Origin of the sequence: Xenorhabdus szentirmaii DSM 16338, from assembly GCF_002632585.1 — a bacterium.
GTDB lineage: Bacteria > Pseudomonadota > Gammaproteobacteria > Enterobacterales > Enterobacteriaceae > Xenorhabdus > Xenorhabdus szentirmaii.
This window is the reverse complement of sequence record NZ_NIBV01000001.1, coordinates 2,190,602-2,248,272: the sequence shown is the minus strand read 5'-3', so window position 1 is coordinate 2,248,272 and position 57,671 is coordinate 2,190,602. Positions and strand designations below refer to the sequence as shown.

The window sequence follows — 57,671 nt, the reverse complement described above, 5'->3', positions numbered from 1 at the left end:
ATGGCAGGCCAGCCAGTCCAAGTCTGCATTGAGTATGGGTAGTTGATGATCTAGCCCATTGGGAACAACTGACAGCTAAAAGGAAGATCCCAGCTCTTGGGCTGGGATCTTTTTGTTAACAAGGCATTTTGGCAAGCAACGCGTTAATTTTATCTTTATCCTCAGGATGACGATAAAGATATTTTTCACAAGCTAGACGCACATAATCGTAGCAAGTTTCCTCACTTACAATTACCTCTGCTTCATCATATTCTGTACAACCATAAGCGAACAAAACACCTTCAAAATGATCTTCTTCGTAATAACTGTCCATATCAAGAAAATGGCAATATGCGCCATCAGTATTTAAAGCCCCTCTCTTCGTTAATAATTCGTAAGCGGCTCATTTAGACCGTCTATCGGTATTCCTCCGGTTCGGGGAAAATAGTGTCCATCATTTTTAGTGGACATTATTGTATGAAATATCGGACATTGCTCCTCGACGCTTTGCGCTTACATTTTGATGAACACCTATCCAGACTCGATGTTGGCCGTCGGCTTGGGATCCCCAAAAGCACCATCTGCGCTCTCTTTGTTCGCTTCAAAAAGCTGGGAATGAGCTGGCCACTGCCTGATAACATGACCGCCGATAAGCTCGAATCGCAACTTTACCCCGCGCGTCCCCATGCCGTCAGGCTTGATATCCCTGCGCCTGTTTTAGCGGATGAGCCCGTTGTACGCAAGCGGTCACGCCGCCCGAATTTTCCACTCGCGTTTAAAATCTCTCTGGCCGAAAAATCACTGCAACCTGGCGCCAATGTCGCACAACTGGCGCGTGAACACGGCATCAACGACAACCTGTTGTTTAACTGGCGTAACCTTTATAAACGCGGACTTCTGTGCCCTCGGGAGGACCGTTCATTGCTCCTGCCCGTTACACTGTCTGAAATCAATGTGCCTGTTAAACAGCCGGTCTCCGCGATGCAGCAACCCGCCGCCAGGGAGCCTTGCTGTGAACTGGCGCTTCCCGCCGGCATACTGCGCATCCGGGGTGAACTGACACCCGAACTGCTGCGTATGCTGATCAATGAAATGAAGGTGGGGGGATAATGAACATATTGCCAGCAGGCACGCGTATCTGGATCGTGGCCGGGATCACTGATATGCGCAACGGGTTCAACGGCCTGGCCTCAAAGGTACAGAACGCACTGAAAGATAATCCGTTCTCTGGGCAGGTCTTCATCTTCCGCGGTCGTCGGGGGGATATGCTTAAGGTACTGTGGGCTGATGCCGATGGGTTGTGCCTGTTTACCAAACGGCTTGAGCGTGGGCGCTTCGTCTGGCCGGTGACCCGTGAGGGTAAAGTTCATCTGACTCCCGCCCAACTGTCCATGCTGCTTGAAGGCATAAACTGGAAACATCCGCAGCGGATGGAACGATCTGGTCTACGGATATAACTTGCTGTAAAGTGAGGGAATGGAGACCCCATTCCCTGATGATATCGCCCAGCTGAAAGGGCTGCTGCGTGAGCAGATGGCGGCTAACAAGATACTGACAGAAAATAATCGCCTGCTGTCTCAGCGGGTGGCCTCTTATGCCAGCGAAATTACCCGACTGAAAGCCCGGGTAGTAAAACTGCAACGTATGCAGTTCGGCCAGAGTTCAGAAAAAATACGGCAGAAGGCTGAACGACAGATACGCGAAGTGCAGGCGCACATCAGTCACCTTCAGGAAGAAATGGTCGACATCCTGGGTAAACAACCCGACCCGGCACTGCCTCCTGTGCTGCGGCAGTCCTCGTCACGAAAACCGTTACCCGCCACCCTGCCCCGCGAAATACAGTTGCTCCTGCCGGCAGAAAAAAACTGCCCTGAATGTGGCGGGGAACTGCATACGCTGGGTTGCGATATCTCAGAACAACTCGAGATCATCAGCAGCGCCTTTAAAGTTATCGAAACACAACGCCCCAAGCTGGCCTGCGGTCGGTGTGACGGTATAGTCCAGTCTCCCATGCCGTCCAAACCCATTGAACGCAGTTATGCCAGTCCTGGACTGCTGGCACGGATCGTGACCGCAAAGTTCGCAGAGCATATGCCGCTGTACCGTCAGTCGGAGATATATAACCGGCAGGGCGTGGCGTTAAGCCGTGCCACACTGGGTCGCTGGTCCGGGGCAGTGAGTGAACTTCTTGAACCCCTGAACGATGTGTTACGCCAGTATGTTCTGATGCCGGGCAAAGTCCATGGCGATGATATCCCCGTACCCGTTCAGGCGCCAGGCAACGGTAAAACCCGGACCGGACGCCTGTGGGTGTACGTCCGCGATGACAGAAATGCAGGCTCGGTAATGCCGCCGGCCGTGTGGTTCGCATACTCAACAGATCGCAAAGGCATTCACCCGCAACAGCACCTGGCAGGCTACAGCGGCGTTCTCCAGGCAGATGCTTACGGCGGGTACCGGTCGTTGTATGAAACAGGGAATATCACTGAGGCCGCCTGCATGGCGCATGCCCGACGTAAAATCCATGACGTTCACGTTCGTTCGCCAACAGCAATAACGACGGAAGCCCTGAAGCGGATAGGTGAGTTATATGCCATAGAAGCAGAAATCCGAGGCAGCCCGGCAGAAGAACGGCTGGCATTAAGAAAAGCGCGCAGCGCTCCGCTGATGCAGTTGTTGTTCGACTGGATACAGCACGTTGTCGCGGCACTCAGAGACAGCGAAGGCGTTCGCCTACATGCTGAAGTTATGGGACAGTCTGAACGAGTACTGCCGTAACGGCTGGGTGGAGATCGACAATAATATCGCGGAAAACGCCCTGCGTTGCGTCGCTGTTGGGCGAAAAAACTGGCTGTTCGCGGGCTCTGACAGCGGAGGTGAGCGAGCGGCCATCCTGTACTCATTAATCGGCACCTGCCGGCTTAATGGTGTAGAACCGGAAGTGTGGTTGCGGTACGTCATCAGCCATATAGCCGATTGGCCATCAAACAAGGTACATGAGCTGCTTCCCTGGAAACTCAACCTTACCAACATCTAATCGTCAATACGGTTCAAATGAGCCGCTTACAATAATTCTATGGTTCTCAAAAAATCACCATCGTTGTACATACGGTCAAAATAACTTTTCACTACCCAGTGAGGGTCTGAATGATAATACGGCTGTCCAAATAGTTCTTTATTCACAGTTATCCCCCCTATTTTGGATGGAAGTTATTTACTCGCCCAGTAGCTGGATCAAGATAAACTCTAAATTGAATTCCTCCCGCCGTAGCATCGTACGATTGCATTCCTTTTGATATTGCTTCCTTATACCCACTTGCAGCAGCTTGTTGACCCAAGTCCAACATTTTCTGATCGGTATGTATCTTAGGATCGTATACTATTTTCTTAAATGGCCCGTTCTTACTATCGCCCTTATAACCAGTAATATTACCTGCACGATCTTTAGTTGGGATTAAATACTCTATATTAGGCAGTGTCCCTTAATATAAATTGAGAGTATTATCATCTCATTAAGTGCATGACTGGAAAAAGATGATGGCACGTTATGACATTCCCGATGAAGCATGGATATTGATAGAACCGTATTTGCCACCCCGCCATTCAAAGCGGGCAGGACGTCCCCACGTTGAACACCGTCGAGTGATGAACGGAATGTTTTGGGTTCTTTGTTCAGGGGCGCCATGGCGCGATTTGCCTGAACGTTATGGCCCCTGGAAAACGGTTTATAACCGATTTAATCGCTGGTCAAAATCGGGCATTATCAGCATGATATTTAACCGATTATTATCCATCCTTGATGAAAAAGGCTTAATTGACTGGGATGCGATTTGTCTGGATGGCAGTAATATTCGCGCCAGTCAAGATGCCGCTGGAGCCCAAAAAAACATCCCGATATTGCTGGCGATCATGCGCTGGGTCGCTCACGCGGTGGTTATGGCACCAAAATCCACTTGGCCACAGACGGAAACGGGTTCCCTCTCAACATCATGTTGACGGCTGGGCAGGCTCACGAAAGCCAATCCGCTATTCCTTTACTTGATGGCATAGGTATACAACGTAAAAATGGTTTCATGAAACGGCGTGGCAAGGCGGTACTGGCAGATAAAGGTTATTTGGATAGAAAACTCCGCCATTATCTTCGTAAACGGAGAATTAAAAGCATCATTCCTTATAAAATCAACGAAAAAGGCCGTTCAGATGGCCGCACGCAATTTGATAAACAGGCGTATCGTAACCGCAATGTTGTTGAACGCGGCTTCAGTTTTCTTAAAAATAATCGGCGTATTGCCACCCGTTACGAAAAAACAGCCCGAAACTATTTATCCATGGTGAAATTAGGCTGCATTCGGCTTTTTTACAGACGATTAAATAATTAAGGGACATAGCCTAGTAATGCCTTTTGTTTCTGATGGTTTTTCACCCAAAATTTTTATTTGCTTTTCCTTCCCAGCAGAATAAAACTCATTAATATTATGCTCTCCTTTAATTCCTCGTTTTTGTGTATAGCCATCAATTTTAGCTAGGTGGACTTTTTGGTCGGGATTAAAGTTTATTCCCTCTGGGTAATTTGTCCTTCCGGCTACGTCAGATTGACCACCTTTGCTAGCATTAGGCAACGACTTTCCATCGAACTTACCCGTTGGATGCTCAACAGTTGTTACCGTACCTTGATCCTTCGGACTGTATTGCCCCTTGCCTGCACTCCAGTTGCCACCTTTGTTATCAACCGAGGCTTTTGACGATGCCGTAGGTGACAATTTCGGCCCTTTAGTTCCCTCTATCACAGCAGGCAACGTCATCGCCATTGCCTGAGCAACTTCAGGATTCATACCCATTGCTTCAAAGCGTTTTGTCCAGCCAAGTTCACCTACCTTGCCTGTAGCCGCCTGACCTAACGTATTCACTGCCGACAGGTAATTCTTGAACTCATTGGGTAAAGTGTCATCCCTATCCATATTTTTGATGGTACGCTCAAATACATCCCATTGCTCAACCAGATAGCCGTATTTTTGGGCACACTGTTCCGGATTAGTCCCACAGAAGTCCATCATTTCTTGTTGATTGCGGATATTGGTATCAACCATATCCTTAATCACTGTTTGACAGCTATCTCCTTCACAGGTGCGAGCTTTGTGTGCAAAATTGTCCAGTTCATTCACACTCAGGAAATTATTCTCGACAACAACTCACTCCAGTGTAAGACTCACCGACGAACAGTATTTTCCCCTGTTAAATCAGCCGGTTACAGGACGATTTTGCTAATGTATTCTCGCGACTGAACCCAAAACGCCCTGACACACTTTTGGTCCCTGAACACCCGTTTTGCCCGTTGTGCGCCTTTCAGTGTTGTTCTCTTTTCAACACGCCGAACTCACTCAAGCCCAACTGGCTCAGGCACTGAATGTGTCTCAGTAAGCCATGCAGTCATAGGAAGCGGGCAGAAGACGGGTGCAGATCTCCGTCCTGCCTGAGATGGCAAAATTACTGTCTGTCTCACTCGAAGAACTGTTCGGTGAAGAGATCGACGCGACACCCCGCAAGCGGCTGGTGCAACAGATACAGATTATCAGTCAGTTACCCTGCGCCAAGCAGAAGCTGGTATCGGAGATGCTGGATGCAGTGATTGCGCAGGCACAACAATAAAAGACAGGGAACTAAAGGAAAGGATTTTTTAACGCAGAGGCAGCAGGCGGCAACCTGCTACAACCGCTCACCATAACCAACTATGTGAGGTAGTTCATCATGGCTAACCGCGATTGTAATGTAAATTCAAACAGTTCGAAAGCCCAGCGCCGCTATAAAATCGGCTATATCAGTACCCGTCATGCTGACCGACATACCGGCATGACCCGCCATTACAGCCAGTCCCCCAGTTTGCATTTGAAGGGTAACTGGCTGGAAGAAGCCGGATTTGCCACTGGGCAAGCTGTAAAAGTGAGTATTGAACAAGGGCAGCTGATTATTCAGCTCGTTGAAAAGGACTGACAGCTAAAAGAAAGGATCCCAGCGCTTGGGCTGGGATCTTTTTACATTCTCAACAGGATACAGTACTAAGCGTAACGCTCTGTCAGTGTTTTCATATGCCTTTCTGCCGCTTCTTTACTGTCAGGAAAAGCATTGATATAAGCATCAGATATATACTGCATCAGCATCACAAATTGATTTGGCGTAATTTCTGAACTTTCAAATTCCCCCAAGAAAAAGGTAACGTAATCAAAATCCTCAGGAATATTCCAATCCTGATCCAAAGAGTAACCAAACCCTTCAGATGGAGAAAAACCATACCCTTTGCTGGCATTGAGCAAAAAATTTATAAAGGAAATTTTGTTGTTATATAAAGATTCATAAAGAACTTCATATAAATCCCTACCCTCATTTTGAATGAGGTAATGTTCAATGTTTTTTAACCAATTTATGTGTTGATCACTCATTTAGAAGTCCTCGCAGGCATAGTAATAAATGCATTATTAACTTGCCCTGTCTTAGCATCTCTGGTTACTTGAAACCAATATCCATCAACTTTTGCGGAATATTGCCTATGATTAGGATTATCCCTAAAATAATTTTCTGCTTGCTTGGCTGCCTTATTGGACATATCAGCCATCTTGGTATCGGGTAACACCCTAGGATCATAAGTTGTCTTAACCGTTTCCTTTTTAAAGCCTATTTGTTGGCCTCTTCCATTTATTGCAGGGATTTGATATTTGTACTCAATTAACCCAGGATAACGTTTATCGGTAATTTTGTGGTTAATTTTTCCCCCCGTCATTTCAACAGACTCTAAGAACACATCCTGCTTGTGAGCTCCAGAAATTGTCCCCATCTTACGATTAACAATACCTAATTGGGTATTATGTTTAGTTACATCGGCAACAAAACTTTCTGGAATTAAGTGATTAGTCGTTTCCCCAGTTTGATTTTGTGGTGTTTTCACCCCGTTATTTCCAGCATTAACCTGCTGGCCTGTAGATGAGTTGGCTCCTTTATCGACATTAGGCAATGACTTCCCGTCAAATTTACCCGTCGAATGTTCAACACTCGTCACCGTACCCTGATTTTTCGGGCTGTACTTCCCTTCACCGGTACTCCATTGCGGCAGTGGATTTTCGGTTTTATTGCTTGCTCCCGAATGTTTAGTCAGTGCCAAAAAGGCCTTTGCCGCCACATACTGGATGACTTTTGCTTCACTGGTCGGGATGCCGCTGCTCACAATTTCCGCCGCCTTCTCGGGCGTTATCTGTTCATTGGACATCACCACATCCAGTGGTACACCAAAGAAGTTGCCCCAGGCAATCAGCAGACCTTTGACGGGATCTTGCCCTTCCGGGTGTGTGCCCCGAACCTGTTTCGCCAACGCTTCCGACAGTTCATCCGGGGTTGCTCCATCCTTGATCATTTGCATGGCGAGTGAACTTTGTGCCCGGCCATATTCCATCAGCCCTTTCGGTGCGGTTTCCGGAGTCAAAAAGTTATTCTCGACAACAACTCACTCCAGTGCGAACTTCACCGCCTAACTTCATTTTTCCCTGCGCACTCAGCCGGTTACAAGGGGATTTTGCTGATGCACGTTCATCGCTGAACCCAAAAACCCCTGACGCACTTTTGGCTCCTGAACGCCGGTTTTGCCTGATACTCGAGTTTCAGTGTCGCGCCCTTTTCGGCAACGGGCGAACGGCGGCCGGTTTACCGGACGGCGGGCGCACGTTCTGCGGGTGCGGGCGGCATAGAGCCTGCCAGCGGCGCCCCTGCGACGCTCGGGAGCACCGAAGTTTCAGGTTAAGCACGGTTTTGCATGGCAGCCGGTTTTGTGGCAGGGAAGCCCCCTCAGGGGGCTGCACGGGGCGGCGATGGCGAGCACGGTAACGAGCAAGGAGCCTGCGACTGCGAGCCGCGCGCAGCAAGTCGCAGCGGGGTCGGGGCGGGGGAGGTAAAACCGGAGGCCGCAGGCCGACCTGCCTTCAGGGAGGTTGGCTGGACGCCGCAAGGCCGCTAAAGCAGAACACGGATTGCTGAGGACCGGCTCAAGTGCTGACAGCAGAAGGCGTCAGCCTTGTGCGCCACACCCCGCGAGGCCGAACAGCGGGGGCGCAAGACATAATGTGTATTATGCGATGTGAGCCGCGGCACGGCGTTTAGGTGGATTGCCGAGCCGGACGGCGAATTTCGCATAATTCCCTCACATTATGTTGAATAGGCTTTGGGCGGCCACGCCAGACTCAACGGGGACACTGGCGTTTAGGCCGGCCATTGCCTATTTACCCCCGCCGCACCGAGGCTGACGGGCAGTCCGGTCACGGTCTGCCCCCGTGCTGAACCCTGCCCAACTCAACGGGGACTTGCGGAGAGTCAGCGAACGCCAGAGTGTCCGGTCGATGCCGGGTTGTCCGGCGGCATGTCAGGATTAACTTTATCGTCGATGTCGTCGTCATATAAGTCGGCCAGTAAGCCAACCTCCTCTTCTTCCGACGGCGCGTCGGTCTGTCGTTCCGCCGGATGGGTACTGGCATGCACCGCCTGTAATGCCCGTATCGACACCTGCGTATAGATTTGCGTCGATTCGACGCTCGCATGCCCCAGCATCGCCTGTATCCAGCGCAGGTCAGCCCCGTTTTCCAGCATCTGTGTGGCCATCGCGTGCCGGAACAGGTGGCACGCCCCTTTTTTCTCGATACCCACGGCTTTGATGTAAGCCGTCACCATATTGCTGATGCCGTTGGCTTGCAAGCCATCCTGCCCGTCCATCGCCACGAACAGCGCCTTCACGTCAGGATTGACCAGCAGTTGCGGCCGGATTTCGTTCTGGTAATACAGCAACCAGCCCAGCGCCCGTTCCCCGATGGGCAGCACCCGGTCACGGTTGCCTTTGCCCTGCCGAACCGTCACCGTTTTTCTCATACCATCGATGCTGTACACATCGAGTCGCGTCACTTCCCCCCGCCGCATCCCCGTTGACCACAGCAGTTCCATCAAGGCCCGGTCGCGTACCCCCTGCAAGGTCTCGAGGTCAGGCTGGGCCAGTATCTGCTCGGTTTCGTCGATAGTCAGGATATAGCGCGGCAGGTGCTTCTCCAGCCGGGGCAGTTCAAGGTCGGCCGCAGGATTCGCCAGTATCAGGTTCTGTTTCGTCAGCCATTTGAACCACACCTGCAACGGCTGGAGTTGGGTGCGCTGGGTTCGGGTACTTAACGGCTCGCCGTTCTTCTTGCGGTACAGGAACAGGTGACGCTGGTAACGCTCCAGTATCGGCCGGGTGATATCGGCGGCATAGTACAAGCCCCGTTCGCTCGCCCACAGGATAAAGTGGTAGGTATGGTGGGTCTGCACTTTCAGCGTGGTTTCCGACCAGTTCCGCTCCCGCCGCCACGCCACAAAGCGCAACAGCAACGCATACAGGCTTTTCGGGTCATGTGCCGGACCGACCGGCTTACGGTACACCTCAGCAACGCTCAGGAAGCTGCCTGTACGCGGTTTACGGTTTGCCATGACCAGCCTCCGGTTCTGTGTCTGATGCGTTGGTCATGACAGGCGAAGGCAATGAGACTTTTTTATTTTTATTGTTAATTACTGCGTTTTCATCTACCCAGATTTGAGCGTCATTTTGCCCTTGTCCTGTCTGTGCTGAACGGGCTTTTTGTTGCCCAGACTTAACCCGAACTTGCCCCAGACTTGACGTAGACTGGCTGGCCTTTACCCCAGACTTGCCATCATCGCCGGTGATATCCGGTTGTGCCGTGTGTTCCCCTTCGGGGAGTGACAACGGCACCTTTTTCTTTTTGCCTTTTATCACTGTATTTTCATTTGCCCAGACCTGAACGTTATTCTGCCCTTGCCCAGTCTGGCCGGGTGCAGTTTTTTCTTCCCCAGACTTCGGCCAGACTTGACCCAGACTTGGCGTAGACTTGTTCTCTTTCAGGTCAGACTTGCGCTCATTGCCTGCCGTTTCCTTTTCCGGTTCTCCCACGTCCAACAAGCCGCACAGATGGGCGGCACTGTTATTTTGCCCATCCCACAGCAGTTCGTAGCGCAACAGGTGCCCCCGGCTGCCGCCGTGCAACAGCAGGTATTCCATTTCGATAAGACGCTGACAATGATTCTTTAACTGGCTGTCGCTCCAGTGCGTGAAGGCGCGGATATCCCGCCGGGTAAAGCGGATTTCATTTGGCTGGCAATGCTGACGCTGGGCTTGTTCTTTCACCATGTCCTGTATCAACAGCAGCAACTTGCGGGTCTGTGGCGGCATTTCATCCAGCGTGCGCCCCAGCACTTCATGAGCCAGTTGGTTAGCCAGTACGATATCGTCTTGGGTGACTTCAATGTATTCGATGACCTGCCCGCGATGGTTCGCTTTCTTGACTTCCCGCTGGTACTGGTGCAGCAAGGCAATGGCCTGTATCAGCGTCAGGTATTTCATGTGGTCGCGCCGCATCCGCGTTTTGTCTGACAGGAACGTCAGTTGATGCGCATAGGGATTGACCACCTTGAGCGGACGTAACAACCGCTGGGCGTTTTGGTGCAACTGCGTCAGATACCCTTTCTCGCTAGCCTTCTAGTGTCTGGCGGTGCCGCTGCATGGCATGGATGGCCTGCGTTTGTTCGCGCGATTCATTGACGGTGAGCACCAGACAGCGGTTCAGCAACTCTTCATCCACATCGATGGCGGTCGTGGTCAACATCAGCATCACCGGGCCTTGTACCTTGTATTCCCGCGTCACCAGTTCGCCGCTTTGTTCGTTCTTGCCCGTTGACGCGATTTTCAGTTCACCGTCCGATTGCAACAGCTTCAGCGCATAGGCCGCCTGCCTCACCCCCTCTTCTTCGGCGATAGCCAGTATCTTGTGTTGCAGGCTGGTTTCGCCGAGGTAATACAGGCTTTGTCCGGTCATCGCCGAGTACTGGATACGCTCTTCATCCGGCATCAAGTTCAGTACTGCATCCATTAAGGAGGATTTCCCTGCCGCCGAACTGCTCTGTATCAGTACGGCCAGCGGTTTATCCAGCTTGCGCGAGACCGCCGCCAGATACCCGGTCAGCAGATTAGTGGATTCGCCGACGACACCACAGGCCGCCATGTCCGACACGATACGCGCTGCCAAGTCCGGAGATTTCAGCAACGCCAGCGCGTCGGCTTCGTCATCGGCGCTCACGGTCACCGCCGTGGTGCCTTGGGATTCAGCATCGGCCTGGTGTTGCGCATCTTGTTGCTGCTCCAGCATCAGCAACACCCGCCCGGCTTCCCGTTTGATGACCGACAGTTCGCATTCCAGCTCAGCGGCGGCTGTGCTGATATAGTTCTGCCGGTGCCGGGCATGGTACATGTCCAGCGTATCCACATGGAACAACCCGCTGGTTTCATCGCGCACCTGCACATTCACTTTCATGACATCGGGCACCGGCGATGGCTTCATCCCCCGCACCCGCCAGACTCGAGGGCCGCTTTTCATCAGCAGTTCACCGGCCGCCGTGCGTTCACAGGGCACCCGTACTGCCGGTAATTCTGGTTGGGCAGCTAAAGAAGACATTTTGCCCTCGTTGGCAGAATGTGGCTTTTCCGTCACAGTCGGTGATGCCGGTAGCTCATGACTGAACACCGCACCCGGCGCGGTGCCCTGCCCCAGCCAGACCGCCTGTTGTAACGCCAGCCCCAGCGCATGTTCGGCGTTGCCGCTTTTTAGCGCATACTCGTTCGCATCCAGGCCCGGCGGGAACTGCACCCGCCACGCTTCAATGCCCGCTTCCAGTAAATCCGCCGCCACATTCTCTGCACCGCGATCCCCGGCTTCATCACGGTCAAAGGCAATCAGCACCCGTTTAACACCATGATATTGCAAGGCTTCAAGGTGTTCACGGCCAAAGCCATTCACACCATAGGCAGCAATCACATGGCGGAAGCCCGCACACCAGAACGTCATGGCATCGATCAGCGCTTCGCACAGGATAATTTCAGCAGACGCCTGCATCGCCGATTCATTCCAGACGCCAGCCAGTGGCGACGGCAGGTACAGGTGTTTCGGGCGGTCTTTCAGCATCTTGTAATCCGGCTGGGTACGGCGGCCATAGAGTTGCAGCACCCGACCCCGGCTTGCCACCTTCGTCGATTCCGCCCAGCCCAGCACCGGCACCACAACACAGCCCCTAAAATGATCTTGCCGCGTGCTCGCCCGCAGTACACCCAGCCCGGCCAGTTTGTCGCGCAGTTGCTGGCCTTCCTTGCTCGATTTCGACGGCAATAACCCCGCTGAGCCGCCGATCCCGTGATTGCCCGCGTATCCCAGCTTAAAATGGCTCACCAGTTCAGGATGGTTCAGCCCGCGCTTAGCTAGCCATTCGGCGGCTTCCGGTGACGCCAGCAGGTTCTGGTGATAAAAATCGACCACCTGACGCAACAGCGCCTGTCCGTCATCATCCAGATCCGCGAGTTTTGACCGTGGCTGAGGTGTCGTCGGTGACCCCGCTTTGGCGGCTAAAGAAGAGCGGTTCACCGTATTTTCCATTTCCGGCAACCCGGCCAGCGCCCGCAACCGTTTGATGCCCATTTTCAGGTTCACCCCTTCCGTTTGCATCACCCAGTCCAGCACCGACCCCGCCGCACCACAACCAAAGCAGTGATACAGATTCTTGACCGGAGTGATCACCATCGATGGCGTTTTCTCCTTATGGAACGGACAGCACAGCACATAATCCGCCCCGCGCTTTTTCAGCGGGCGGCCTTGCTGACGTGCCAATGCCAGCAACGAGACGGACTGTTTTAACTGGGCTAAATCGGTATCAGGTTTTTGGGTCATAAAAAAGTTCCTTTTAAAACCTTGTCAATGCTCTTTATGGATATTATTATATGCTCCATAAAGGTTATTTAGTCAAGTCTATTTAGAACAGGGGGAGATAATGGATATTATCGAGATAGATAAAGGAACTTTTTGGATGAGTTTTTCTTCCCGCTTTCTGCAACTCCGTAAACTGCATGGTCTGACACAGCCTCAGATGGCTGATCGGGTTGGCATACACTTGACCCAAGTCCGCCGTTACGAGTCCGGCGAGGCCCAACCTTCTTTAGAGATCCTCAAGCGGATTGCGCTGACGTTTAATGTGTCGGCAGACTGGCTGATATTTGAAGAGGGAGAACGTGAACCGCAAGACGAGCTAAAACTCAAATTTGAAGCGGTTAAACAGATGGATGAAGAAGAGCAGCGCTCAGTTTATTCGGTGCTCGATGCGCTGATTTTAAAACATCAGGCAAAACGACTGATAGGATAACAGAGATAACGAACGCGGAGTTGAAGTGTTACCAGCACTTCAGCCCCGCTGACCATAACCAACTAAGTGAGGTAGTTAACCATGGCTGCACGCGATTGTAATGTAAATTCAACCCGTTCGACAACCCAGCGCCGTTATAAAGTCGGCTATGTCAGTACCCGTCACGCCGACAGACACACCGGCATGACCCGCCATTACAGCCAGCACCCCAGTTTGCATTTGAAGGGGAACTGGCTGGAAGAAGCCGGGTTTGCCGCCGGGCAAGCGGTGCAGGTCTGCATTGAGCACGGGCTGTTGATTATCCGGCTTGTCGAGAACAGCTAGCAACTAAAAAGGAAGAGTCCAGATTTTGGGCTGGACTCTTCCTAACTCTGGAGACTTTTAGCGGATTAACTATAAAGCTTCATTCAATTTTTTAAACCATTGTAAGACAGTTAATCCATCCGCTGATGGAGAATAATATCCATTATTTTCATAAAGAAAATCCTCTGTTAATTCTTCACCACTATTCAATATCTCTTCAAATTCCTTTTTTAAAAGCATAACTTTTTCTGGCTGTTCTTTTTCCACAAAAAGCCTCATTATCCCCTCGTCTGTTGATGCCTCACAGTCCCAATCTTGATGGAAGTAACAACCTAATAAATAACGAACATTTTCTATTTTCATTCCTTTCTCCCAATTTATTTAGGGTAAGCAGTTTGGATACGATAACCGTTAGGCATTAAAGGATCTTTATCAATAACAATCACTATATTGTTTGACTCATGAGACTTTGTGCTGCCTTTTGGTATCACTCGCCCTACATTCACTGGCATTTTATGATTAAGCACCATTCTTGTGTCATTTCCTGCCATAAAAGTAGTTAATTTTTCTCTATTTGCTGCTATACCATTACCTATTGCCCATTCTGCGGTTTTCATATCAGTGAATGTTGATGATGCTAATACTCTTGGATCATTCTTGAACCTAGCAAGTAATTGAGCATCCGATTTGCCAACATGCCTTTCTATCGCATGACCACCAAAATTCTCATGATATATTAATGTCCTGGTTGTTTCTGCTTTGACAGTAGTACCTTGGGTCACCTCACCCTTTGCGTTAAAGGTTGACTTTCCGTCAAATTGACCTGCCTGAGATTCAACATTTGTGACTGTACCCTGGTTTTTCGGGCTATATTTCCCTTCACCGGTACTCCATTGCGGCAGTGGATTTTCGGTTTTATTGCTTGCTCCCGAATGTTTAGTCAGGGCCAAAAAGGTCTTCGCCGCCACATACTGCATCACCTTCGCTTCACTGGTCGGGATACCACTGCTCACAATTTCAGCCGCTTTCTCGGGTGTCATCTGTTCATTGGACATCACCACATCCAGTGGCACGCCAAAGAAGTTCCCCCACGCAACAAGCAAGCCCTTGACAGGATCTTGCCCTTCCGGGTGGGTGCCCCGAGCCTGTTTCGCCAGTGCTTCCGATAATTCATCCGGGGTTGCCCCTTCCTTGATCATCTGCACGGCGAGTGAACTTTGGGCCTGCCCATATTCCATCAGGCCTTTCGGGGCAGTTTCCGGGGTCAGGAAGTTATTCTCAACAACAACTCACTCCATCGCGAACTTCACCGACGAAAGCCGATTTTCCCTGTGCATTCAGCCAATTACAGGCTGATTTTACCGATGCATTTTCACCGCTGAACCCAAAAATCCCTGACGCACTTTTTGCCCCTGAACGCCTGTTTTGTCTGCTAGGTCAAGGCAGTTTTACCCAGAAACTTCCGAAAAAAATCCCTCAATAAGTATTGAGAGATTTCAAGTTCTAGGTAATTATCAGATTTTAACGAAACCAGAAGGGAAGATCGTCAACCCCTAGTGCATCGTGCTCATCCAATGGTTGATTTTTATCGACAACGACTTAAAGCCTGCCGCAGACCCGCTCCGATTTCTTCAGGGGAATGCTCAACAGAAAGGACAACATCTTCAATACCATCATTTTTCTCTCTTCCCCACCTCTCCAATTTTTCATGGCGTGTTGGCGATATAGTTATTAAACCATTCACACAGTGAATCCCACAGTTTTTCATATTTTTGAACAAGGCTTTTTGGGATTTATAACCGTATTTACCCATCAACATAGCTACCCAAGCTGCGTACTGTTCTTTCCCTTTCTCAAGGTCGAAAAAAGTCACGCGATCTTCAGGTTCAGTTAATGTTCGGCTATTCAATAACGCCTGAAGGATTACCTCACCAAGACGCTTATCATCAGTATCTGGTGAGAGTAAATGAGGCGGAAAAAGCGGATCTGCTCCAACTCTCCCAAATCCTGAATAAGTTTCTACACTGATGAACTCTCCAGTGCTGTAAATATTGACCCAATAATCCTGATCTTGATTAAATTTCATCATTTCACCTGTGTTACTTTGACTGTTACACCTTGACTCTTACCATATTCAATGGCTCTGTTGATTTCGATCCATTGTGTTTTGGTCGTATTAGCAGGCACGGCCAACTGAATTTCTCTATGAGAAATCATTGACGAGTTTATTTGTTGACCTGAAAGAGCCGATTTCTCAAACTTTGCAGCAGCATCAATATTTCCTTTAATCGAACTGTAGATCTGATTAGGTTTAGCCAGCTTAGCCATTGTCTGAGTATCCATTGACTTGGCGCTGATTGCTGTTTTAGTTGCGCCATCATAGTAATCAAAGGTTTTAAAATTTTTCGGCAAACGAGCATCGGTTGGTAATGCCTTACCAACATAATCTTCCCACGGCATTCCCTGCTTCATATTTCCCTGTCCCCACTGCATACCAATTTCTGATGCACTGATAGCCCTAGATGCTGAATTACGACTTAAGTAAGATGTGGTTGCTTTGATTAAATCTTTAGTTAATAAGCCTCCACCAACTAGTAATGCCTGATTTTCTGGATCTGCTGCAAAAGTTGCGAATTTAGCCCAGCTAGGGCTATTCATATCCACTTTTGCAATATCAATAGCATTCCAATAGGCAACATAAGCTTTCGCATCCTCATTTCGCATAACATCCAGACCAAAAATATCGCCTACCCATTGGGGTCTTTCTGTAGCCTGAATTCCACCATATGCGCGCTCTTTGTCCCATTCAATAGCGACAAGGGGCTTATCTTTTAGATTAGCATCGAGTTGCTCACTTTGTTTATTACTAATCTTTTCCCATTTATCAACAATCGGTTGGCAATCCTCACCAGATACACGACATTGTTGCATTTCTTTATCAAATTCTAATGCTTGCTCCACATGCAAATAGTTATTCTCAACGGCGTTCTTCGCAGTCTGCGCCCCATCAACTCCCCCTGCCGTGGAATTTGTCGCCAGTCCTGCCGCTATCCCACCTGCCAGGGTAGACAAGTTACTGACTTTTTCCTTCTCATCCGGGGACAATTCTTCTATGGCTTTGCCCGAATAAAGTACTCCGGCAATGGCAGAAGCCGCCAGTTCGCCCCCTGCGGCTCCCATGGCACCGGCGGTTGCTGAGCCGCCTTTCATCTCCGCGATGACCCCCCCTAAAATCGCGTGCGCCAGCAGGTGAGTGGCTTTTTCTTCCGGCGTGAGCTGGCTATATTCCGTTTTATAACCATACGTCAGCCCTTTGACGGCATTCGCCAAATAAGGGGCTGCACCGCTGGCAATGGCTGCCTTGATATCTCCGCCAGCCAGTCCCTGCAACGCCGTGACGACGGCCGTCACCGCCTGACGTCGCTCACCGCCGATGGCCGCGCCCTGATTTTCAAGCGCCTTATCATACGCGATGTCATAGGCTCGGGCAGCAACGGTTTTGGCATTAATTTCCTTGTTTTCATTTCTCAGTTGGGTTTCCGCATCCGCTTTCAGTGCCTGCTGCCGCTGCGGGTCTTTCATCGCGGCCGTGGCGGTTTTCGTCGCCGCAATCGCTTCCTGCGTATTGTAGATGTCCATCGCCTGATTGCCGATTTCTGCAATGGCCTGGGCTTGTGCCAGACGTTGGCGCTCTTTCTCCTTATCAAATATCGGTGTCAGGCTGTTCGCGGCGTTCTCAGTATCGCGGCTGAGGGTGGCTACATCCTGCTGCTGTTTATCCGCGTCACGGAGGATAAGCGTACCGTCGCTGACCGCCGCATGGGTCGTGGACGATTGGTTTTTATCCTTGTTAGTGCCGCCCAGCATATTGGAAGCCATATTGGTGGCCAGCTGCTGGCCAATCTGGCTGCCCATGGAGCCACTGGTGCTGAAACCAGCACTTTGATGCTCTGTTTTAAATTCCGCCTGGTTGTCGATGTCACTGAAGCCCAGCGTACCGGTCTCCAGTCGGTTTTTCTCTTTTTCTGCCGTGCTGGCAATCACCGCGCCGTCAAGCTGGGTATGTTCCCCCACCTTGATATCAAAGCCGCCCTTGCCGGCAAAAATGCCTGTCTGTTCGTTGACGGACTCGAATTTGCTGTGCAGTTTGTCGCGGCTGGCGTTCACACTGGCCGAACCGTTCATTGAGCCATAGGTGAAGCTTGCCCCTGCGCTGATGTTTTCCTGTTTGGCCTCAAAATTGTCCTTGTCCTGCTCACTTTGCAGGTGCAGGTTGCGCCCTACTTCCGCCGTGACTTTTTCCCCGCTGACCTGCGCGCCTTTAAGAGTGGTATCCTGACCGGATTTCAAACTGACCTGATGGCCGGCATCAATCAGCGTTTCAGTATGGGTCACGCCGTCGCCGGTTTCATGCCCCTTGCCCTTGTTGACACTGGCGGAGAATTTGATGCCGTAACCGCCCTGACCGGCGGTCAGTCCCACACCCACACTGCCGCCCTGGCTGCTGTTCTTGCCACGGGTTGTTTGGGTATTTTCCGCAGACTCCAACACGATATCCTGTTTCGCGTCCAGGGCAACATCCCGTCCCGCTTTCAGCCCGCTGCCCTGAATGTGGAGATGACCGCCGTTTTCTTCCGCCGGGTCACCGGTGGCGGTGATGCGGATGTCCCGCCCCGCATTCAGGTGACTGCCCTGCGAATCGGTGGTATCCACCCGGGTGTCGGATTTCGACGATTGGCTGCCGTAAGAGAGCTGAATGCCAATGGTATCATCCGGTTTTTTCGCCTCACCGCCTGCCTGGTTGATGGCATCGGCTTTAGCGGCATTCGCTTCACTGAGCTGGTAGGCCTGATAGCCCTGGACACCCGATAATGCCGCCTGGGTGCCTTTCAGGGCTTTCAGTCGGCTGTCCTGCGTGTCTTTCGCATCGTTGGCCGTCTGCACTGCGGTATTCAGCGCACTCCCGACCGCCCCGGACAGCGCCAGCGTCAGGCCCGATTGTTTCTGTTCGGTTTTGCTCAGTTCGGTATGGGTGTTTTTCGCGGCGCTTATCAGCACGTCTTTACCCTGAATATCCAGGTCTTTCCCGGCCACCACATCGCTGCCGTGCACGCTAGCCTGATGATTCGCACTCAAGGAAACACTGCCGTCACTGCTGCCGACGGTACTGCCTTTATACTGCACGGCATCACGGTCAGTGGATTGTTTCAGTGCCGAGCTGCCCACCGTAAACCCAATGCCGCCCGTGCCCATCAAACCCGATTTTTTCTCTTCCTGGTGATAAAACTCGTGGTTTTTCTCTCTCGCGGTGGTGATGTTCAGGTTATGGCCCGCGTTCAGCGTGACAGCCTGTGTACCGACCACATTGCTGCCGCCCACGGTAATGTCGTTTCCGGCCTCGACCTTAACGGCATCCCCACTCAGGGTACTGCTCCGGGCCTGTTGACGGTCATACTGGAACCGGGTCGTCGTGGTTTTTGACGACACCAGGCTATTACTGCCCTTGACCTTGTGGTATTCATCGTGGGTTTGCTGTTGTTCGCCTGCTGACACCGTCACATCACGACCCGCGCCAAGATGCAGATTATCGCCGGCGGTCACCTCTGCTGCACGGAGCTGAACATCACGCCCGGCCTGCATCTTAATTTGGCCAGCTCCCTGTACCACGGCGCCGACTTCATCAGCAGTGGTTTGGGTCACACGGTGATCACGCCCCGCCTCCGTGTGTTCATAACGGGTCGTTTTCGCGGTGCCGAATTGAATATCCCGTCCGGCGTCCAGTTGGATCTCACTGCGTTTCCCTTGCGTCACCAAGTGCGCCGCAGACAGGTGAATGTCGTTTCCGGCCTGAAGATGCAGTTTGCCATCGTCACCTTGCACATAAATGCCGGCCACATTATCCACATAGGTCGAACTGAAACGGCCGCTGCCGGCCTGATTTTCGCCCGAACGTGTGGTACTGGCAATATCGACATGATTCCCGGCCTGCATCGTCAGCGACTTATCGGCACGAAGGGCACCGCCCCGTTGCACCAGATCGGTTCGCGCCAACAAGGACAGGTTATCCCCCTGCATATGGCCGCTTTGATTGCGGATATTGTCAGCCAACAGGCTGAGATCCTGACCAACAATTTTCCCCTGATTCAGCAAATCACCGGACAATTGCAGATTAACCTGATTGCCGCTCAGCAAGGCACCGGTGCCATCCAGTGTCCCGCCTTGAGTACGGACATACACCTGCGGCACCCACACCGTTTGTTGACGGCCATCCGACAGGGTCACAGGGGTATTCACCAGCCACACCATGTCTTCGGTCAGGCGGGCCATTTGCTCCGCACTGAGCGCGATCCCGGGCACCAGGTTAAAGGTTTTCTGGGCACGCAATCCGGCATTCATCAACGCCTTGAACTGTTCTTCATCATTCCGGTAACCCGGCAGATACCGTCTGCCCGTCAGGTTCACGATTTGCTCACGCAGCAGGTGCTGTTCATAAAAGCCGTCGCCCAGGCGTTTATGCAACTGATTGTGATCGGTCTGCAATGCCTGTTGCATATAGTCCGTCCCCAGCCATTTTTTCAGTTGGGTAAACTGCGGATCGGTTTCCACCAAGACCTGATTGTCCGGTTCCGGTACCACAAACGGGTTGCCACGGTGTTCAGGCAATGGCACAACAGGGTTATCAGGCGCTGTCGGCCGATCCTGCGCCAACTCGCCAGAGATCTTTTCGGTTGTCGGTGACGGAGTTAACAACGTATTGTTCAACGGCAGGTTCACTTTAAACAGGCTGTTATCCGGCAGGCGATAATGCGGGGCTTCCGTCCGGATCACCACCGGTTTTTCGCCGACGGCGGTCGGCTCCGCACTCACGATGTCCAACCGTTGGGGTGCCCTTAAGACCGCGTCAGAAACCATTACCTCCTCATTGGCAAAACGCGCATTGACGGGAGAACCGGTGATAGCATCAAGGTGTGCCTGTTCGCCCTGATACGCTTCCGGGCGCTGACCCTTCAATTCAACCTTGCCTTGTTGCGCCTCAACGGTGCCCGGCGTCAGCGTGATGGCATGGATCTCAGGGTTGGGTTCATAACGTTCTGAACGCCAGCCCTGATTGTCCCGGCCTTTTTTCTGGATGCGCCAGAAATACTCAATCTGGCCTTTATCCGTCACATGCCGTTCACCCTGCACGTCAATATTGTCAATTTTTCCCCCGGTCACCGTCAGTCCGCCGCCGGCAACGACCTGACTTTTATCATTGGTCAGTACGGTCGTCTCTATGACCAGATCTTTACCGGCCAGCATTTTCGCCGGATCGGTTTCTTTTACCCGGGATTCTTCTATTGTCCGGGTGTACTGGTACACCTGAAAGTTATCCCGGCATGGCATATCATCGACACAGGCATGATCCACTTCATCATTATCGATGGTTATCTTGTGGTCTTTGACAGGATAACGTGTGCCCCCGACCTGATATTCCTTCACCGGCTCTTGTGAGATAAGCTGCATCTCTGTGCTGAAATGGTCATTCACGTTATTGATTTTTTCCATGCCCAGTCGCATGTTCCCGACGGCTTCAATGTTGGCGCTGTGGTTATTGAGTACCTGACCTTTCCCCGTGGCACGGTACTGACTGTCCAGTTGTCCCCCAATGGACACGTCTCCCTCACTGTAAATGAGGCTGTGCGTTGTGTTGTTAAGTTCATCGGCACCCATATCCAGTCGATGGCGCGCCGCGATCACGGCCGACTTTCCCTTTTCTGCCAGATTGTCAAGTTTGCGGGCATCCAGCGCAATATGGTCGCCATAAAGGCGGCCGGTGCCCTGATTGGTCAACTGTGCGGCTTTCAAATAGGTTTGGGCACCGTCTATCAGCCCACGGTTGTTCACCGTGTTCTGAACGGTCCATTGCTGATGTTGCCCCCATATTTTACCGGTGGCGTCATTGGTCAGATTGACCGCGTGCCCCAATAAAGTCGCCGCACTGATGGTATTGCGGTTCGTGATATCGCCCTGACTGGTGAGCGTCAGTTGACCATTGGCAATGAGTTCACCGGTATGGATAAAGTCTTTAAGCAGATTCAGAGTGATATCGCCGAGTGACCGAAGCTTACCGTCACCACTCAGGGCATCGGCCTCCACGACCAGACCCTGCCCTGCTTTGATATCCCCTTGCGTGTTTATGACGGCCAGCGCTTTTCCGCGTGCCTTCAGGATTTGATTGGCCTGCATCTGCCCCTGATGGTTATTCAGTACCGATTGCAGCGTTAAGTCCGCATTTTCGGTGGCAACCAGCTGTCCTTGTGTATTATTCAGGGTATTCCCGCGGAGAGTCAGCGTTCGCCCTTCCATGCCCTGATCGGGTTGTCGGGTATCTGCGTTATTGATGTGGTGCGCAGACAGGTCAATATTGCCCCCGCTGCGCAGCAAACCGGCGCGGTTATTAAACGTGATCTCGTCCGGGCTGGTCGGTGTGGCATTCACCGTCATCGTCAGGTGGTTGAGTGCCACTATCTGTCCCTGCTGATTCCAGACGTTATCGGCCTCAAGCTTAAGGTCAGCTTCACTCAGCAGTTTGCCGTTTTCCCGGTTATCCAGTTGATTAACCCCAACCTCTATCCCTGACTGACCGTGCAATACGCCCCTGCGGTTATCCAAATCGCCACTGCGCACCGTCAACCGACCCTGACTGTTTAATTTTCCCTCAACATTGGACAGTGTTTTCCCTTGCGTATCGATAAACATCGCCTGCTCGGATTCAATCCGGCCGGACCGGTTATCCAGCCCCTGACTGACCAGATTGAGGGTCGTCTGCGCCTTCATGATGCCCTGCCGGTTGTTCATCTGTGCCGTTTTGATGTGAAGTCTATCCGCCGACACCATAACCCCCTGCGCGTTATCCAGCATTTGGGTATTCAGGATCATCGCCTGTTTACTGGTGATCCCTTGTTGAAGGCCACTGTTTCGGTTAAGCACAGACTGCGCGTTCAACGTCAGTTGTCCGCCGCTTTGCAGCAAACCCTGATTGTTGTTCAGCGCTGCTACGGTCAGCACCGTATTTTTTCCGCCCAGGATCTGCCCCTGCTGGTTAGTCACAGTGTCCCCGGTCAGGGTCAGTTCGGCACCGCTGCCAATGTGACCGGACTGGTTACTGAGCCTGCCCACCGTCAGGTTCATGGCCCCCTGACTGAACACCCCGCCGGACAGGTGGGTGTTCCGGTTATCCAGGTGCTGTCCGTTTGTGTTGAGGGTCAATGCCTGCCCGCTTTGGAGCAGGCCGCCCTGGTTAAGGAGTTCACCGGTTTGCAGGGTCATGCGCCGCTCGGCGGCCACTTGCCCGGCAATATTGTTCAGTTGATGGTTCCCGGTGTTGACATCAACATCGCCGGCCTTTATCTGGCCTTTTTCATTGTTGATGGCGGCGGTTGTCAGGCGCAGGTTTTGCGCTCCCGTCACATGGCCGGCAGCATTATTGAGTTGCCCCGTGGTCAGCGTAATATCCCCGCCTGAGGAACTGATGTGGCCCTGTTGGTTATGGATGGACGAAGCCGATATTGTCACTGAGTCAGACGCCCGTAATTGCCCGGCTTCATTATTCACGTCATTTTTGACGTTTATCTGCAACCGGCCATCCTCAGCCGCGACAATGTTACCCTGCGCATGGCTGAGTTCTGCTTTGGTCAGAACGTCGTCTTTTCCGAGTTCAGTGTCCGTGAGGATATTATTTGCCAGATTATCGGCCCGGATATCGACGGTGCCATTGGCCGAGATTGTGCCACTGCGATTGTCCAACCCTTGCTGGATCGCCAGGGTGAGGGGATTTTTCCCACTCTGGATCATGTTTCCCAGACGATGGTCGAGTGACTGGATGTCCGCCGTTATTCTCTGCGCCGATACCCTCCCCCGGCTTAATTGATAACGACCGCCAGACAGTTCAAGCTCACCGTCAGAAATTAAACGACCTTCCTTCCCCTGAAAATCAGCCGTATCCACTGAAAATACCCCGGTGCCGGCATGTGCCAGTGTGCCTTTTTGGTTCGCTACCGTCTTGGCCTTGAGGATTAAATCCTGCCCGCTTGAGGCAATTGTCCCGCCGTTGTTTTCAATGCCCGCAGCGTGCTCCAACCGGAGCGAATGTTGCCCGGTCTGGGTCATGCGCCCTGCGTTATTCAATAACTGTTGGCTATTGAGTACTAACGTCTCTGCATTCAGCTCACCGCGCTGATTGTCAATCCATTCCGGTGCGGATAAAGTCATCGCCTTGTTGGCACTGAGGTAAGCATCCTGTAAATTCAGCCGGGTTGCGGAGGTCAGCGTCAGGTCATTACCTTCTGTCTGGCTGCCCCTGAGCGAGAGGTTTTTTGCCTCCACAGATAGCGTATCAGACGCCAAATGGTGACCATGCAGTGACGCGGTTTCACGGGCATTGACCGTCAGGTTGCCCGTTTGGGTCGGTTTTCCGTCACGGTCAACCCCGGCGGCCAGTATGCTGCCTGCCTGGCTGTGGAATGTATTGCTCTGGCTGCTGAAATGACGTCCGGTCAATATCTGGCCCTGGTGGGTAACCTGATCACGGGTTTTTAGGGTGGCATCCAAACCGGCCATGATTTTGCCCTGATGATGAAAATTCCTTTGGTTTTCGAGCGTCACATTGTCCGAGGCGGCGATGATGCCCTGATTGGACAGATGACCCTGGCTATTGAGCGTGAAGTTCCCCCGTTGTGTCAGTTTGCCTTCGCGGTCAACCCCGGCGGCCAGCTCCCCGTTTTCCTGATTGTCCAAAGACGCGCTCCGGATATCCAGATGTTGGCCAGCCTTGATCCGTCCGTGATTATCCAGATGATCGCGGGCATGGATGTTCATGTCCTGCCCGGTGGTCATCTCCCCTAGATTGGTCAGATTGCCTTGATTGTCGAGCTTCAGATTGTCTGCGGCCGTTATCAGGCCGCGGTTAGTGATATTGCCCTCACTGTTCAGGGTGAAGTCGCCTGTTTGCGTGGGTTTGCCGTCGTGGTCAATGCCGGCGGCCAATACGCCCGTTTCATGGTTAGCCAAGGTGGCACTCCGGATATCCAGATGTTGGCCAGCCTTGATCCGTCCTTGGTTATCCAGATGATCACGGGTACGGATGTTCATGTCCTGCCCTGCGGTCACCTCACCCTGATGGATGAAATTGCCCTGATTGTCGATATCCACGTTGTCCACGGCCACTATCCGGCCGTGGCTGGTCACATTGCCCTTACTGTGCAGGATGAAATCGCCTTGTGACGTCAGCTTACCGTCATAATCAACACCGGCGGCCAGTTCCCCATTTTTCTGATTACCCAAAGACGCACTTCGGATATCCAGATGGCTGCCAGACCTGATCCGACCTCCGTTATCCAGATGATCACGGGCACGGATTTTCATGTCCTGTCCGGCGATCATCTCGCCCTGATGGGTGAAATTGCCCTGATTGTCGATAAACACTTTGCCCACCGCCGTTATCCGGCCGTGGCTGGTCACATTGCCCTCACTGCGCAGGGTAAAATCGCCTTTTTGCGCCGGTTTACCGTCACGATCCCTGCCCGCGGCCAGTACCCCGTTTTTCTGATTGTCCAAGGAGGCGATCCGGATATCCAAGTCCCCGCCAGACCTGATCCGCCCCCCATTATCCAGATGGTCACGGGCACCAATTTTTAAGTCTTGTCCCGCAGTCATTTCACCCTGATTGGTAAGATTGCCTTGATTATCAATCTTCATCTTGTCCGCGGCGGTTATCAAACCGCGGTTAGTGATATGACCCTCACTGTGCAAAATGAAATCGCCTGTTGGCGCCGGTTTTCCGTTACGGTCAATGCCCGCGGCCAGTTCCCCCTTTTCCTGGTTGTCCAGGGAAGCGCTCCGGATATCCAACTGGCGGCCAGATCTGACCCGCCCGTGATTATCCAGATGGTCACGGGCACGAATTTTCAAGTCCTGTCCCGCGGTCATTTCGCCCTGATTGGTGAGGCTCCCCTGATTCTGAACACTGACATTGACTTGTCCACTGAGCATTCCGCTGTTACTGACTTTTCCGTTATTCTTTAGGCTCAAACTGCCTTGATGATCCTGCCCTGCCCGTACCTGCCCCTGATTATCAATAGCGCCCTGAGATGTGATTACCAGTTCCCCCCCGGCAATAATCTGGCCTTGTGTGGTGACATCGCCCTGATTATCAATATCCATATTGTCTACGGCCGTAATCCGGCCGCGGTTGGCGACATTGCCCCCACTGTGTAACGTGAGATTGCCTGTTGGCGCCAGTTTACCGTCACGATCAATACCCGCGGCCAATACCCCATTTTCCTGATTGCCTAAGGAGGCACTGCGGATATCCAGATGGCGACCAGACCTGACCTGCCCCTGATTGTCCAGATGGTCACGGGCACGAATTTTCATATCTTGCCCTGCCGTCATCTCACCCTGATTAATGAGATTGCCTTGATTCTGAAGATCCACATCGGCTGACGCCGTGATCGTGCCACGGTTACTGAGCTGCCCGTTATTATTGAGCGTCAGGTTGCCCGCCTGCGCCCCCAGTTGCCCCGCGTTACGAACCCCCACGCCCTGTTCGGTGCCGACCAGTTTAATTTTATTGGCATACATGCCGCCAATGGCTGCCACATCCAGACTGAATGCCGGTTTATTTTGATTATCTCCCTCATGGACCTGAACAACATTGCCCTGCGCATCGACGTGATTACGCCCGGTCGTGACCGTCAAATCCCGGGCATGTAATTTGGCGTTGATGTTCACTGCCCGGGCAATCAACCGGGTGTAATCGCTCTGGGTATCGTTCAGCCCCTTGCCGTCAACGGTCAGGATACCATTTCCCACTTCAAACCCTTTCAGGCGGCCATTTTCCAGAATAGTCTGGCCTGCTGCCAGAGTGGTCTGGCGGGCATTGATAAAGCCGCAACCGTGACAGGTAATCCCCGCCGGGTTGGCAATAATCACATCGGCCCGCTTGCCCGCCACTTCAATAAACCCATTCAATTGACTTGGGTCCCGGCTGTTCACCTCATTTAAGATGATTTGGGCTTCTCCCTGTGCCAGCCACGGGTTCCCTGTAATCAACCCGCCCAGTTCCGTTTGCGTGTTCACCCCACTGTTGTTGAGGATGGCACCACGCTGCTCCACATCAAACTGGCTGTACTGGTTACGGGACACGCCATCACTGTTGGGTGTCTGAATATTGACTTGTGCGACCCCATTGGCCGCCGAAATAACGGTGGGTTGCTGCGTCCCCGGTGCATGATTGTCGGCAACAATGCGCGCCTGTACGGCGGGGCTGACCAGCCCCAGTGCCAGCGAAATACCCAAGACTAACGGCGTCAGGGAAACACGGGCGATCAACGATGTCGATCCCGACATTCCACCGCGTGTTTGCCCTGCCGTATGGCTACGGGCGATATCCGCAACCACCATCAGCATCTGACGGGCCTTATTAAAAACCACTCGGTAAAAATGTCTGTTCATCGTGAAATGTCTCTTGCGGGAAAGTCATGTGTAAGGGGATGGTCATGCCACCAATGGGCCGCCTGTTGACGACTGACACTCTGCCCCCTGAACTGGATAACGCGTGCGCTGCCGCGTTCACTGCCTTTGTGATACAGGGCGCGGTAACAGTGATAAGGAAAAATGTCGCGCCGAAGTAAGTTCGCCATGTCACGGCTATGGCCGAACGGCGTCATCCACTCTAAAAACCAGAGCCGATTGCCGCCGTGTAAGTGTTGATAAAGACGGGCGTTATCCTCTTGTGTCAGATAACGATGTTCGTTTTCCGCATCGAAAAACGCATAACTCAGGTAAAAAACCGGCTGCCCGTTATGGGTGACCAAAACGTACTGTCCGGCTTTCATCACGGGCAATAACAGCGTGGACAAGGCCATCAAAGGGGCGTTCTGGTGCAGGGGTGACTGCATCCAAAGCCAGGTCGCGGCACCCAGCATTTCCGTTTCATTGACGTTTCCCCCCAACATATGGGGGGCATACACTTCATAATCACCGATTAACATGGTACTGCCCCTCAGTACTGCCAGTTTACGCTGAAACCCACATAAGCCCGGTCGGTTTTAAACCCGTCGGGTTTGGAAAACGGTGTGCCCACGGACACGTCATACGCCAGATTGGCCGGGCGAATATGGCCTTTAACCCCTATCACGCCGCCGGCCAATGTCCGGCCGATAATCCAGTCGGCCCCTTGGCCGCCAACCCGGCCATAATCGGCCCCCACATACAGTTGCTGTGCCGGCAGCGGGGTTTTCCAAGACAGGGTATTGCGCAGCGTCCAGCCCTCACTGGCACTTAATGTGCGTTCACCATCAAATCCCCGCACGGTCCAGCGGTTCCCGATGCTGAACTGGTCTTGCGGGGTTAATGGTGTATTGCTCCACTGCTTCAGGTAGTCGATACGGTGTTCGAACGGTGCTTTTGCCAGTGTAAAGGGGGTCGTCAGTGACGCAGAAAGCTGGATAATTTCTGCTTTTGCCGTGGCATAGTCCGGAGAGGATGGATCACGACGTTCTTCATAAGCTGGCAAGGCCCCGAACCAACGAGTCCCTTTTTGGTAACGCCCCCCGGCATCCAGTACTGCCGAATTCAGATAATGGCGATGGTTTAACCCCAGACTCCAGCTACTGGTACGGCGTTTTTGGCTTTCGATTTCAGTCTGTTTGATATAGTTGCGGGTTTGCCGGACATTCACCCCGTAAGTCAATGTCGTTTTCGCACTGGCATTGCGATGCAGAACCCGGCTTAACTGGGCATTCAGGCTCTGACTGCGCCCACGGTATTTCACTTCTTCATTTGGCTGAGGGACAGTTTGCGCATACGTGTATTGACTGCCTGTCACCGCCAATTGCCAGTAGCCGAACGGCACAGAATAGTGCGCCGTGTAGTTGGTCGAATCCTTGCGATGGGAAAAAGCCAAATCCCGGGTCATCGACACATACAGCAAATCACTCAGCGACATTGGATTATCCAGCGCCCACATCAGTCCGCCCTGAGTCCTTCCCGTGGGTTGGCTGCCGCTGTTATCAACCCACGCCCCGACATGCCAGAAACGGGACTGGTGGCGTTTAATCACAATGTCGCTTTCACCGGGCTGCGCCCCCGGCACCAGTTCCATCGAGGCCTGCACATTCGGCAGCCTCTGCAAATTTTCCAATCCCTGCTCAATATCACGTAAATCCAGCAAGCGTCCTTCACGGGCCGGCATGGCCGTGTAGAGCGTGGCGTAGGTGTCGGCATCATCGGCATAACGAAGGTGTCGTACCTGACCGGGTACGATGTGAAACCTGAGTTCGCCCTGACTCAGATCCTGCTCAGGAGCCACTATCCGGGTAGTCACCCAACCGTGGGCAATCAGCCGGTTTTGCATGTTGCCCATTAACAAGCTAATACCTTGCGTCCCCAGACACTGCCCGTTGGCCTGATTGGCCAAACGTTGTAACGGCACCCAGTGGGGCAACGCATCCCGGCCAGACAATGCCACTTTATGGATAACAAAACACGGTGTTTCCTTCGGAAACGCCAACCGGGAAACTGATGCGGGGCTTTCCTCAAGGCGAACAGTGGGTGCCCTGGCTTCCAGACTTTGTTCCAACGCCTGCTGTTGTTGTTTTTGATGGATAAACGGCTGTTCGTCAGCCAGTACAGACGGAATGATAAAAAAGCCATATGCAATGCAGGCGACTACTCTTGTTTTGTATCTATTAATTGCCATAGCTGAACCAAAAGTTATTTAGCACTATTAAACAATCGAGAGGAAAATTTGAGAGGGAGAATTATGATTTAATCTGAATATTTTTCAAACAAATAAAATCAATTAAAATTACATAAATGAATTTAGTTTATTTATATATTATTAATTTTTGATATTTAGTTTATATTCAATTAATTAAAATAATAATACATCAGATATCACCCTTTAATTTCATATCCATAAATCATAAAAAGTGTGAATTCGTTATAAAAACACAATGCACGTTATGCAAAATTGAGACAATTCCTAATATTAGGATAATGCTTAATATATATCTAAGAGATGATATTTATCTCTCCCGTAAAAAATGGCTGAATTCGCTACCATAAAAATGGCTTTGAGAAAAAACTTTTCATTTAAAAAAAACAGGTTTCGTCTATACCAATACAATTCATTATTCGCTCTCAATATTCGGGTAATACACCTGCAAGACGGCCGATTGGCTCCATTTGTTGTTCTGCGCAAAATCCATCATTCTTTTCGCCATGTTCTGACAGTTGAACAGGGCCTTATCGAACGCCACATTGGCCTACAATACCCCGTTGGTCAGTATGTCATACAACCCCGGATTGGCGCGCTGCCCGAAGGTGATCCTCACAAGCGACCGGATCATTAATAAGCCTTATCACGCTAATAAACGGAAATCATAAGGTCAATGCATAATTCATTTCCCGGAACAGAAAATTAATGTCAGTAATACGATGGCCTTTTGGGGTAGTCGGAGTTCAGGCTGTTAGTTCTCATTTTGCGATGCGACCCGTTCTGGCCGTTTGGTCTAACTCATTTATGCCCGTGCTGCACCGTGGCGACAACGTCAGCCATGTCGCAGAGACCCTTGACTGTAGCCGTTCTTCTGTCGGTCGTTGGATCAACAGGTATACGTTTTATGGCCTGGAAGGCTTGGGATCACTTCCTTCCGGCCGTCCACGCCGCTGACCATTTGAATCGATTTGTCTCTTTTGTTACGCCAACTGATTTCACATTCCCTCGAAGTGTTTGGTTACCAACGTTCACGCTGGAGCAGTGAACTGCTCGCGATACAAGTCAATGAGATAACCGGATGCCAACTCCATCCCTCAACGATACGCCGGTGGCTGCTACATCAGAGAATGGCGAGGAGTGGCATGATTAAAACGTCCCATAGAAGATAAATACAGATACGTTTTTTATAACGAAACACGTTCCAGGCAGCACTCCGAACAGCCCCCTTTACTTGGGGGCTGGGGTATTTAAAATCGTTTACACAAGAAAAAAGGCCCCGAAAGCCCGTTGAAAATGTAAAGATCTTTATCAACCGACGTAATATTTAGGTAAGAGGATGACGGCACTTTTCCCAATATGGGGAATATCGTATCAACCTTAGGTGGGATATTGTCATTAGCACGCAATGTTACATTGATAATTTTGAATATGTATATCTGATCATTATCAAAATCAGTGTAATCAAACTTCACTTCACGATTGATGATGTGATTTTTATTACCGATTGACAGGACACCTGTCTGTGTCAAAAAACCTGTCCCATTACCATATAAAAATAAAAAAATTTTTTCATTTAAATTGGCTAGATCCGTGTTATTAACTTTTCTACGTGAAGTGAACTCGCCCGCACATCGAATCTCGATGTTATTATTTTTACTGTCTACATGGATAATTTCAAATAATACTATTGACAAAATAATGGAAAACAATGAAAGCACAATATATAACCCATGTTTTTTTTCATCGATTTACACCAATGTTGTTTAATATGCTTCTGCAGTCTTTAGTGTTGTTGTCTTTATCTAAGCCACATATACTGATAAAACTAATTTGTATGTCCTGACTGCCACTACGTGTTCTTTTGTAGTAAATATTCCCTTTTGCGAGGTCGCAATTAATAATTTCTTGGTTGATATCTTGTTTGGCTATATCAATATAATTTTCACCCACATCTATTGGGAGATCTCCCAATGCATAGATGTCACATTTTCCAATGCTATCAAGAAATGTTGTTTTTTCATGGCGTACGTTTAGATGTTTGAATTTAATAAAAGCTTCATAAGCAGCGTAGCTACAGAGGAAAACGAATGTCATGCCTATAACGATTTTTTTTATTTGTTGGTTTTTTGGTCTTATGAAAATAGTTTTATCAACGGGATGATTTAATTGCGTTTCACTTTCATCAATAGGAAAGGTATTATTTTCACTCTGTTTAATGACCGATTCTACAGTACCCTCAAAACGAAAACCTACTTTAGGAATGGTAATGATAATCTTTGGATCTCTTCCCAAAGATTCAAATGATTTTCGAATCTCGCTTACAGCGACATTAAGGCTATTGTTTGAACGTGTAAAACCATAATCCTCCCAAACCCTTTTCAATAAATCTTCCCTATGGAGAGTCTCATTGCTGTTAGTGACCATTTCAAGCAGCAGCCGCGCCGCTTGGTTTGATAGTGTGATTTCATGATTGCTATCGTTGAGTAATGACAGTTTCCTGTCCGCAGGTGAGTATATGATGGTAAAGTTTATAACGTATTTCAATTACTTGATTCCAAACAGATTAAGATCTTATTTAAAAAAATAACCGACAACAGATCTATAGATTTTCCATTTGCTCGTCAATGGTTTTATTTAACAAGAGTAATGATCTACCCCCTGTTTTTAAAGAAGTATTAACTGCTGCTTAGTATGTTTTTTTTATTATTACTGGATGTTAATTATTATAATATGCATTCATTAAGAATAAAAACCTTTTTAATTATAATTGGAAGTATAATGTTTTGTTTGTTTGTTTTAATCTCTATCATTGTCGTCGTTGTCACAGAGGTTCTATGCCTGACTGGATACGCAGTGTGACACGGGAAAACGGAGCTAAAGTTACAAGAAGTCAGTGTTGAGTTATTCATTCATCGTAGGGTGTGCTTATGGAGTGACTCATGCAATTGATGTATACACTTATAATCTGAACGGTACGACTCTACGCACCAAAAAATAGATTAAACCGCAAGCAATGGATTAAAAAATGGCCACTAACTATCGAATTTTATTCTTAGCAGTAATATTATTCTTATTTGGATGTAGTAGTAGCAAAGAACATCTATCAACTAAAACCTATGACATAGTTAAATACACTGTTGTTAATAACACTCAATATAGCCTCTCTGTCATTCGAAAAAATGTAGAGTGGGGTAACTGGGTTTCCAAACCTATATCAACTATTCAGCCTTATGGAAGAGATTCATTTTCTACTAAAGGAACCTTAACTGCAGGGACTGAGGGTAATGTAGAATATTCAATTTATAAAGGAAGCTTTGACGTTTATTGGAGCTTATCACATTGGGGTTCTGTTAAAAATGATTTGTCGATAAATGACCCACATGAATTGTACAATATATATCGTGTAAAAGATGCGAGCAACACATATACGGTCTATGTTAATGAAAAGAATGCAGCGAAAAAATATAATGTTCTCATTATGTCAGATCCTCAACCTTTTCGTTTAAATACCAGTAGTAATAACCCAAACAAGGACCGTTCTGAATGGGAGTCATTTAATGCGGTGGTTTCAAGTAGCATAAAAAAATTAAAAAATGATAAGAATTTTGCATTTGGGATTGTTAATGGTGATATTACTGAATTTGGTAGACGGGATAGCAGAGAAAGCTTTGATGAAATTTACACATCGAGACTATCAAGTACACTTTTCATTGGATTAGGGAATCATGACTATGCTAATAATGTGGGTGATTGCACAACGACAGGTGAGCCCAGCTCTGATGGGTGCGCATTATCAGCCGTATGGGATATGAATGATAGAATTAACGAATATAAAAAAATGAACATGGAGGTATTTTCCGCGTATTTTGATGAAAATAAAAAAACAGGAAGTTTAGCTTATTCATGGGATTATGGGGATATGCATTATGTTCAACTCCAGAATTACCCGACTTATACTACTACGTTAAGCCCAACATTTGGTGCGGACACTAAAATAAAATCGTCACTATCATGGCTTGAAAAAGATTTGCAGAGTGCGGCTAATCGGGGAAAAACTATTATATTAAACTTCCATGATGCCAAGGACCATTTTATAAAAAAAAGTAGTCAAGATGAACTGAATAAATTTAAACAACTTCTGGAAAAATATAAAGTTATTGTTATTTTTGTTGGTCATACGCATTCTGCAGGAAAGTCCGATTTATACGGGATCCCGCTATATAACAGTGGCGCTCTATTTCAAGGTGACTATTTAGTGGCTACTGTTGATGGTAAGTGTATACAAGTTTCCAGATACAATGGTAGTTCTGGAAATCCTAAGTTTATAGAACAATTCAGCTCTATTTGCGGAAAATAATAAAACAAGGGTTTCACACCGGAACCCTAAATAGGTTATAGAAAGCATAAAAATCAGTGGGGCACTTATGCTGTAACAACTTCTGTAAAATAGTGATCCGTTTCTTCATTTAATTTTATTGCCTCAGATACTCATGCTCAAATCGGGTTCTTAAATCACCCTGCGCTTAGCGATGATTTCATTGATCGTGGATTCTAAGAAAAATGAATAAATCGGTTCTCCGCATCGTGACATCACCCCATAATTTAGGATCTATTACTCTGTTATTTTTAATGTAGGCATACATCTTTTTTAATAGCAATTTATAATACCCATACGGAAAGGAATAATAAGTGCCCAACAGATTTTTATACTCTCCCTTTAGATATATTTATTCGTTACCATTGCTTTTAGGTTGTAGTATAAACCATGAAAAATTAATATTAATGTAATTCAAGTGACTGATAGTGATTAATATAGAAAATAATCACAATTCAATCTGTAATAAATTTCACTCATTCCGTAAATCAATTTGACTCAATCAGAAAAGAACTAACTCTTATGTACCAGACTAATAAACTACTGGATAAACTGAACGAAAAGAAGAAAATAGACGGCAGCGACCGGCTGATAACCCTGCCGGACATTATGATACGCTCCTTTGCGGAAGTGAAGGAACTGGCCGGCAACAGTCTGAACTGGGGCGAGAAAAACTTTCTGTATCAGCAGGCACAGAAAGAACTGAAAGAAAACCGGATGGCGGAGTCGAGCATTCTCAGCCGCGCCAATCCTCAGTTGGCGAATGCCGTACGACTGGGTATCGGTCAGTCATCCATGCGGCGCGGTTATGACGATCTCTTCAACGGGCGAGCCGGTAAGTTCGTCAAGCCAGGGTCCGTGGCTTCCATGTTCTCCCCGGCTGGTTACCTGACTGAACTCTACCGTGAAGCCAGAAATCTTCATTCTGCCACATCAGAATATCACCTGGACACACGCAGGCCTGACCTGGCTTCTCTTTCCCTGTCACAAAGCAACATGGATGACGAACTTTCCACCTTGTCCCTGTCAAATGAACTGTTGCTGAATAACATTCAGACGGAGGAAAATAAGGATTATGACGGAGTGCTGGAAATGCTCTCCACCTACCGCCTGACCGGTATGACACCGTTCCATCTGCCTTATGAGGCCAGCCGTCAGGCCGTTATGCTGCAGGATAGCGAGCTTGACGCTTTCCAGCGCAATCCGGAGGTGGCCAAACACATGGACACCACTTCCATGCTTGGCATTCAAGCCAACATTTCCCCGGAGCTGTATGGCATTCTTACTGAAGACATTACCGAAAAGAATACGGAGGAGCTGATCGCCAAAAACTTCGGGGAAAATACCGATACCAGCATTTTTAAGGATGTTGCCTATCTTGCGCATTACTACGGGTTGACCTATGAGGAGATGTCTTCATTGCTGGGGTTAGTGACCCCGGGTTCCAAAATCAATGCCGCCATACAATACTATCAGAACGATCAATTAGTCACATTGATCAATGACGATAATATGCTGGATGCAGTATTGATTAAGCGCACGGCGGGAGGGAATTATTATCAGTTTGGCTATGCCGAACTTCTTCCGGTCACCGGAGAACAGTATCTATTCAACTTTACCATTGTCAATAATGCGCGCACGGGGTCAATGCACGTTGGCACCACGGGACCTTACAGTAGCGACATCTTCAGCAGCGATAGCTACGATGTTCGGCACGGCGTTCCTATTTCTCTGCCAGCCACATTGACCAAAGAAAAAACACAAAACAGAGTGACAATCAACGTTACCCGTCTTAACGGTGGTTATTCTGCCGAAGTCAATTTTGACATCAACAGTTATCCCTTCGGCATTTTCCTGCTGAAACTCAATAAGCTGATTCGTCTTTATAAAGCGACTAACATTTCGCCCTCTGATATTCGCACCGTCATTGAAAGTAGCAATAATCATCTGACCATTACCGATGAGGTGCTGAGCAAGCTCTTCTGGGTGCAGCATCATATGCAGCGCTACGGCCTTGACATGTCTGCTGCCCTAGTGCTGGCCGGCAGCGATATTGGTCAGACAGGCCACAACGGTCAGCCCGCCGCCTTTACCCAGCTGTTCAATACACCTACGCTGAACGGTCGGACGTTTTCTGCCGATGGCGCTACCGTTAAACTGAAACCTTCAGACATTACCGATAGCTTCCGCACTGGCGTGATGAAGCGAGCCTTCCAGGTAAACGATACGGAATTATACACCCTTTGGTCTCTGGCGCAGGGGAGTGGCACACCGCCGGATTTCACCTGTACCCTTGACAATCTGTCACTATTGTATCGGGTAAAACTACTGGCCGATGTTCATGGCCTGAATGTGACTGAGCTTGGCATGCTGCTGTCCGTTTCCCCTTATGCTGACACCCATATCGCCGGTCTTTCCGGAACGGGACAAAGCGGGCTAGTCAGTTTCCTCGCCCTATACATCCAGTGGCTGAAGACGCAAGGCTGGACGGTCAGAGATTTGTATTTCATGATTACTGATCGTTACAGCACTGCACTGTCGCCGGATATTGAAAACCTGATCACCACTCTGAAAGACGGATTGGCTAATCAAGATCTCAACAATGCAGATGAAAGAGCCCTGATTAGCGCTGCGGCTCCCTTTGTTGCTGCGACCACACAGCTGGATTCTGCAGAATCGGCTATCGCTATTCTGCAGTGGCTGGGTCAGTTGAAGCCACAGGGACTGACGGTAAAAGCGTTCCTGACGCTGGTTAACAAAGATCCTCTGACGTCTGAGGAAACCATTAAACTGGTCATCTTCTGTCAAGTGATGGGGCAGCTGGCGCTGATTGTGCGCGGACTCAGGTTGACAACAAGTGAAATTTCACTGGCTGTTACGCAGCCCGGAAAATTCTGCCCCGGCATAGACTCCCTCCCGCATGATATTGCCACCATCCGTACTTTGGCCCGTTTCCACAATTGGCTGCAGCAGTGCGGGACATCCGCCACAGAGATGCTGTCAGCGCTGGGTAACGGCACGCTGACGCCCGCGCAACTGGCGCAGGCCATGACGTTGGATGAGCAGATGGTTATTCAGGGGCTGGCACAGTACGACAGCAAAGCCTCCACTTTCAGCACTTGGACAACCATTGACGTCACACTGCAGTGGGTGGATATCGCCACCACTTTGGGCATTACGCCGATGGGCGTCGCCGCTCTGATGAGTCTGAAATACACCAACCCGGCGCAACAGCCAGCCTATACCGACTGGGTGGCCGTCTGCCATATGCTTCAGGGCGGGCTCAGCAGCCATCAAACTATACAATTGCAGGCCGCGGTAGATGAGTCTCTCAGTAGCGCCGTCTGCGCATACACGATAAAAAATGTCGCACCTTCTTGGGTCTCCGACCGTGACAAACTTTACAGCTGGCTGCTGCTGGATAATCAGGTGTCGGCACAAGTGAAAACTACCAGGTTGGGAGAGGCGATTGCCAGTGTACAGCTTTATGTCAATCGGGCACTGAATGGGCTGGAAGAAGGGGTTAGTCAATCGGTGAAAAGCCGTCAGTATTTTACCAACTGGGATACCTACAACAAACGCTACAGCACCTGGGCGGGGATATCCGAACTGGTTTATTATCCGGAAAACTACGTTGACCCCACCCTGCGTATCGGGCAGACCGGTATGATGGATACCCTGCTTCAGGAAATATCCCAGAGCCAGTTGAACAGCGACACGCTGGAAGACGGATTCAAGAACTATCTTGCTTCATTTGAAGAAATTGCCAATCTCAGCGTCATCAGTGGCTATCACGACAACACCGATGCAGATCAGGGCAATACCTGGTTTATCGGTTATAGCCGGACAACACCCCGTCAGTTCTACTGGCGCAAACTGGAACACAGCAAAGGGGCTGACGGGCGTTATGCCGCCAATGCCTGGAGCGAATGGAAAGAAATTGTTTGCGGTATGACGCCACACCAGAACCTGATACGTCCGGTGATATTCAAGTCCCGCCTGCATGTGGTCTGGGTGGAGGAAGAAATCCGCAAGGATGATGACGGTACCACGCAGAATGTCTTCTACCGCCTGAAACTCTCCTGGTTGCGTTATGATGGCGGCTGGGCATCACCGTTTACCTTTGACTTAATCAATTCCATTGATTTGGACTCCAAAGACGAGCTGCTTAATTCATTGGGTAGGTCTGATGAGTTGGTGGGACTCTTTGCAGCGCAGTATACCACTGAAAATGTGCTGGCCATTTATCTGTATAAAAAACAGACCAAATACGACAGTGTCGCTAGCGTTGGCACCGCTTATGGTATTTTTGTTTATTCAGACATGAAAGGCGTGCTGAAGAACAAGGATGAATTAAAATCCGTTATCAGCGAGAGTCTTACGCACCTGGATACCACTAAATACGCTGAGGTTAACTTCCGCATTGCCTTCAATGACGTGAGTTATACTATTAAGCCTGATAAAGAAAATGCCTACATTTCACTGACAAGTCACATCAATAATCTTAGTGCAAATTATGAAAAACAGACTGTGACATTATCACCTGAAATAACGCTGGATTACGACGAGGATGCATCTTTCCCTCTTTATCTTGGAAAGCTTATTGATGATTACCCTTGGATCAAAGACGGTGGGGCTGTGTCTTTCTCAAAGTCGGATTTCATTAATTACACCCCTCTGGGGACGGAATTTCTTACCTCCTCACCGAAAGTGCTGCTGTCAATTGAAATGATAATGGCTGGGTTTACCAGTTATAATGTTATTTTTATGGATGCGAGCCTGGACTATTCTTATAGGAAACAGAAAGGGACGGATGTTAAGGGGTACTTGGTTCTTTTAACTCTGAAAAGCAGAAAGGGGTTTAATCAAGGGCTGCACCTGAATGAACTTTCTGGATTCGCGCTGACAGATGAAAACGATACCCCTCTGCCTGGTGGTTTAATATGTTTTATGGGATGGCCTGACATTAACTGGTGGGATGACGTTGCCGCCGGTCGTAAGTATTCCGGGCCAGAATATGGGCAAAAGGAATTTGTATATGCTGGTTTCGTGAGTGCTGATGATTTTAATAAATCATCAGCACTGAATGTCCACTTCGGTTCATTTACTGATGATTCATCTGGTGGTTGGACTGCCCGGATGGCAACGCTGGATCTACCAAATGACTTAAGACCGGGCGTGGCGGAGAAAACTGCCGAGGCAACAGTCACCTACCCCTCTACTGAGCCGAATAAAAATATGACCGCTTCTGCGGTGAACAGCGTTGTTAATGGCAGCAAGGTAACTCATTATTTTGACCCCATCTCATTCCCCTGGCAAGAACTGGATACTGCGAGAGGGATTGAGCGTGTGCTGACCTTCTCCGCTGAAAACGATGGAAGAATAATAGCAACGGATAAGGTGACCATTATTCTGTCATCTGACAGTAATGACCGCCCGATTTCACTGTGTCACCACGCCAGCGGGGCGCAGTATATACAAACGGGCGTATACCGCACGCGCTTGAATACGCTGTTTGCTTCGCAACTGGTGGGGCGTGCTGACCGGGGGATTGATGCTATTTTGTCAATGGATACTCAATTGTTGTCTGAGCCGAAAATGGGGCAGGGGACGTACGTTACACTGGATTTGTTGAAATATACTCCGGCCATACATGGTGATTCCATGGCATTTGCCCTATACCATGATCATGGTGCCGGTAAGGATCCTATATTCCGTGGCATGTTAAGTTCTCGTACGACGACGACGGTAAATCTGTTCCTGCCCCGAATTGAATCCTCTGGGAAGTCTGACGATTTATACGTATTTGCCAAATATGCCAGTAGCGATACCGTTTCTATCCGATTTATCCGCAAAGACCCCACCAATCCTGACGGATGGTCTTTAGATGCCGAGTATAACAAAGGCACCTTTCCCGGGCTCAAAAGCGTGTATGGCCTGTCAGTACCAACGGAGCCGATGGATTTCAGTGGTGCAAACGCCCTTTATTTCTGGGAGTTGTTCTACTACACCCCGATGATGATGTTCCAACGCTTGCTGCAAGAGCAGAATTTCACCGAAGCCCTGCGGTGGATGAACTATATCTGGAACCCGTCCGGCTATGTCATTAATGGTAAAGAACAGAATTATCTGTGGAATGTCCGCCCGCTGGAAGAGGACACCAGTTGGAATACCACGCCACTGGACTCCGTTGATCCGGATGCGGTAGCGCAGAATGACCCGATGCATTACAAGGTAGCGTCCTTTATGAAATCACTGGATCTGCTGATTGCCCGGGGGGATGCAGCGTATCGTCAGCTGGAACGCGACACACTCAACGAAGCAAAAATGTGGTACCTGCAGGCGTTATCGTTACTGGGTGATGAACCTTGGGTTGCTGAGGATACCGACTGGTTATGTCCTCAGCTCGGCGATGCCGCCAGTCAAACCGTGCAGGCCGCCAGCCAGCTAGCACTGGAACAGGTGCGCCGGCGGCAACCCGCAGATAAGGCGTCATGCTCACCGGAAACATTAATAGCGCCGTTGTTACATCCGCGGATTAACAGAAAACGTGAACTACAGAAGCAGCGTGCGGCGAATAAAGCATCATATGGCGCTGATTCTCTGGCGACACAGCAGATGATCCATGAACTACAATCGGCAGATGCTGCTGCGGCGCGTACAGCCAATTCATTAACAGCCCTGTTCCTCCCTCAGATTAACGAAAAACTGCAGGGGTACTGGAAGCTGCTGGCACAGCGCCTTTTCAATCTGCGTCATAATCTCTCTATTGACGGTCAACCCCTGTCGTTGCCTATTTTTGCTACCCCGGCAGACCCTGCTGCATTGCTGAGCGCTGCAGCCCGGACATCGCAGGGCGGGAGTGCTCTGCCGACAGCGGTGATGCCGCTGTACCGTTTCCCCGTCATGCTGGAGAACGCCCGTGGGATGGTCGGTCAACTGATGCAATTTGGCAACACCCTGCTTGGCCTGACGGAGCGACAGGATGCGGAGGCGTTGGCCGAATTGCTGCAAACCCAGGGCAGTGAGCTGATATTGCAAAATATCCGTATGCAGGAGAAAAACCTAGCGGAAATGGATGCCGAGATAAAAGTATTGCAGGAAAGTCGCCTAGGCGCACAGGGCCGCTTTGACAGTTATAGCCGGTTATATGATGAGAATGTGAACAGCGGTGAGAAAGAGGCGATGAACCTGTATCTGAGTTCATCAGCGCTCAGCACCTCTGGCAAAGCCCTGCACATGGCCGCGGCCGCTGCCGACTTGGTGCCCAATATTTACGGCATGGCCGTAGGGGGAACTCGTTTTGGTGGGCTATTGAATGCAACGGGTATTGGCATTGAAATCGCTTCCTCTGCCTCGCTGATTGCTGCCGACAAAATCAGTCGCTCTGAAAGTTATCGCCGGCGCCGGCAGGAGTGGGAAATCCAGCGCAATAACGCCCAGACAGAAATGAATCAGGCGGATGCACAACTGGCTGCACTGGACATTCGTCGAGAAGCGTCTGAATTGCAAAAAGTTTACCTTGAGACCCAGCAGGCGCAGACGCAAGCTCAACTAACCTTCTTGCAGAGTAAATTCAGTAATCAAGCGCTGTATAACTGGCTGCGTGGCAAATTGTCAGCCATCTATTACCAGTTCTATGACCTGACGGTCTCGCGCTGCCTGATGGCGGAACAGTCATGGCAGTATGACCTGAATGACCAGGCGAAAACCTTCATCCGTCCTGGTGCCTGGCAGGGAACGTATGCCGGTCTGCTGGCGGGGGAAAATCTGATGCTGATGCTGGGGCAGATGGAGAAGGCGTATCTGAAGCAGGAAAAACGTGCGCTGGAGATCACCCGGACGGTATCGCTGACTGAGGTGTATGCCGACTTGCCAGACGAAAGTTTCGTCTTTACCAATAAAATCACGACTCTGCTGGAGGATGGTAAGGGTAGCGCCGGCAGCGGTGGAAACACGCTGGAGATGGCAGGTAGAGAATTGCAGGCCACGTTGAAACTGTCTGACCTGAAGATTAACGATGATTACTCTGATGCTCTGGGTGGCGTTCGACGTATCAAACAAATCAGCGTCACATTGCCGGCGTTGGTCGGACCCTATCAGGACATCCGGGCGGTGCTCAATTATGGAGGAAGTGTTAAGGTGCCAAGTGGATGTCGAGCCATTGCCGTCTCTCATGGGATGAATGACAGCGGCCAGTTTATGCTTGATTTTAACGACGCGCGCTACCTGCCGTTTGAAGGTATTCCGGTGGACGACAACGGAACACTGACGCTGAACTTCCCGGATGCGACCGACCGACAGAAGGTAATATTGCAGAGCCTGAACGACATTATTCTGCATATCCGTTACACCATCCGTTCTTAATCCAGATATTTTTAAATACAGGCCCCACCGGGGCCTGTAAGGAATTGTTACATGCAAAATACCGCACCTGTACAGATTGAAGCACCGTCACTGCCCAAAGGCGGCGGGGCGATAACCGGACTGAAGGGCGATGTGGCCGCCGCCGGGCCGGACGGCGCTGCCACGCTGACACTGCCGCTGCCGGTCAGTGACGGGCGGGGGTATGCCCCTGCCCTGACGCTGAGCTACCACAGCCGGGCCGGTAACGGGCCGTTCGGTATGGGTTGGGATATCAACCCGCCCGCCATCCGTCTGCGTACAACGCATGGTGTCCCGGCCTATGATGGAACGGATGAATTCACCGGGCCGGACGGCGAGGTACTCGTTCCGCTTCTGGCGACTGGCGGCACGCCGGAAATTCGTGCCGGCGTCACGACACTGCTGGAAACCGGTTTAAATGGCCGCTACACCGTCCACACTTACCGCTCGCGTACCGAAACCCGCTTCAGCCGACTGGAATACTGGCTGCCGGAGAGCGCACCTGACCAAAACTTCTGGGTGCTGTACAGCCCAGACGGACAGGTACACCTGTTGGGCCGGAATGCCCAGGCCCGCATCAGCAACCCGGACAGCCCGGCCCAGACGGCCACCTGGCTGGCGGAATCGTCGGTGTCACTGACCGGTGAGCAAATCTACTGGCAATACCGGGCGGAGGATGATCGGGATTGTGATGATGCGGAGACAAGCGCGCATCCCACGGCCACAGCACAACGCTATTTGGCAGCAGTCTGGTACGGCAACAAAAAGGCCGGGCGTAACCTGCCGGGGCTGGCGGCTGTTCCCGTCGTGGATGACTGGCTGTTCACACTGGTTCTGGATTACGGTGAGCGGGGAACCGCGTTGGCAGTGGCCCCGGACTGGCTCGAACCGGGAAGCGGCAACTGGCCGTGCCGGCAGGACCGTTTTTCTGGCTGGGCATACGGTTTTGACTTACGAACACGCCGGCTTTGCCGGCAGGTACTGATGTATCACGCTGTGACGGCACTGGCGGGGGAGGATAAGGCGGGAGGCTCCCCTCAGCTGGTCGCCCGTCTCTGGCTGGACTATGATGAATCCCCGTCCGTGACCACCCTGAAAGGGGTCCGTCAGGTGGCGTATGAGCCGGATGGTACATTGTGCGCCCTGCCGCCGCTGGTGTATGGCTGGCAGGGATTCATCCCGCCGGAAACCGTGCAGTGGCAGCCGCAGGAAGAGATGGGGAACCTGAACCTGCTGCAGCCGTACCAGATGGTTGATTTGAACGGCGAGGGGCTGGCAGGCATTCTGTATCAGGACAGCGGCGCCTGGCGGTACCGGGCACCGATCCGCCAGCCGAAGGCCGGTAAGAACGCGGTGACCTGGGATACACCACGCTCCCTGCCCGCTATTCCCATCCTGCGCGAAGACGGCCTGCTGACAGACCTCAACGGGGACGGGCAGCTGGAATGGGTGGTCACTGCCCACGGCGTGCACGGATATTATGGCCGGACGCCTGAACGTGAGTGGCGCCACTTCACGCCTCTGTCTGCCCTGCCAGTGGAATATTCCCATCCGCACGCGCAGTTGGCGGATATTATCGGCTCCGGTTTTGCGGATCTGGTACTCATCGGGCCGAAAAGCGTGCGGCTTTACAGCGGCACAGAGGAGGGCTGGCACAAAGCGCAGATAGTGATGCAGGCGGACGGGGTTACCCTGCCGGTTCCCGGAACGGACGCCCGCGTGTTGGTTGCCTTCAGTGACATGGCCGGCAGTGGTCAACAACATCTGGTCGAGGTGCGTGCTGACGGTGTGCGATACTGGCCGAATATCGGCCACGGCCGGTTCAGTTCGCCAGTAAACATGCCCGGCTTCAGCCCGGCGACAGAACTGCCGTCAGAACGCTTCAATCCTGACCGGCTTTATCTGGCTGATATTGACGGCTCCGGCACCACCGACCTGATTTATGCCTGCCACTCCCACCTGCGGATTTACCGCAACCTCAACGGTAACGCTTTTGCTGAGCCGTTCACAGTGACATTGCCAGCCGGCGTTCATTATGACAACACCTGCAACCTACAACTGGCCGACATTCAGGGATTGGGGGTGGCCAGTCTGGTGCTGACGGTACCGCATCCGCAGCCGCGCCACTGGACCTGCCATCTGTCCGAAAATAAGCCCTGGCTCCTGAGTACGATGAACAACCATATGGGCTCCCGCCATATGTTGCACTACCGCAGCTCAGCACAGTTCTGGCTGGATGAAAAGGCAGAGGCGGTGGCGGCGGGAAAACCCATTCCGGCCAGTTACTTGCCATTTGCCCTGCACACGCTGGCGCGTACCGAAGTGGTGGATGAGATCACCGGCAATCGGCTGGTCAGCACGGTACGCTACCGACATGGTGCCTGGGACGGCCGGGAGCGTGAGTTCCGGGGATTCGGATTTGTGGAGGTGAGTGATACCGACACTCTAGCCAGCCGGGGAACGGCAGACCACATCAGTATGCCGGCTATCAGCCGTAGCTGGTTCGCCACTGGACTGGCAGAAGTAGACGACCAGTTGCAGGCTGAATACTGGGCGGGGGACAGTGCAGCCTTTGATCATTTCACACCTCGCTTCACGCTCGGCAGTGGGGAGACCGAGCAGACATTTACACCGGACAACGCCACAGCCTTTTGGCTGAAACGGGGGCTGAAAGGTCTTCTGCTGCGTAGCGAACTGTACGGCGCGGACGGCAGCAGCCAGGCCAGCATCCCCTACACGATCACCGAAAACCATCTACAGGTACGCCTTATCGAACCTGAAGGCACTTATCCTGTCATCTGGCCGGTCATGGCGGAGAGCCGCACCTATACGTATGAACGGGTCAGCAGCGATCCACAGTGCAGTCAGCAGGTGCTGCTGAGCAGCGACGAATACGGTAATGCACTGCGTCAGGTGAGTATCAACTATCCACGGCGCAATCAGCCAACAGAAAACCCTTATCCCGATACGCTACCGGAAACGTTGTTTAGCAGCAGTTTCGATAAGCAGCAACAAACGCTTCGTCTGACGCAGCAGCAAAACAGCTGGCATGTTCTGTTGGACACAGAAAAAGGCATTTGGCTGCCCGGACTGGCTGACGGTACCCGGTGTGACGTTTTCAACCATGCGGCGTCTGTCGTTCCAACCAACGGAGTGACGATCCAGCTGTTGCTGGAAAGTGCGGGGCTGCTGGCGGAAACCCATTCCCCCGTTTTTGCTGGCCAGCAACGTATCTGGTATCTGGATAACCGAAATGAGGCAACAACCGCCGCGCCAGCCTCTCCCCCTTTGCCGGCCTTTACCGAAACCGCTGTGCTGGATGAGGATATCATCGCTCTGCTGTCGGCACATATTTCCCCAGAAGGCCTGAGACAAGCGGGTTATTTACAGACAGGTTATCTGTTCCAGCACGCCAGAGAAACGAACAAGACTCTCTGGGTTATCAGACAGGGGTATGCAACCTACGCCACGGCGGCGCATTTCTGGCTACTGCAGACTTGGCGCGAAACCCTGCTGACCGGCGTGCTCACCATTACCCGGGATAAACACGACTGCGTGATCACGCAAACGGAGGGCGCCGCCGGACTGAAAACAACGACGGAATATGACTGGCGTTTTCTGACGCCAGTCAGGGTTATTGATGCGAACGACAATGTCCAGTCGATCACACTGGATGCGCTGGGGCGAATAATCAGCCTGCGGATTAGCGGGACAGAGAACGGTGTGGCAGCGGGATACAGTGATACTTCGCTAACGCTGCCGGACACGGCCGAAGAGATGTTCAACCTGCAAGCTCCCCTGCCAGTGGCACAGTGCATGCTGTATGTCATCGACAGCTGGCAGGACGGAAAGGGCCTGCCGCCGCACGTGGTGACGCTCGTCACCGATCGCTATGACCGCACGGCGGAAGATCGGGCGGCGCAGCAAATCCGCCAGCAGATAATTTTCAGCGACGGATTCGGCCGTGTACTGCAGACGGCCGTTCGTCAGGTCGCCGGGGAAGCCTGGCAACGGACAAACGAAGGGGCGCTCGTTATCGGTTCTGGCGGAAAACCCGCTGTCGCAGAAACAACGTTCCGCTGGGCGGTATCCGGCCGGGCGGAGTACGACAACAAAGGGCAGGTTATCCGCACCTACCAGCCGTATTTCCTTGACAGTTGGAAATATGTCAGTGACGACAGCGCCCGGCAGGATCTGTATGCCGACACCCATTACTATGATCCAATAGGACGTGAATATCAGGTTATCACGGCCAAAGGCTGGCTGCGCCGTACGCTGTTCACTCCCTGGTTTGTGGTCAGTGAGGATGAAAATAACACCCTTGCGGAAACCAGTGCCTCCGCTTAACGCTATACCGGCAGGTTCTCTGCCGGTATCTTTCCGATTACTTTACGGTTGATATGCTTATGACACACAATGCTCTTCACTCCAAAACCCCAACGGTCACGGTACTTGACAACCGTGGCCTGACCATTCGCGAAATTGCATACCACCGCCATCCCGACATGCAGGGTGTAACGGACGAACGCATCACCCACCACCAGAACGACGCTCGCGGCGTTCTGGCACTTAGTGCTGATCCGCGCCTGCACGACGCCGGGCTGGCGAACTTCATTTATCAGGCTGACCTTATCGGGGCGGTGCTGCGCACGCAGAGTGCCGACGCCGGTATCTCAGTGGTACTGAACGATGCCGCCGGGCGGCCATTTCTGGTGGTAGACAACATCGGAACGGATAAAAACGGAGCAGAAGACCATAGCCAGGCCGTCACCCGCACCTTTCAGTATGAGGACAGCACCCTGCCGGGTCGGCTGCTTGGCATCACTGAACAGGCCACTGGCGAAGCCGGCCGGGTCACCGAGCGCTTCGTGTATGCCGGCAACACGGAAGAGGGGAAGGCCCGGAACCTTGTGGGGCAGTGCGTCAGTCACTACGACACGGCCGGTCTGGTGCAGACGGACAGCATTGCCCTGAGCGGTGTTCCGCTGTCAGTCACCCGTCGTCTGCTGAAAGAGGCTGATAACACAAACACCGTTGCCGACTGGCAGGGCAATGATACTTCCGACTGGAGCACCCTGCTGGACACTGAGGCCCACATCACCCTGACTACCGCTGACTCCACTGGCTCGGTACTGACCACCACTGATGCCGTAGGCAACCTGCAGCGCATGGCCTACGACGTGGCGGGTCTGCTGAAGGGTAGCTGGCTGATGGTGAAGAGCGGACAGGAGCAGGTTATCATAAAGTCGCTGACGTACTCGGCCGCTGGGCAGAAGCTGCACGAGGAGCACGGCAACGGTGTACTGACCACATACACCTACGAACCGGAAACCCAGCGCCTGACGGGCATTAAAACGGAGCGCCCGTCCGGACATGCAGCCGGCGCCAGAATCATGCAGGACCTGCGCTACAAATACGACCCAATGGGCAACGTGCTCAACGTGCGCAATGATGCGGAAGAAACCCGCTTCTGGCGCAACCAGAAAGTGGTGCCGGAGAACACGTATGTCTATGACAGCCTGTACCAGCTGGTCAGCGCCACCGGACGGGAGATGGCCAATATCGGACAGCAGGGCAGTAACTTACCTGCCGTCACCGTGCCCACCGATAACACTGCGTACACCAATTACACCCGCACGTATACCTACGATACTGCCGGCAACCTGACGCAGATACGCCACAGCGCACCGGCGTCCGGCAACAGTTACACCACCCAAATCACGGTCAGCGACCGCAGCAACCGGGCGGTGCTCAACTTGCTGGCAGAAGATACCACAAAAGTGGACGCCCTTTTTGACGCAGGCGGACACCAAAGCCAGCTGTTGCCCGGACAAAGCCTTGCCTGGACACCGCGTGGCGAGCTGTTACGGGTTACCCCGGTTGAACGCGACGGCCAGCCCGGCGACAGAGAGACGTACCGCTACGACGCCGGCAGTCAGCGGGTGCAGAAAGTTAGCATTCAGCAGACCAACAACAGTACGGTGAATAAACGGGCGCTGTATTTACCGGGGCTGGAGCTGCGCACCACGACGATCGGCGAGACGGAAAAAGAGAGGCTGCAAGTTATCACCGTGGGCGCCGCCGGGCGGGCGCAGGTACGGGTGCTGCACTGGGAGAACGGCAAACCGGCCGATATCGACAACAATCAGCTGCGTTACAACTACAGTACTCTCACTGACAGCGGTGACCTGGAGGTGGACGGCAACGGTAACCTCATCAGTCAGGAAGAATACTACCCGTACGGTGGCACAGCGGGGTGGATGGCGCGCAACGTGGTGGAGGCGGCCTACAAAACCGTGCGTCATTCGGGCAAAGAGCGGGACACGACGGGGCTGTATTATTACGGCTACCGGTACTACCAGCCATGGGCAGGGCGCTGGTTGAGCGCAGACCCAGCGGGCACTGTCGATGGACTCAATCTGTACCACATGACCAGAAATAATCCTATCAATTACTACGACGATCAAGGTACTATTTCTTTACCTATCGATGCATTTAACTCAATGAATATTAGTTCTGAAGGGGCACACGGGAATAGAAAAAATGAGATACACCGTTTGTATGGAAAAAAAGGGATACCTATGGTGGCTCAGACAAGAGCGGGCAATTCCAATAAGAAGCCACCGGAACCGAGGCCTGTATTAAGTTCTGAGCATACAATACTTCATACTGTCTCAGCCCATGGCCTAGGCCGGGGGGATAATATAAAAGCAACGGGTTCTTTAAAGAAAAGTATCAGTAACATTGAAAAATTAGGGCATGCCTATCAAGAGTACGATGAGGCACATCGTAAACACATTGGCAGCAACAATGGAGTATTTTATCAAAAAATTGTTCATCCAATGACAGAAATAGAATATTTCACCAAATTAACAGTTACCAACGACTATCTAACATATGCCGATACACAGCGCTCATTACTACTCAACAATGATATATCATCGGCAATTCAAATAAACCAAATGGCATATTTCTCTGACTCAACCGAGCTAGCTAAGTTAGTAAGACATAATAGCGAATCACAAAAAACGAATAATTCCTTTTATCATTCCGTAAGTGTAAAAGATACCTATTACTATTTAAAAAATGATTCTGAAGTGGTTAGTGTTGATGTGACAGATACTAATAAGATAGAGATGATATTATCCAGACTTATGGGTGTGCTTGGAAGAGTTCCATCTAATAAAGAGCTTAAGAATGTGTTGGCTGAGCATAATGTGACAGTCCCTGAAGGGATGTTTTCATTATTAAATGACCCCGATTTTGCAAATAGAAATATATTTAATCATACGGTGGCTGCCTATGTAAGCAAAAATGCAAAAAATAAGGCCCGAAAGAAAAACAGGAAAAACGCAGCAAATAGTTAACTATCATTAAATACGTTAGTCATTATTCCCTGCCCAATAGGGCAGGATTATATTTTCATCCTAACACCGCGTTACAAATAAAGGTTGTAAGTTGAAAACCCCAGGCTTCCCTGCGTGTAAGAGCGTCTGAGTTTTCTATCCAATATAAATTTACTCAACATCATTATTATTCTGGTAATACACCTGCTGGATATAACGCCCCGACCATCCCTGGGCCCCAAGTCCATCTGTCCACTCCCCATTAATTAAGACACACCAACTTAGAGTTTTCTAACTGTTTACGATATGCCTCCGGTGGGAGGTGCTTTAAACTTTCATAGGTTCGGTTCAGGTTATAATCTTGCTGCCAAAACCAAACCATTTCCCGTACTTGACTCAATGATTTAAATAAATAGACATTTAAAAATTCACGCCGGAACGAGCCATTAAATCGTTCGATAAATCCGTTCTGTTGTGGCCTACCCGGTTGGATATGACATAAATGACCGATAAACCCGCTTGAATAAGCGATTATGCACACGATTTCTTCTCAGTCATTACCAACCCTTTTTTGCGAAAGGCGCCTTCATGGCATGATTTTCAAGGCTCACTTCCGCAAACATTTTTTTAAGCTTAGTATTCTCTTCTTCAAGCTCTTTTAATCTTTTAACATCATTGGGTTCCATACCACCATATTTTGATTTCCAATTGTAATATATGGCATTGCTAATCCCATTCTGGCGACGGATATCGTCCACTTTCATACCCGAATCAGTGAGTTTTAAGATATTGACGATTTGAGTTTCAGTAAAATGGACTTTTTTCATATTGAACTCTGTAAATTGTTGGGCAGAAAATCCAATTATAGCTGTCTCATTTTAGGGGAAGTGGACACGCCCGACCGATAAGACAGAAGACCGGCTGGCGTTTGGTGTCTATCCGGCCGTGTCTTTAGCTGATGCGCGGGCTAAACGTGAGGAAGCCAAAAAGCTGATGCCGCAGTGTCTCGATCCCAAATCTGAAAAAAGGGGAGCTCCCTTGCCTGCCAAAGTGAGCACCTTTGAACAGGTCGCCCGTGCATGGCACGCCAGCAACAAACGCTGGAGCGATAGCCACCGCAAAATCCTGCCATCATCCCGCCCTGCCCCATGAGTACTTACCTGAACTTCCTGAACCGTTTATCGGTTTATCGTGGACGATTTCGCGGAGAGCTGGCGCTGATGACATTTGCCCGCAGTCAGGAACTCACCCTTGTAACCAGAATAATGAAGATTAAAAAGTGAGGTGCAGTGAGGAAAATAATTTTTCCAGATAACCGCATCCTTTTGGTTTCCTATTTTTGGGTGTGCGTCAGAAAACTGAAACACATAAATGACATTTATACACTACTGCGAGCTCAGGGAAGGGGATAATTCATATGATGCTCAGATATTTTAAGCAATGCCAAATACCGAAAATCTTTACCATCCATCAGCATCACCGAAATTAGCGATGATGCTGATGATCTAACGCAGGGGGAAGAGCTTATTATCTCTACATCAGGAAAGTATATGAACCTTCACCGCTGAGAAAAAGTAATCACATTGAAATTAGCAAATACCCCAAATCAAAAAACTATTCTTTTCTTTGCATAAAATCCTTAACAGAACTTAATATTTTTGGTCTATTATCCTCATTTAGTTTTTTAATTTGATTAAGCGCCTCTGTTCTCGCCTTATGGCTTATTTCTGACTTGTCAAGGTGTGTCTTCACGACCTCATTCGTATCATTCACTATTTTTCCAACAGAAGATGCTCCCCATGCTACCTGGGCTATTGTTAAAGGAATAGCTGCAACTGGTATAGCAACCTTTGCTGCAGTTATTATCGCATTGCCTGCCAAGCCTATTGAAATACCGACAGCAGCGGTATCCTTCACGTCCTCTATTATTTTATCTTTGGTTTCCATCAGTTCCTTAATTCCTCCAGAATCCATGGTAGTGACTGTACGCCCTCCCCTGACCACCTGCATTATCCGTGTTGGAATGTTGTTTTTCTGGTCAGCAATAACCGAGCTTAAAATGGGTTTTGTCTCCAGTTGGGCAATATTCCCCGTCTGACTGAATTCCGCCAAAGCAGCAATATTTTTCTTTTGGTTACTAATGGACTCGTGTGCAGGCACCTCCCCCTTAGCAAAATCACTGATGACTTTCCCCCTGCCTGAGAGATTCTTGTTAATTTTGTCCATTAGTGAAAAATTATTTTGTTTCTCCGTGACTTTTGTATTTAATGCATGAATACGATCATTGCCAAATGAAGGCGCTGATGACCTTTCGATTTCCTTGGGAAGGTTGGCATGTTTATATGCCTCATATCCCATGGTTGCGGCGGCGGCTGCACCTGAAGCTACTGATTTCCACATCAACCCTTGATCGTCATAACCTGATGTGGGATTATTCCGCACCATCCTGAACAGGTTCAACCCGTCCACCGTACCTGCTGGGTCCGCACTCAGCCACCGGCCCGCCCACGGCTGGTAATAACGATAACCGTAGTAGTACAGCCCCGACGCATCCCGCTCCTTGCCTGAGTAACGCACGGTCTTGTAATCGGCTTCCACCGCGCTACGCGCCGTCCATATGGCGGTTCCACCGTACGGATAATACTCTTCCAGACTGATGATCACTCCCTCGCCGTCCACTTCCAGACCGCTGCTGCCGGTAAGAGTGCCGTAGCTGTAACGCAGCTGATTGTTGTCGATATCGGCCGGTTTGCCGTTCTCCCAGTGCAGCACTCGCACTTGCGCCCGGCCTGCTTCACCGACAGTGATAACCTGTAGGTTTTCCGTTTCTGTGTTGCCGTTTGTTGTGGTGCGCAGCTCCAGCCTTGGCAGATATGTCACTCGCTGCGTCTGCGTGCTGTTACCGGTTTTCTGCGTACTGACCTTCAGCAACCGTTGACTGTCGCCGTCATAACAGTAATTTTCGTTGTCGTCTGCGGCACTGCCCTCCCGGGTCACCGGCATGACCTTCAACAGTTCACTTCGCAGTGTCCAGTTTAGTCCCTGCCCCGGTTGTAGCTGTCGCTGGCTGCCGTTGGCATTGAACAACATGTCCACGTCCGCCGGGTTTTCCGTCAGGGTACTCAGCACCGCTCGGTTGCTGCGGTTGCTGACTGTGACTGTTGTGGTGTAGTTGTTGCCGGTCGCCGGCGCACTGTGGCGTATCTGTGTCAGGTTGTTACCACGGTCGTAGCTGTAAGTACGGGTGTAGGTGGTAAAGGCGGCACTGTCAGTGGGGATGGGATGGGTCAGCGTCGGCCCAGTGATCATCTGCTGCCCGGCATTGGCCATTTCACGCCCAGTGGCGCTGACCAGCTGGTACAGGCTGTCGTAGACGTATGTACTCTCCGGCACTACTTTCTGGTTACGCCAGAAGCGGGTTTCTTCCGCATCGTTGCTGATTGTCAGCACGTTGCCTACCGGATCATATTCGTAGCGCAGGTCCTGCAACACCTTCTGCCCTGACTCGTGTCCGGTCGGGCGCACTGTTTTAATCCGGATCAGGCGCCGCGTCTGCGGTTCGTATTCATATGTAGTCACCACGCCGTTGCCGTGTTCCTCACGTAATTTCTGGCCGGCGGCTGAGTATGTCAGCGATGCCACGATGGTTTGCTCCGTGCCTCCTTTCAGCGTCAGCCAGCTGCCCGACAACCTACCCGCCACGTCGTATGCCACACGCTGCTGGTTACCTCTGGCATCGGTGGTGATTAGCACCGTCCCGGTGGCGTCCGTTGTGGTAAGGCTGACATACTCATTACCATCCAGCAGATCATTCCAGGCAGAAATACCCTCACCCTGCCAGTTCGCCATAGTATCTGGGTTATCTGCATCCTTCAGCAGGCAGCGAGTGACAGAGAGCGGTACGCCGGTCAGCGTCACGCTGTTGGTTTGCAGCAGGCCTGCTGTATCGTAGTGGCGGATGCATTTTCCGGCCAGATTGTATGCCTTTTCAGCATCAGTATGGCCGGCATATACAAAGCGCTCCGCGACACGGGCAACTTCACCGGTGACTTGCTCTGTCACGCCAAGCGGGCGTCCCGGCAGCGAGTCGTCTTCATACTGCCAGGTGCGGGTCACCGCCTGACTTTTATCCTCAGTACCGCCGTCGCTGGTGCCAATGTTGCTGATAGTCATAAACGGCCGGCCGGCGGCGTCATTCAGGGTTACGGTGATGCCAGCATCAGCGCTTTGCGTGCGCAGGACGTTACCGGTCATGTCCGTATTCCATGTGAAATTTGCCAAGCCGGCTTCGTGCAGGCGCGGGTCAGCACTCTGTTTCAGGAAGCCACGAGTATCATACTGATGGCGGGTGATACGCTGGTCCGTGGTATCCGGAGTATTCGGGTGGCGGTGGTATGCGATGTCACGCACTCTCAGGCCACGGTTGTCAAGGACCGTGACCGATGGGGTCTTGCTGTATAACGACATGTTCATCAATAATTTTCCTGTCATTTATTTATAAAGATACCCGCAGCCAGAGTGCCGGTATCGGGTTAAAGGGAAGCGCTGCCACTGGTTTCCTCTGTCGTACCGTTTTCGTCTTCACTGATCACAAACCACAGTGTGAACAGAGTTCGGCACAGCTAGCCTCTGGTAGTCACCACTTTCATGACGTGCTTGACTGGGCCGTAATATGACGACATCAATGTCTTGTAGCTTTCAGGGTGTAAAAAAGCCAAACAGGGAGGCAAATATAAAAGCCGCCCGGTGGATAAAAAATTGCATCAAAATGGAATATCTATCTCCCCACGGTACCATTATGAACAAAATTTGGTGTTAATTCCCTGACTGAAGGAGAACCAATATGCACCAGTGTACGTTCTATATCTTCTTTTAGTAAATGGGGCATCCCGTTACGTAAAAAACGCAGCAACCAACTTGGATGAAGACAACCATCAAGCAGCACAGCAGAGCGATAGCGTAAAGGCAAGCAGAACTGATTGCGGATATCTCGTTCCTGATAGCCATTAACTGCAACATCAACTGTGATGATCAGTGTGGCATAGCCCGCGGCCGGCGCACGCTTGATCAGCTGCTTTGCCAATTCGAAATGTACTACATAAAGCTGGAACCATTTCTCTCCGTCACAATGTCTGGCCACATCTTCAATTGTCATGTTCGCTGCGCCAGAGAGTATAAAGGGGATATTTTCTTTCTCTGCCACTTGGGCAAGAATCAGATCGCCGTTGGGCCGAAAAATGGCATTAACTCTTGTGGGAACAATAGCAAAAAGTACTGACCAAACTTTGTTAAATAAAGAACATGAGATATCTCTTTTACTGACGTCGGTTAGCCGGTAAGGAGGATAATACGCTTTTATTACATAGCAATTTCATGGGGCCTTCCTTGCATCTTAATCTGACAGGCCCTAAATCAAAATGGGTGACTGTCAGATTAAGCCTGAATTACTACACTGTAAATAAATTTGTGTTATTTCCAAATACAATCTTTTATTTCTGTGTCATAAGCATTCATATTTTCCTCAAAACCCACTGGCTTACCTTTTTTATTTATATATGTGAACCCATAGTATCTTGCTCACTGTGAAATAACCATATACGAACCATTAAATTGCCTTTAATTATTTCATTCCATACAGTTGTATACTGATATGGTCTATCCTCAACCAATATTTCAGAATCCTCCTTAACCAAAACAATCGGTATAGCCATATAGGAATTTTCATACTTAACTTAGCCAACTCTGGCATTATCTTTTTTTGAATACATATCACCTAACTTTATATTTATTGGTTTTTTACCATTAGAAGTAAAACAACCAATATCAATAGACCATTCAGAGGCATATGTATTAGTATATTGATTAAATTAGGCTCTCTTTTTGTTGAACGCAAATCATACGTCGTTTTGTAAGGAATAAAATGACTGTTTTTTATTTTTCTTATTTTTATCGTTGATAAAAAATAAGGTTAAAACGATTACCTTTTATAAGGGCTTAAAATTTTCCGAACATAAGCTTCTCAGTAAAAATTTAGAATCCGAAATTTTCTTTGCTCATCTATACTCTCCTTTGGAAAAAGGAATGAATTAAAATCCAAATGGATTAATCAGATATTATTTTCACAAGCATACTGATTTTAATGAATTTTCAGAGTCAGATATAACTCTCGTAGTAAATAGATTTAATAAACACACTAAAAAACACAAGGTTACAAAACACCGAGTGAGTTATTCAAGGGAATAACGATTTATTTACTTTACTAATAAGGGTGTTACATTTATTATGTAAATGAAAGCAGGGTTACTTATATATTTTGATATTGTTTATTACATTAATAAATAATAAATACCTTATTCAACAAAAATCATTTCGACTGTTATTGATTTTTTGGTGACCTTTTTAAATTACTTATTATGACAATGGTCACAAAATTTCATTTAAAAAACACTTACGACCTTCATAATATCCTGATACTATTTAATAAAAGAAACGGGTTATATATTGCATTTGATGGTAAGTTAGAATTAAATTTATTCTACTTTAAGTTTTTTGCGATTTTTTAACGATAAAAGCCACCATCAGTTCAATATAATAATTTGAATTCATTTTTGTGCTCAATTTTCCATATAAGCACCTTAATTAATAGAGGGAATATGATAAATTCAGTATTGATAGTCGGTGGTGGTACAGCTGGTTGGATGACGGCAGCTTATTTATCAAAAGCATTTGATAAAAATATAAATATCACAGTAGTGGAATCAAAAGAGGTAAAAAAAATAGGTGTAGGAGAAGCTACATTTAGTACTGTCCGTCATTATTTTGATTATCTGGGATTAAATGAAAGTGAATGGTTACCTGAATGCTCAGGAAGTTATAAATTAGGTATTAGGTTTGAAAATTGGGATGGGCAGGGTAATCATTTCTATCACCCCTTTGAACGTTGGGAAGTTGTTAAGGGATTTCCCATATCTGAATGGTGGTTGAGTAAAAAGTTGAAAGATCAACGTTTTGATTATGATACTTTTTTAACTCCTCATCTTTGTGAAGCAAAACGCTCTCCCCGAAGGCTTGATGGTTCACTTTTTGCTCAATCAATTGATAAATCACTTGGACAGTCAACATTAGCAGAACAGAGAGCCCAGTATCCATATGCTTATCATTTTGATGCAGATGGAGTTGCAAGTTTTTTAAAACGTTATGCAATGAATCGAGGTGTTAAACATATAGAAGATGACGTGACTCATGTAGAAATTGATACAAATGGAAATATAGGATATTTGGAAGCAAAAATATACGGAAAACTTAGAGCTGACCTCTATATTGATTGTACAGGATTTAAAGGATTATTAATTAACAAAGCATTAAATGAACCATTTATTAGTTTTTCAGATGTACTAAAAAATAATCGAGCTGTAGCATTAAGAGTTCCCAGAGAAAATGAAAATGATATTGAGCCGTATACAACTGCTCGTACGATGTCTAATGGATGGCGTTGGACAATTCCTTTATATAAGAGAAATGGTTATGGATACGTATATTGCAATAAATATCAAAGCCCTGAAGAAGCCGAAATGGAGTTAAGAAAATCCATTCCATATGAAAATGCAGAATGTGTTGCCAATCATATTAGAATGAGAATTGGTCGTAGTAATAGATCCTGGGTAAAGAATTGTGTAGCAATCGGGTTATCAAGTGCATTTGTTGAGCCTTTAGAATCAACGGGAATTTTTTTCATTCAACATGGCATTGAACAGCTCGTTAGATTTTTCCCAAGAAGTAGCGGCAATGAGCTCCTCATTGAAGAGTATAATACTAGAGTTAATCGTGTCGTTGATGGTGTTAAAGAGTTTCTCTTACTCCATTTCTCATTAGCACAGCGTAATGATACTTTGTACTGGAAAGAATGGAAAAATGTTGAATTACCTAAGGAACTCTTAAAAAAAATAACGTTAGCACAAGATCATTTATTGGATAAAGAAACTATTTATCCTTTCTACCATGGCTTTGAAGAATATTCATGGAATACCATGATCCTAGGTTTGTGTTCAGGCTCATTAAATAATAAGCCGGCTTTGTCATTAATGACTTCTGATGAAGCAGATGAAATGTTATTGCAACATTATATGAAAGCGGAAAATATGGTAAATAACTTACCGACATGCTATGAATATTTAAAACATATACATGATTTAAAAAACAAGAATTAATAAAATTGGAATCTAATTGATTTGACTGAATTCTGGATACCCAAAAAATACTTTCTGTT

General features: G+C 49.8%; 27 protein-coding genes and 9 pseudogenes. 18 read left to right on the top strand and 18 right to left on the bottom strand.

Features of this window, described 5'->3' with window-relative positions; all coding sequences use genetic code 11:
- Window positions 1-115: 115 nt before the first annotated feature.
- Window positions 116-364 (bottom strand): annotated as a pseudogene (cdiI, locus tag Xsze_RS09945) (ribonuclease toxin immunity protein CdiI); the annotation flags it as partial.
- 92 nt (window positions 365-456) lie between these two features.
- Here cdiI and tnpA point away from each other — a divergent pair.
- From tnpA to Xsze_RS09915, 4 genes and pseudogenes are all read left to right on the top strand, one after another.
- Window positions 457-1,089, top strand: coding sequence for an IS66-like element accessory protein TnpA (gene tnpA, locus Xsze_RS09935; protein WP_038240813.1), 633 nt, complete (start codon window positions 457-459; stop codon window positions 1,087-1,089).
- The gene (gene tnpB, locus Xsze_RS09930; protein WP_038240815.1) at window positions 1,089-1,436 is read left to right on the top strand and encodes an IS66 family insertion sequence element accessory protein TnpB; all 348 of its coding nucleotides are present in this window, start codon (window positions 1,089-1,091) and stop codon (window positions 1,434-1,436) included. Before tnpA ends, tnpB begins: the two co-directional genes overlap by 1 nt.
- Window positions 1,437-1,455: 19 nt before the next feature.
- Window positions 1,456-3,016 (top strand): annotated as a pseudogene (tnpC, locus tag Xsze_RS09925) (IS66 family transposase).
- 500 nt (window positions 3,017-3,516) lie between these two features.
- Window positions 3,517-4,358 (top strand): IS5 family transposase gene (locus Xsze_RS09915; protein ID WP_099138963.1). Its coding sequence is split into 2 segments (ribosomal slippage): window positions 3,517-3,859 and window positions 3,859-4,358, totalling 843 coding nucleotides; the frame shifts between segments, so codons are not numbered across the junction.
- On the opposite strand, the gene Xsze_RS22715 is transcribed toward Xsze_RS09915, so the two are convergent.
- Window positions 4,347-5,066: a hypothetical protein gene (locus Xsze_RS22715; RefSeq protein ID WP_038242175.1), complete on the bottom strand. Its 720-nt coding sequence runs from the start codon at window positions 5,064-5,066 to the stop codon at window positions 4,347-4,349. The genes Xsze_RS09915 and Xsze_RS22715 overlap by 12 nt on opposite strands.
- Before the next feature lie 364 nt (window positions 5,067-5,430).
- Between Xsze_RS22715 and Xsze_RS22710 the strand changes: the two genes are divergently transcribed.
- Window positions 5,431-5,625 (top strand): hypothetical protein, encoded by a 195-nt coding sequence (locus tag Xsze_RS22710; protein WP_244431885.1) that lies wholly within the window; start codon window positions 5,431-5,433, stop codon window positions 5,623-5,625.
- A gap of 99 nt (window positions 5,626-5,724) precedes the next feature.
- Window positions 5,725-5,967: a SymE family type I addiction module toxin gene (locus Xsze_RS09900; protein WP_038242177.1), complete on the top strand. Its 243-nt coding sequence runs from the start codon at window positions 5,725-5,727 to the stop codon at window positions 5,965-5,967.
- A gap of 65 nt (window positions 5,968-6,032) precedes the next feature.
- Here the strand turns inward: Xsze_RS09900 and Xsze_RS09895 are convergent, their stop codons facing one another.
- Together Xsze_RS09895 and Xsze_RS22395 are read right to left on the bottom strand one after the other, a co-directional pair.
- The gene (locus Xsze_RS09895; protein WP_038242179.1) at window positions 6,033-6,413 is read right to left on the bottom strand and encodes a hypothetical protein; all 381 of its coding nucleotides are present in this window, start codon (window positions 6,411-6,413) and stop codon (window positions 6,033-6,035) included.
- Entirely contained in the window at window positions 6,410-7,384 is a 975-nt protein-coding gene (locus Xsze_RS22395; RefSeq protein ID WP_176553669.1) for a CdiA family toxin C-terminal domain-containing protein, read from the bottom strand. The genes Xsze_RS09895 and Xsze_RS22395 overlap by 4 nt, the downstream gene beginning before the upstream one ends.
- A gap of 5 nt (window positions 7,385-7,389) precedes the next feature.
- On the opposite strand from Xsze_RS22395, the gene Xsze_RS22160 reads away from it, so the two are divergent.
- Window positions 7,390-7,845: a hypothetical protein gene (locus tag Xsze_RS22160; RefSeq protein ID WP_169924455.1), complete on the top strand. Its 456-nt coding sequence runs from the start codon at window positions 7,390-7,392 to the stop codon at window positions 7,843-7,845.
- Window positions 7,846-8,328: 483 nt separating this feature from the next.
- Here Xsze_RS22160 and xerC read toward each other — a convergent pair whose 3' ends face one another.
- On the bottom strand, window positions 8,329-9,465 hold the full coding sequence (gene xerC, locus Xsze_RS09875) for a site-specific tyrosine recombinase XerC (RefSeq protein ID WP_099138962.1): 1,137 nt from the start codon (window positions 9,463-9,465) through the stop codon (window positions 8,329-8,331).
- Window positions 9,452-12,764, bottom strand: a pseudogene (locus Xsze_RS09870) (CHC2 zinc finger domain-containing protein). The gene xerC and the pseudogene Xsze_RS09870 overlap by 14 nt, the downstream one beginning before the upstream one ends.
- 136 nt (window positions 12,765-12,900) lie before the next feature.
- Here Xsze_RS09870 and Xsze_RS09865 point away from each other — a divergent pair.
- Together Xsze_RS09865 and Xsze_RS09860 are read left to right on the top strand one after the other, a co-directional pair.
- Window positions 12,901-13,233 (top strand): RstR family transcriptional repressor, encoded by a 333-nt coding sequence (locus Xsze_RS09865; RefSeq protein ID WP_038242431.1) that lies wholly within the window; start codon window positions 12,901-12,903, stop codon window positions 13,231-13,233.
- Window positions 13,234-13,314: 81 nt separating this feature from the next.
- Window positions 13,315-13,557: a SymE family type I addiction module toxin gene (locus Xsze_RS09860; protein ID WP_038242423.1), complete on the top strand. Its 243-nt coding sequence runs from the start codon at window positions 13,315-13,317 to the stop codon at window positions 13,555-13,557.
- Window positions 13,558-13,626: 69 nt separating this feature from the next.
- Here Xsze_RS09860 and Xsze_RS09855 read toward each other — a convergent pair whose 3' ends face one another.
- Both Xsze_RS09855 and Xsze_RS22390 read right to left on the bottom strand, forming a co-directional pair.
- Entirely contained in the window at window positions 13,627-13,899 is a 273-nt protein-coding gene (locus Xsze_RS09855; protein WP_038242425.1) for a contact-dependent growth inhibition system immunity protein, read from the bottom strand.
- A gap of 14 nt (window positions 13,900-13,913) precedes the next feature.
- Window positions 13,914-14,735: an RNase A-like domain-containing protein gene (locus Xsze_RS22390; RefSeq protein ID WP_244590070.1), complete on the bottom strand. Its 822-nt coding sequence runs from the start codon at window positions 14,733-14,735 to the stop codon at window positions 13,914-13,916.
- Between the two features lie 11 nt (window positions 14,736-14,746).
- Between Xsze_RS22390 and Xsze_RS21810 the strand changes: the two genes are divergently transcribed.
- A complete protein-coding gene (locus tag Xsze_RS21810) occupies window positions 14,747-15,019 on the top strand; it encodes a hypothetical protein (RefSeq protein ID WP_141557246.1) in 273 nt (90 codons plus the stop codon).
- A 102-nt stretch (window positions 15,020-15,121) separates the two neighbouring features.
- On the opposite strand, the gene Xsze_RS09845 is transcribed toward Xsze_RS21810, so the two are convergent.
- The 5 genes and pseudogenes from Xsze_RS09845 to Xsze_RS22705 all read right to left on the bottom strand — a co-directional run.
- On the bottom strand, window positions 15,122-15,622 hold the full coding sequence (locus Xsze_RS09845) for a contact-dependent growth inhibition system immunity protein (RefSeq protein WP_038234756.1): 501 nt from the start codon (window positions 15,620-15,622) through the stop codon (window positions 15,122-15,124).
- Window positions 15,622-27,030 (bottom strand): hemagglutinin repeat-containing protein, encoded by an 11,409-nt coding sequence (locus Xsze_RS09840; protein WP_099139119.1) that lies wholly within the window; start codon window positions 27,028-27,030, stop codon window positions 15,622-15,624. Before Xsze_RS09840 ends, Xsze_RS09845 begins: the two co-directional genes overlap by 1 nt.
- Window positions 27,027-27,569: a toxin-activating lysine-acyltransferase gene (locus Xsze_RS09835; RefSeq protein WP_038242414.1), complete on the bottom strand. Its 543-nt coding sequence runs from the start codon at window positions 27,567-27,569 to the stop codon at window positions 27,027-27,029. Before Xsze_RS09835 ends, Xsze_RS09840 begins: the two co-directional genes overlap by 4 nt.
- An 11-nt stretch (window positions 27,570-27,580) precedes the next feature.
- The gene (locus Xsze_RS09830; protein WP_099138960.1) at window positions 27,581-29,278 is read right to left on the bottom strand and encodes a ShlB/FhaC/HecB family hemolysin secretion/activation protein; all 1,698 of its coding nucleotides are present in this window, start codon (window positions 29,276-29,278) and stop codon (window positions 27,581-27,583) included.
- 457 nt (window positions 29,279-29,735) lie between these two features.
- Window positions 29,736-29,897: pseudogene (locus Xsze_RS22705) on the bottom strand (integrating conjugative element protein); the annotation flags it as partial.
- Between the two features lie 206 nt (window positions 29,898-30,103).
- Between Xsze_RS22705 and Xsze_RS09820 the strand changes: the two are divergent.
- Window positions 30,104-30,414, top strand: a pseudogene (locus tag Xsze_RS09820) (helix-turn-helix domain-containing protein); the annotation flags it as partial.
- 625 nt (window positions 30,415-31,039) lie between these two features.
- Here the strand turns inward: Xsze_RS09820 and Xsze_RS09810 are convergent.
- Window positions 31,040-31,843, bottom strand: a complete 804-nt coding sequence (locus Xsze_RS09810; protein ID WP_051462488.1) for a winged helix-turn-helix domain-containing protein — start codon at window positions 31,841-31,843, stop codon at window positions 31,040-31,042.
- 481 nt (window positions 31,844-32,324) lie between these two features.
- Here Xsze_RS09810 and Xsze_RS09805 point away from each other — a divergent pair, with 481 nt between their 5' ends.
- Window positions 32,325-33,656, top strand: a complete 1,332-nt coding sequence (locus Xsze_RS09805) for a metallophosphoesterase (protein ID WP_051462489.1) — start codon at window positions 32,325-32,327, stop codon at window positions 33,654-33,656.
- 65 nt (window positions 33,657-33,721) lie between these two features.
- Here the strand turns inward: Xsze_RS09805 and Xsze_RS22700 are convergent.
- A pseudogene (locus Xsze_RS22700) lies at window positions 33,722-33,972 on the bottom strand (ISKra4 family transposase); the annotation flags it as partial.
- A 224-nt stretch (window positions 33,973-34,196) separates the two neighbouring features.
- Between Xsze_RS22700 and Xsze_RS09800 the strand changes: the two are divergent.
- From Xsze_RS09800 to Xsze_RS09790, 3 genes are read left to right on the top strand one after another with little or no spacing between them, the layout of a single operon-like run.
- Window positions 34,197-42,041 (top strand): Tc toxin subunit A-related protein, encoded by a 7,845-nt coding sequence (locus Xsze_RS09800; protein WP_038240555.1) that lies wholly within the window; start codon window positions 34,197-34,199, stop codon window positions 42,039-42,041.
- A gap of 51 nt (window positions 42,042-42,092) precedes the next feature.
- Window positions 42,093-46,406 (top strand): SpvB/TcaC N-terminal domain-containing protein, encoded by a 4,314-nt coding sequence (locus tag Xsze_RS09795; RefSeq protein ID WP_038240556.1) that lies wholly within the window; start codon window positions 42,093-42,095, stop codon window positions 46,404-46,406.
- 59 nt (window positions 46,407-46,465) lie between these two features.
- Window positions 46,466-49,426 (top strand): RHS repeat domain-containing protein, encoded by a 2,961-nt coding sequence (locus Xsze_RS09790; protein ID WP_084616315.1) that lies wholly within the window; start codon window positions 46,466-46,468, stop codon window positions 49,424-49,426.
- A gap of 241 nt (window positions 49,427-49,667) precedes the next feature.
- Here the strand turns inward: Xsze_RS09790 and Xsze_RS09785 are convergent.
- Window positions 49,668-50,232, bottom strand: a pseudogene (locus Xsze_RS09785) (integrase core domain-containing protein).
- A gap of 58 nt (window positions 50,233-50,290) precedes the next feature.
- On the opposite strand from Xsze_RS09785, the pseudogene Xsze_RS09780 reads away from it, so the two are divergent.
- A pseudogene (locus Xsze_RS09780) lies at window positions 50,291-50,521 on the top strand (integrase arm-type DNA-binding domain-containing protein); the annotation flags it as partial.
- Window positions 50,522-51,019: 498 nt separating this feature from the next.
- Here the strand turns inward: Xsze_RS09780 and Xsze_RS09775 are convergent.
- Both Xsze_RS09775 and Xsze_RS09770 read right to left on the bottom strand, forming a co-directional pair.
- A complete protein-coding gene (locus Xsze_RS09775) occupies window positions 51,020-53,878 on the bottom strand; it encodes an RHS repeat protein (RefSeq protein ID WP_051462490.1) in 2,859 nt (952 codons plus the stop codon).
- A 304-nt stretch (window positions 53,879-54,182) separates the two neighbouring features.
- A complete protein-coding gene (locus tag Xsze_RS09770; RefSeq protein ID WP_084616317.1) occupies window positions 54,183-54,764 on the bottom strand; it encodes an alpha-hydroxy-acid oxidizing protein in 582 nt (193 codons plus the stop codon).
- Window positions 54,765-55,351: 587 nt separating this feature from the next.
- Between Xsze_RS09770 and Xsze_RS23330 the strand changes: the two are divergent.
- Both Xsze_RS23330 and Xsze_RS09765 read left to right on the top strand, forming a co-directional pair.
- Window positions 55,352-55,668: pseudogene (locus tag Xsze_RS23330) on the top strand (IS30 family transposase); the annotation flags it as partial.
- A 390-nt stretch (window positions 55,669-56,058) separates the two neighbouring features.
- Window positions 56,059-57,612 (top strand): tryptophan halogenase family protein, encoded by a 1,554-nt coding sequence (locus tag Xsze_RS09765; RefSeq protein WP_038240559.1) that lies wholly within the window; start codon window positions 56,059-56,061, stop codon window positions 57,610-57,612.
- Window positions 57,613-57,671: the final 59 nt, after the last annotated feature.

Bases quoted from the DNA above. Each gene is read 5' to 3' on its own strand.
- Xsze_RS22395 (WP_176553669.1), bottom strand. From the start codon at position 7,384: ATGCAAATGATCAAGGATGGAGCAACCCCGGATGAACTGTCGGAAGCG.
- tnpA (WP_038240813.1), top strand. From the start codon at position 457: ATGAAATATCGGACATTGCTCCTCGACGCTTTGCGCTTACATTTTGAT.
- Xsze_RS09765 (WP_038240559.1), top strand. From the start codon at position 56,059: ATGATAAATTCAGTATTGATAGTCGGTGGTGGTACAGCTGGTTGGATG.
- Xsze_RS22390 (WP_244590070.1), bottom strand. From the start codon at position 14,735: ATGATCAAGGAAGGGGCAACCCCGGATGAATTATCGGAAGCACTGGCG.
- Xsze_RS09830 (WP_099138960.1), bottom strand. From the start codon at position 29,278: ATGGCAATTAATAGATACAAAACAAGAGTAGTCGCCTGCATTGCATAT.
- tnpB (WP_038240815.1), top strand. From the start codon at position 1,089: ATGAACATATTGCCAGCAGGCACGCGTATCTGGATCGTGGCCGGGATC.
- Xsze_RS09795 (WP_038240556.1), top strand. From the start codon at position 42,093: ATGCAAAATACCGCACCTGTACAGATTGAAGCACCGTCACTGCCCAAA.
- Xsze_RS22715 (WP_038242175.1), bottom strand. From the start codon at position 5,066: ATGGTTGATACCAATATCCGCAATCAACAAGAAATGATGGACTTCTGT.
- Xsze_RS09900 (WP_038242177.1), top strand. From the start codon at position 5,725: ATGGCTAACCGCGATTGTAATGTAAATTCAAACAGTTCGAAAGCCCAG.
- Xsze_RS09790 (WP_084616315.1), top strand. From the start codon at position 46,466: ATGACACACAATGCTCTTCACTCCAAAACCCCAACGGTCACGGTACTT.
- Xsze_RS09805 (WP_051462489.1), top strand. From the start codon at position 32,325: ATGGCCACTAACTATCGAATTTTATTCTTAGCAGTAATATTATTCTTA.
- Xsze_RS09840 (WP_099139119.1), bottom strand. From the start codon at position 27,030: ATGAACAGACATTTTTACCGAGTGGTTTTTAATAAGGCCCGTCAGATG.
- Xsze_RS09855 (WP_038242425.1), bottom strand. From the start codon at position 13,899: ATGAAAATAGAAAATGTTCGTTATTTATTAGGTTGTTACTTCCATCAA.
- xerC (WP_099138962.1), bottom strand. From the start codon at position 9,465: ATGGCAAACCGTAAACCGCGTACAGGCAGCTTCCTGAGCGTTGCTGAG.
- Xsze_RS09860 (WP_038242423.1), top strand. From the start codon at position 13,315: ATGGCTGCACGCGATTGTAATGTAAATTCAACCCGTTCGACAACCCAG.
- Xsze_RS09835 (WP_038242414.1), bottom strand. From the start codon at position 27,569: ATGTTAATCGGTGATTATGAAGTGTATGCCCCCCATATGTTGGGGGGA.
- Xsze_RS09865 (WP_038242431.1), top strand. From the start codon at position 12,901: ATGAGTTTTTCTTCCCGCTTTCTGCAACTCCGTAAACTGCATGGTCTG.
- Xsze_RS09845 (WP_038234756.1), bottom strand. From the start codon at position 15,622: ATGAAATTTAATCAAGATCAGGATTATTGGGTCAATATTTACAGCACT.
- Xsze_RS09800 (WP_038240555.1), top strand. From the start codon at position 34,197: ATGTACCAGACTAATAAACTACTGGATAAACTGAACGAAAAGAAGAAA.
- Xsze_RS09895 (WP_038242179.1), bottom strand. From the start codon at position 6,413: ATGAGTGATCAACACATAAATTGGTTAAAAAACATTGAACATTACCTC.
- Xsze_RS09775 (WP_051462490.1), bottom strand. From the start codon at position 53,878: ATGAACATGTCGTTATACAGCAAGACCCCATCGGTCACGGTCCTTGAC.